Source organism: Plantibacter sp. RU18, from assembly GCF_050613355.1.
Lineage (GTDB): Bacteria > Actinomycetota > Actinomycetes > Actinomycetales > Microbacteriaceae > Plantibacter.
Map to the genome: position 1 here is coordinate 1,190,007 of NZ_CP159618.1, position 56,961 is coordinate 1,246,967.

Here is a 56,961-nt window from a genome sequence, read left to right on the forward strand (position 1 = left end):
CATGCATCGCTTGACGATCATCGCCGCCATCGCGACCAATATTCCATTCCTTGCATATCTCGTGATCGTCGGTTCGCCACTCTCCTGGTTGGTGCTCGCGATCAGCGTGTTCGCACTCATCGCCTACAGCGCGCCGGGGCTGCGGTTCAAGGAGCGCCCGTTCCTCGATTCGCTCACCTCGAGTACGCACTTCGTGAGTCCCGCCGTCTACGCTCTCGTGCTCGCCGGGGCGGTCTTCACGCCGGCGCTCTGGGCGGTGCTCGTCGGATACTTCCTGTGGGGGATCGCGAGTCATGCGTTCGGAGCGGTGCAGGACATCATCCCCGACCGCGAAGGCGGCATCGGTTCCGTCGCGACGGTCATCGGTGCGGCGCCGACGGTGCGCTTCGCGTTCTTCGCCTACCTGGCGGGCGGGGCGCTCATGCTTGTGACGCCGTGGCCGATCCCGCTGGCAGCCCTGCTCGTGTTGCCCTACGCGGCGAGCGTCCTGCCGTTCTGGAACCTCCGCGAGGACGACGCCGAACGGGCGAACGCCGGCTGGAGGCGATTCCTGCGTCTGAACTTCCTGACGGGTTTCCTCGTCACGATGCTCATCATCTGGTACTGGTTCCTCACCAGCTGACAAGATCGACCCAACTCAGGAGGTCGTCGGCGTGTCGTGCTGAGCCAGTGCGGCAGCGGCGCGACACGCCGAGGCGTTCCTGAGTGAGGTCGTTCTTGACGCCGGAGTGGGTGTTCGGATCAGAGCGCGAAGGGGAAGCCGAGGTCCTCGGGGTAGTCGCCGAGGCTGCTCAGCTCGGTGGCTGCGCGCTGGAGCGCTGCGAGCGTGAGACCGAGGGTGCCCGGACCGAAGCTGACGCGCGACACACCCAGTTCGGCCAGGCGCTTCAACGGCACGGCGCCGGGGTAGCCAATGACGGAGATGCGACCGTTCACCTGTTCGACGGCTTTCGCGACGAGCTCTTCGGTGCCGAGACCGAGGAAGAAGATCACGTCGGCCCCGGCCTCGAGGTAGGCGTTCGCTCGGACGACGGCCTCGTCCCAGGCCTCGGGATCACCGGCGAGCGTGTCGACTCGAGCGTTGATGACGAGGGGGATTCCAGCGTCCTCGGCACCGGCACGGGCGGCTGCGACGCGCGCTGCGGCCTCCTCGACCGGGAACTGCGGAGCCTTCGCGGCACCGACCGAGTCTTCGAGGTTGATGCCCACGGCACCGGACTCGACGATCAGGCGGCGGACGTTCTCGCGCACCCCGGCTGCGTCGGAGGCGTAGCCCTTCTCGAAGTCGACGGTGACGGGGAGGTCGACGGCACCGACGATGACCTTCGCGGCGGCGATCGCCTCATCGACGTCGAGGCCTTCGCCGTCCTCGAGCCCGCGGACGTTCGACACGGAGTGGCTCGCCGACGCGAGGGCGACGACACCCGGTGCGTCGGAGACGACCTTCGCTGTGATGGCATCCCACACGTTGGTGACGATGAGCGGTGCACCCGGCTCGTGGAGCGAGTTGAGGAGGACGGCTTTCTCATGCTGACTGGTCATCTCCGCAGTCTGGCAGTGGCCACCGACCCCACTTCCCGGAACGATCCAGAATTCAGGGAATGTTCGGTTTCGCGACGGCCTGCCGCGGCGAGTCGTCCGGATCCGCGCGCCTGACGGCTCGGTTTCCCTGAATTCTGAACGAGCTTCGGGGTTGGCTTTGCCGCGGCGGGCGCACTCGATCCGGAAGATGCCGTGCGTATCATTGGTGCCCGAAGGGGAGGCAGCGATGACGAAAGCGCCGACGGTCTACGACGTCGCGCACCACGCGGGCGTGTCCATCGCGACCGTCTCGCGCGTGCTCAGCCGCCCCGACGACGTCAAGCCGGCGACCCGGGAACGCGTGCTCGGATCGGTCGCCGCCCTCGGCTACGTCCCCAGCGGAGCGGCCCGCGGTCTCGCCGCGCGCCGTACCGGCGTCATCGGACTGTTCTTCCAGGGCCTCGATGCGATGGACGACCTCGGCGACATCGCGCTCGAGGGTGACGAAGCGTCGGCTGGCGGTGCGCGCATCATCCGCGACGTCCCCGAGCGCGCCGATACACGTGTGCTCAACCTGTACTTCGACGAGGTGCTGCGCGGGTGCGAACTCGAATCGTGGCGGAGCGGCTTCTCGCTGCTCGTCGGTGTCGGCCGGGGAGACACGGCGACCCAGACCGTGCGCGACATGGCGGGTCGCGTCGACGGCCTCATGGTCCTCGCAGGCAGTGCGAGCGAGGAGGAACTCGCGCAGCTGTCGAGGCACGTCCCGATCGTCGTGATGGCCGGACCCCGCCGCGGCGACGAACTCGACCACGTCTCGGTCAGCAACGCGGAGGGCATGCGAGCGCTCGCCGCGCATCTCATCGACGACCTCGGTGCGCGCGATCTCGAGTACGTCTCCGGCAGCGTGGACTCGCCCGACGACGCCGAACGCTGGGACGGGTTCGTCATGGCGCACGTCGAACGGGAGCTCTCGACACCCGCCACCCCCACGCTCCGTGGCGACTTCACCCGCGACGGAGGTCGGCGCGTCGGCCGTGAGCTCATGCAGCGCGAGCGGCTTCCACGCGCGGTGGTGTGCGCGAACGATCAGATGGCGCTCGGCGTCATCGATGCGGCGCGGATCGCAGGCGTGACCGTTCCGGACGAACTCATCGTCACGGGTTTCGACGGCATCGATGCCGGACGGCTCTCGACCCCGCGCCTCACGACGGTGCGCCAGCCGATGGAGACGCTCGGGCGTGTGTCAGTCCAGGCCCTGGCGCGGAGGCTCGCCGAACCGAAGCTCCCGGCGATGTCGGTGCGCCTTCCCGTCGAGGTTCTGCTCCGCGAGAGTTCCGAGCCTTCCTCCACCTCCTGATCGCCGCCCCAACTCAGGATGCGTCCGGCGTGTCGTGCAGGGCTCGGGAGTGCGGCGGGCGACACGCCGCAGGCCTCCTGAGTTAGGGATGATCGACACGGGTTGCGCGAAGCAATGTATGCGCTTACACTCGCAAGGTACAGACCTCAGCAAGGACGGTGGCGATGACGCACACGACGCACGAGCGGACCAAGGTCCGCAGGCGCAGACGACTCGGAGCGGCGGCGATGATCGCCGCAGCGGCTCTGCTCGTCTCCGGCTGCAGCATCCAGATCAAGAGCGAGCAGGATCCCACGATCCCCGCCGACACGATGCTGCTGGCAGCCGACAAGGGCACCCCGATGCTCGAACGGAACTTCAACCCCTATCTCGTCAACAAGCGGGCGGCCTCGAGCTACATCTACGAACCGCTCGTCGTGATCAACGTGCTCGACGGCAAGGAGACCCCGTGGCTCGCTGAAGACGTCGCCCTCCCGGACGCGAAAACGATCGACTACACGATCCGCGACGGTGCGACGTGGTCCGACGGCGAGGACTTCACCCCTGAGGACGTCAAGTTCACCTTCGACCTCATCAAGAAGTACCCCACGCTCGACCAGAAGGGCGCCTGGCAGCACATCGACACGATCGAAGTGAAGGGCCAGCACGTCATCATGCACCTGCTCGATGACGACGCCCCGGCGGCCGACATCGTCTCGCAGACGCTCATCGTCCCGGAGCACATCATCTGGAAGGACGTCAAGAGCCCCGACACCTGGCGGAACCCCGATCCCATCGGCACCGGCCCGTACGTCCTCGGCAACTTCTCCTCGCAGCAGTACACGATGGACAAGAACGAGAGCTACTGGCAGGCCGACAAGATCGAGGTCAACCACCTCGTACTCCCCGCCTCCACCAGTGAGCTCGACATCGTCACCAAGGGCTTCGACTGGGCATACGCGTTCATGTCGAACGTCGAGGGCACCTGGGTCGACGCCAACGCCAACAACAAGTACTGGTTCCCGCCGGGAGGCGTGATCAGCCTCGTCCCGAACATGGACGTGGCACCCTTCGACAACGTCGACGTCCGGCGCGGCCTCGCCCTGGCCCTCGACCGCGACAAGATCGCCGACGCCGCGACCGAGGGATACCTCGGCGCCGCCGGCCAGTCAGGCCTGATGCTGCCGAACCAGGACGCCGAGCTCGACCCGACGATCCCGAATGAAGGCATGATCGCCCAGGACACCGCCGGCGCACTCGAGGCGTTCGCGGCCGCCGGGTACACGCAGCAGGACGGCAAACTGGTCGACGCCTCCGGCACCCAGTTCACCTTCTCGATCACGACGGCCAACGGCTACGCCGACTGGCTGCGGGCGGTGCAGGAGGTCCGCAAGGAGCTCACGGCGCTCGGCATCGACGTCCAGATCAAGCAGCCGCAGCCCCCGGGCTACCAGCAGGCAATCCAGAGCGGTGACTTCCAGGTGGCGATGGGCGGCATGGGTGGCGGCATCATCTTCCAGGCCTACAACAACGGGTTCAACAGTGAGTTCGCGAAGCCCATCGGTGAGACGACCTCGAGCAACTTCGGTCGCTACCGCAACCCGCAGATGGACCAGCTCCTCGCCGAGTACAAGGTCACCACCGATGACGCATCGCGACTCGAGCTCAGCCACCAGATGCAGCAGCTCGTCTACAACGACCTGCCCGTGATCGGCATGTACTACGGCGGTCTCTGGGGCCTCTACAACGACGCGAAGTTCACCGGTTGGCCCGATGCGGACAACCCGTACGCGCCACCGCAGACCTACGACCAGACCCCGCTGCTCGTCTTCACGCACCTCAAGCTCCGGAAGGACGGTGAGTAATCCATGTACATCTTGCGCAAACTCGGTCTCTTCGTCCTGACGCTGTGGGCAGCGGTCACGCTGAACTTCCTCCTGCCGCGGCTCATGCCCGGTTCCCCCACCGACGCCGCTATCGCGAAACTCGCCCAGAACGGCCCGGTCTCCGCAGCGACGCGGGCGGCGATCGAGGCTCAGCTCGGCGTCCCCGGCGGCAACATCTGGGAGCAGTACGTCTCGTACCTCCATCAGGTCGTCACGCTCGACTTCGGGGTGTCGTACACCTTCTTCCCGCAGTCGGTTTCGGAGCTCATCTGGCAGGCGTTCCCGTACACGATCGTGCTCCTCGGCATCGTGACGATCGTCGCCTTCATCCTCGGCACGCTCATCGGTGTGCTCGCGGCATGGCGACGGAACACCTGGCTCGACGCACTGCCGACCCTGACGGGCACCTTCGCGAGCACCTTCCCGTACTTCTGGACGGCCCTGCTGCTCCTCTTCTTCGCCGGGTACGTCGCCCACTGGTTCCCGACCTCGGGTGCCTTCGGGCCGACGGCGACGCCGGCGTTCACCTGGGACTTCTTCGTCGACGTCGCGTACCACGCGGTGCTGCCGGCGCTGACGATCCTCGTGACGAGCCTCGGCGGCTGGATCATCGGCATGCGCAACGCGATGATCAACACGCTCGGTGACGACTACGTCACCTTCGCCGAGGCGAACGGCCTCCGCGGCCGCACCGTCGCGATCAAGTACGCGGCACGCAACGCGATCCTCCCGAACCTCACCGGCTTCGGGCTCGCGCTCGGTGGTGTGGTCGGCGGCTCGATCCTCGTGGAGCAGGTCTTCGGCTACCCGGGCATCGGCTTCCTCCTGTTCAACGCGGTGATCGGACAGGACTACCCGCTGATGCAGGCGCTCTTCCTGCTCATCACGGTGAGCGTGCTCGTCGCCAACTTCCTCGTCGACATTCTGTACGGCGTACTCGACCCAAGGACCCGCCGATGACCACCACACAGCACGTCAAGACACTGCAGTCCGACGACGCCATCCGGCCACCGAGGAAGTTCGCCTTCATCGGTCGATCGGCAGCCACGCTCTGGGCCAACTGGAAGTCGCGCCTCGGCCTGATCATCCTCGCGTTCTTCATCTTCGTGGCTATTTTCGCGCCCCTGCTCGCCCCGTACGGTGCGAGTCAGGACGGGTTCCCGCGGAACGCCGACTCGAGCCCCGAGCACTGGTTCGGGACGACGGCCGCCGGCGAGGACGTCCTCAGTCAGTTGATCTACGGCTCGCAGATCAGCGTCGCCGTCGGGTTCATCGCCGGCATCCTGTCCACGATCGTCGCGGTCCTCATCGGCCTCAGCTGGGGCTACATCAAGGGCTTCGGCGCCGAGGTCGTGAACTTCATCGTCAACCTGTTCCTCGTGGTCCCGGGTCTGCCGCTGATGATCGTCATCGCCGCCTACCTGCAGAACGGTGGCCTCGTGATGATCGTCGCCGTCATCGTGATCACGGGCTGGGCGTGGGGCGCTCGGGTGCTCCGCAGCCAGACGCAGTCGCTGCGTTCGCGCGACTTCGTGACGGCGGCTCGCTTCTCCGGCGACCGACCGTTCCGCATCGTGTTCAACGAGATCCTCCCCAACATGACCTCGCTCATCGCCGGTGGCTTCTTCGGTGCCGCAACGAGTGCGATCCTCGCTGAAGCGGGGCTCGAGTTCCTGGGGCTCGGCGACTCCTCGATCGTCAGCTGGGGCACCATCCTCTACTGGGCGCAGAACTCCAACGCGCTGCTCACCGGTCAGTGGATCCTGCTCTTCACTCCTGGTCTCTGCATCGCGCTCCTCGCGATGAGCCTCACCCTCATCAACTTCGGTGTCGACGCGATCAGCAATCCGCGCCTCCGTGAAGGGAAGTCACGATGAACGCCTCCACCGAGACCACCGCTGCGCACCCCGCCACGCCGGCGAGCGGCGCACTCCTCGAGGTCCGCGACCTCTCCGTCGTCTACGAGTCCACCGGAGCGGCGCCCGTCCAGGCCGTCGACCACGTGTCGTTCTCCGTCGGTGCCGGCGAGTTCATCGGACTCGTCGGGGAGTCGGGTTCCGGCAAGTCGACGCTCGGCTTCGCGGCCACCCGTCTGCAGAAGCCTCCGGCCCGCATCAACGGCGGCCAGATCTTCTTCGGCGGGAAGGACATCCGCGAACTCGGCGACGAGGAGCTCCGGTCGCAGCGTCAGGGCGGTTTCGCCATGGTGCTGCAGTCGGGCATGAACGCGCTCAACCCCGTCCGCACCATCCGCAACCACTTCGTCGACATCTTCAAGGCGCACGGCCACGTGTCGCGCGACCGGTGGGATGCCCGCATGACCGAGCTGGTCGAGAAGGTCGGGCTCACACCGCAGGTCCTCGCCCGGTTCCCCGGTGAGCTGTCCGGCGGTATGCGTCAGCGCGTCTCCATCGCGCTGGCCCTGTCGCTCGAACCGCGCCTCATGGTGTTCGACGAGCCGACGACCGCGCTCGACGTGCTCGTGCAGCACGCGATCATGGACACGATCACCGAGCTGCAGCAGGCCGAGGGCTTCACCGCGATCCTCATCAGCCACGACCTCGGTGTCGTGCTCGAAGCGACCCAGCGAGTGCTCGTCATGCACGAGGGCCGCATCGTCGAGGACGCACCGAGTCGCGACATCCTCGAGCGACCGCAGGATCCGTACACGAAGATGCTGCTGAGCCACTACGCCGACCCGCGTGCAGCGGTCGTCGAGCTGCCGGGCTTCCCGTCGCGCGCCAACCGCGGCACGGGGCCCGTCTCCGGCACGACGACGAGCGTCCCGACGGCGGTGAGCGCGAGCTCCGAGTCCGGGAAGGCGTCGTCCCGAGAAGGACGGTCTGCGGAGTCCGCGATCATCGTGGACGGCGTCTCGAAGATCTACCCGCCGCCGCGGCGGGGCGAATCAGCGGTGACGGCCGTGGACGACGTGACGTTCACGCTCGAACCCGGACAGTCACTCGCGCTCGTCGGTGCCTCCGGGTCCGGCAAGTCGACCATCGCCAAGCTCATCACGGGCATCGAGAAGCCGACGTCGGGAACCGTGCGCTTCGGTGACCTCGACGTCGCGAAGCTCAACCGGAAGGGCATTCGCGATCTGCACAAGAACGTGCAGATGATCTTCCAGGACCCGTACGCGGCGCTCAACCCGCTGCACACGGTCGAGTACACCCTGACGCGTCCGGTCGTGAACTTCACCGGGCTCCGCGGGGACGCGGCTCGGAAGCGCGTGCTCGAACTCCTCGAGACGGTGGGCCTCTCGCCGGTCGAGCAGTTCGCGGCGAAGCTCCCGCACCAGCTGTCCGGTGGGCAGCGGCAGCGCGTCGTGATCGCCAGGGCGCTCGCGAGCGACCCGCAGGTGCTCATCGCCGATGAGCCCGTGTCGATGCTCGACGTGTCGCTGCGTGCCGGCGTGCTCGCCCTGCTCGAGGACCTGCGCGAGCAGTGGGGTGTCTCGATGCTCTACATCACGCACGACCTGCTGTCGGCCCGACTCGTGACCGACAACATCATGGTCCTCAACCAGGGACGCGTCGTCGAGCGAGGCGAGACCGCGTACGTGCTCCAGCACCCGCAGGACCCGTACACGATCGAGTTGCTCGACGCGGTGCCCAACCCGGCGCGCGCCAAGCGCTGACCCTTCCGGCGCTCGCTCGCCCCTTCTTGGGCGAGCGAGCACCTGTTCGCCCAAAAACGGGCGAACGAACCGCACGACGAACAGGAGCAACACCGTGCTGACCTTCCCCGACGGCTTCCTCTGGGGCGCCGCGACAGCCGCCCATCAGATCGAGGGCAACAACATCAACAGCAACTGGTGGGTGCACGAGCACGAGGCCGGAACGAACATCGTCGAGCCCTCCGGCGACGCGATGGACAGCTACCACCGCTACCGCGAGGACATGCAGCTGCTCGCGGACGCCGGACTCAACACCTACCGCTTCAGCATCGAGTGGGCTCGGATCGAGCCGGAGCGCGGCATCGTCTCGCGCGCGGAGGTCGACCACTACCGCCGCATGGTGGACACGGCGCACGAACTCGGACTGAACCCTGTCGTCACGCTCATGCACTTCACGGTGCCGCGCTGGTTCGAACGTGATGGTTTCTGGCGGGCGAAGGACGCCGCAGACCTCTTCGCGCGCTACACCGAGCTGACGCTGCCCATCGTCGGCGAGGGAGTGGACTACGTTTGCACGATCAACGAGCCGAACATCGCCGCCATGCTCGCCGGTGGTGAGGACGCCGCGAACCTCGTCGCATACGGCCTGCCGAACCCCGACCTCGCTGTCGCCGACGCGCTCCTCGAGTCGCACAAGCGTTCACGCGAGGTGTTGTCGCAGGTGTCCGGTCTGAAGAGCGGCTGGACGATCGCGACGCAGGCGTTCCGGTCCAACGGCGAGCCGGGTTCCGACGAGATGCTGCGCGAGTACGGCTACCCGCGTGACGACTGGTACCTCGAGCAGTCTGCAGGCGACGACTTCCTGGGCGTCCAGGCGTACACGCGCACCTTCATCGGGCCGAAGGGTCCGCTGCCCGTCGAGGACGGTGTCGAGACGACGCTCACCGGCTGGGAGTTCTACCCGCCGGCTGCTGCCGAAGGTGTGCGTGCTGCGTGGGAGCTCTCCGGAGGGGTGCCGATCATGATCACCGAGAACGGTATCGCGACCTCCGACGACGCCCGCCGCATCGACTACACCGACGGTGCGCTGCGCGATCTGCACGCGTGCATCCAGGACGGCATCCAGCTGGAGGGCTACCTCCACTGGAGCGCGCTCGACAACTACGAGTGGGCGAGCGGCTTCCGGCCGACCTTCGGTCTCATCGCCGTCGACCGCGAGACCTTCGTCCGGACGCCGAAGCCGAGCCTCGCGTGGCTCGGGAACGTCGCGAAGGCCAACGGCCTGGCGGAGTAACAGTCGCTCCCTGGCGTCCGTGCACAACTCCTGCGGCGTTGTGCGCGGTGCCGGGTCGGCGCGGGCGCGGGGGCCCTCCGCCAACGGGCAACTGCGGATTGCAGGAGTTGTGAGCAAGGCAGGACTGGTCAGCTTGGTTCTGTCTCTGGTGGTGTCGCGCTGATGTGCACGACTCCTGCGGGTGAGCGATCAGAGCGACTTCGGCGGGCTCCGGAAGGGGATCTGGCGGGGCCGCAGGAGTTGTGAACGGAAAGAACCCCGGGCAGCGATTGCTGCTCGGGGCTCTTTGCATGGAAGTCGGTTGGCGTCCGCATGGGCGGAAGGCGCCAGCGACCGGTTAGCGGTTGCCGCGTAGGCCGCGACCGAAGCGACGACGAGGACCGCGCTCGTGCGTGTTGCCCTCGTCCCGGCCGAAGGCTCGGGCGATGCTCTCGAGGCTCATGAGCGTGGTCGCGAGGTCCTCGGGCGAGACGGCATCGGTGACTGTCTGTCGGACTGCCTCGACCTTGGTCCGGAGCGCTGAGTGCGCCTCACGACCAGCGTCGGTGAGGGCGATGCCGTCTGCGTCGATCGTGACCCAGCCACGAGCGGCGAAGTCCATCACGATCTCCTCGGTGGAGCGACGGTGACCACGCGGGCCGTGGTGACCGTGCTGATCGGGCGCGAACGGAGCGCGGCCGAACCCGGGGTGGAAGCCGGGAGCGACGTCGGGACCGAAGCCGCTACGGCGGCCGAAGCCCTGCGGGCCGCGCGGACCGCGTCGGCGTGGGGGGAGAGCCGCATCGATCTGCTCGACGCTCGTGGCGCCGGACTCGATCCCGCTGAGGGTGCGCCAGGCGCGTCGGCCGAGATCGCCCTCGGTGAGGGCGTCATGCATCGATCCCTTGATCGCATGGTCGACGGTGCGGAGCCAGTAGCCGAGCTGGCGCTCGGTGGACGGGCGGGTGGATTCTGGGGAAGTCTGTGGGGTGTTCATAGGGTTCCAATCATTTGCATGTGTTGTTACATGTAAATGTATAATGACATGTATGTCCGAGAATCGTCAAGACCAGCCCAGCGAACCCACAGGAACGGACGCCGTGCAGCGCATCGAGCAGGCACTCGTGCAGATCCGGCGCGACCAGTCGAGACGTCACTTCGGTGGTCGCGGGGGGCGAGGTGGGCCTGGAGGGCATCAGCGCGGCGAGCACGATGAGCATGGAGGGGCCCATGGACATGTCGACGGCGACAGTGAACGCGTCGGCGACGGGTCCGGCCGTGGCCGGGGTCGTGGCCCCGGCTTCGGCCCGGGGTTCGGAGGTCCGTGGGGTCCGGGAGGCGGAGCGGCTTGGGGTCCTGGCCCAGGCGCGCGCCATCCCCGCGAGCAGGCGATCGCACAGGCGGCGCGCTTCCGGATGCTCGACGCACTCGCACGACCGGGCGTGGCAGACGGCATGGGCATCAGTGCATTGGCCGAGGCGATCGGCGTCGACCAACCGCGGGCGAGCCGGCTCGTGGCAGAGGCGACGAAGCGGGGTGAGGTGGCGAGAGCCGTCGACCCGAACGACGGACGTCGCAGCGTGGTGCAGCTCACCGCCGCAGGCCGATCGGTCCTGCAGGAGGCCCACCGAGGCCGCCGTGATGCCGTGACGAACGCGCTCGCCGGCTTCACCGAGGAGGAGGCTGCGCAGTTCGCCGCTTACCTCACCCGGTTCGTCGCCGCGTGGCCGCGCGCTGACGCCGCCGACGGGCCGCGCTGACGCGCCTCCCCGGTGACCCATCTCAGGAAGTCGCCGGCGTGTCGCCCGGGCTGGTCGTGGGTGGGAGGCGCCGCGCCGAGGCCTTCCTGAGTGAGCGAGGAGAAGAATGGGAGAACGCTGGGGCTGGGGCTGGGGCTGGGGCTGCGGCGGGGGAGCAGGAGGCAGGGGGTCACTGGGGGCGGAGGCGGAGCTCCTGCATGCCACCGTCGACAGCGACCGAGGTGCCGGTGGTCGAGCCTGAACGCGGACTCGCGAGGTAGGCCACAGCACCGGCGACCTCATCGGCGGCGACAAGACGGCCGTGCGGCTGGCGCGCCTCGAGTGCTGCGCGTTCTGCGACCGGATCGGCTGCAGAATCGAGGAGTCGGCCGACCCAGGGGGTGTCGGCTGTCCCCGGGCTGACGCAGTTCACACGCACGCCCTCACGCAGATGGTCGGCAGCCATCGCCCGTGTCAGTGACAGTACCGCCCCCTTCGTCGCCGAGTAGAGCGCCCGCTGGGGGAGTCCGGCGGTTGCAGCGATCGACGCGGTGTTCACGATCGCTGCGGACGGCGACTCCCGCAGATGCGGCAGGGCGGCACGGGTGACGCGCGCCATCCCGACGACGTTGATGTCGAAGACGCGATGCCACTCGTCGTCGTCGTTGTCCTCGATGCTGCCCTGCGCACCGATGCCCGCGTTGTTCACGACGATGTCGAGACGGCCGAACCTCTCGACGACGGCGGCGATCGCGGCTCGGACCGAGACGTCGTCAGCGACGTTCGCGCGCACCGACAACCGGGTGGAGGAGTCCGCCTCGACGGACGGGTTGAGGTCGAGGATGGCGACCCTCGCGCCCTCGGCGGCGAGTCGCTCGACGATCGCCGCACCGATGCCCGAGGCGCCGCCCGTCACGACGGCGACAAGACCCACGAACTCGCCGCCCTGCTCGCCGCTCATGCGGTCGCCCCGAGCGCTTCGGACGGCTTCGCGGCGGGCGCGACGCCCGGCACCGGGTCGATGAACCGCTGGCGCTGGCGCCCGAGTCCTTCGATCTCGACCTCGCAGACGTCGCCTGCGGAGAGATAGGGGAACCGGCCGGACAGTGCGACGCCCTCGGGGGTGCCGGTGAGCACGAGGTCTCCGGGTTCCAGCTGCACGTACTGGCTGAGATGCCAGATCACGGTGTCGACGTCGAAGATGAGGTCCGCGGTGGTCGAGTCCTGTCGTGGTTCCCCGTTGACCCAGCTGCGGAGCCGGAGTGCGGACGGATCGACCTCGTCGGGCGTCACCAACCAGGGACCGGTCGGGTTGAAGCCCTGTGCGCACTTGCCCTTCGACCATTGCCCGCCGCTCGCGGCGATCTGGAAGTCGCGCTCGGAGACGTCGTTGGCGGTGACGAAACCGGCGATGCGGCTGCGGGCCTCCGCCGGACTGTCGAGGTAGGAGGTGCGCTCGCCGATGACGATGCCGAGCTCGACCTCCCAATCGGTCTTGGTGCTGCCGCGGGGGATGCGGACGTCGTCGTTCGGCCCGACGACCGTGTTGGGCGTCTTGAGGAACATGATGGGGATCTCGGGCGGAGCTGATCCCGACTCCGCAGCGTGGGCCGCGTAGTTCATGCCGATGCAGACGACGGCGCTGGGCCGGCTGATCGGTGCGCCGATGCGGAGGTCCTCCGCTCCGGCGAGTTCCGGCAGTGTCCCCGCATCGAGAGCGGCACGGGTGCGCTCCACGCCGCCGCCGGAGAGGAAGCCCCCGTCGATGTCGGTCGTGATCGAACGGAGGTCGTGCGCGGTGTCCCCCACGAAGACGACGGGGATCTCCGCGTCCACTGCGCCGAGTCTGGCGAATCGCATGCTGGTCCTTCCGGGTCCGCCGGTGTCCGCAGGCGTCTGGGACCCGGCCTCGTAGCCGATAACATCTGAACTCTAACGCGAACGTGGCGCTTGATGGAGACATATTCCGTCCGTAGGGAGAGATTGACACGAGAGACATCCGATGTTTATGCTCACTTCACCACCCGTAAGGAGCACGCCCCCGTGAGTATCATCATCGGATTCGAGACGCACGACGTCCGGTTCCCGACCTCGACCAGCCTCGACGGCTCGGACGCCATGAATCCCGATCCGGACTATTCGGCCGCGTACCTCCGCCTGGTGACGGACGCGGACGACGGCCTCGAGGGCCACGGCTTCGTGTTCACCATCGGCCGGGGCAACGACGTCGAGGTCGCGGCCATCCAGGCGCTGCGTGACCATCTGCTCGGCCGCGAGGTCGAACCCGTGCTCGACAGCCTCGGCGCCTTCTGGCGCGAACTCGTCTACGACTCCCAGCTCCGCTGGCTCGGCCCGGAGAAGGGCGTCATGCACATGGCGATCGGCGCCGTCGTCAACGCTCTGTGGGATCTCAAGGCCAAGCGGGCAGGCCGGCCCCTCTGGCAGCTGTTGTCGACGATGTCACCGGAGGAACTGGTCGAACTCGTCGACTTCCGCTACCTGAGCGACGTCCTCTCGCCCGACGACGCCCTCGACATCCTGCGCCGTGCGGAGCCGGGTCGTGCCGCACGCACGGAAGCACTCCTCGCTGCCGGCTACCCCGCCTACACGACGACGCCCGGCTGGCTCGGATACTCCGACGCCAAGCTCGACCGACTGTGCCGCGAGGCCGTTGCCGACGGATTCACGCAGGTGAAGCTGAAGGTCGGCGGTGACGTGGAGGACGACGTCCGTCGCTTGGGGATCGCGCGGAACGCCGTCGGACCCGACATCCGCATCGCGGTCGACGCCAACCAGCGCTGGGACGTCGCGGAGGCGATCGAATGGATGGCAAGACTCGCGCCCTTCGACCCGGCGTGGATCGAGGAGCCGACGAGCCCCGACGACATCCTCGGACACGCTGCCATCGCCCGCGGCATCGCACCGATTCCCGTGGCGACCGGGGAGCACATGGCCAACCGCATCATGTTCAAGCAGTTCCTCCAGGCGGATGCCCTGCAGATCCTGCAGATCGACTCGACCCGGGTGGCAGGCGTCAACGAGAACGTGACCATCCTGCTGCTCGCCGCGAAGTTCGGGGTGCCGGTCTGTCCGCACGCCGGCGGCGTCGGCCTGTGCGAGGCGGTGCAGCACCTGTCGATGTTCGACTTCGTCGCCGTCTCGGGCAGCGAGGATGGACGCATGATCGAATTCGTCGACCACCTGCATGAACACTTCACCGAACCGGTGGAGATCGTGGCCGGTCGCTATCGCGCACCGCTCGCGCCGGGCGGTGGTTCCGAGATGCTGTCGTCGTCGATCGCGGCGTTCGAGTTCCGGCCGTCGACCACGCCGACCACGCCGTCTGCGCCAGCACCCACGTCCGAGCGCGTCGCCGCCGCGCATGACTGAGCTCATGGTGCCACGCCTCGCCTACGGCGCCGCCAACCTCGGCAACCTGTACCGTGCCCTCACCGACGACGAGGCCTGGGCCATCCTCGACGCGGCGTGGGACCGCGGCGTCCGCTTCTTCGACACAGCACCGCACTACGGTCTCGGTCTGTCGGAGCGGCGATTGGGCGCGTTCCTGCAGACGAAGCCGCGGGACGAATACGTGCTGTCGACCAAGGTCGGTCGGCTCCTGGTCCCGAATCCTGAGGGCGAGGGCACGCTCGACACCGCCAACGACTTCGCGGTCCCGGCCACGCTGCGGCGTGAGTGGGATGCGAGTGAGGCCGGAGTCCGCCGCTCGCTCGACGAGTCCCTCGCGCGACTCGGACTCGATCGCGTCGACGTGCTCTACCTCCACGACCCCGAACGACACGATCCCGAGACGGGGATATCCTCGGGGATTCCGGCGCTCGCGGCCCTGCGCGATGAGGGTCTGGTCGGTGCGATCGGTATCGGATCGATGGATGTCGACGCGCTGCTGGCCGCCGTCCGGACGGGGCTCACCGACCTGATCATGATCGCCGGTCGCTACACGCTCGCCGAGCAGCCCGCGGCCGCCGACGTCCTGCCCGCCTGCATCGAGCACGGTGTCGGTGTCGTCGCCGCGTCGGTCTTCAATTCCGGGCTGCTCGCGCGGACTGTTCCCGACCCGGACGGACGGTACGAGTACGGCGCGGTGCCGCCGGAGGTGTTCGATCGAGCGGTGGCGATCGCCGAGGTATGCCGCAGGTTCGACGTCGAGCTGCCGGCGGCTGCGCTGCAGTTCCCGCTGCGCCACCCCGCCGTGCAGACCGTCGCGGTCGGCGCGTCACGACCTGCCCAGATGGTGCAGAACGTGGAACGCTTCGAGGCGGTCATCCCCGAGGCCTTCTGGACGGCACTCGACGATGCCGGGTTGCTCGGCCGATGACCTCGATCGATGCGCACCTGCATCTGTGGAACCGGGACGGCGGCTACCGCTGGCTCGATGCCGCACCGGAGGCGCTCCGCGAGGACTTCTCGGTGGAGCAGGCGCGCGCCGAGCTCGACGCAGCCGGCGTCGACCGTGCCGTGCTCGTCCAGGCCGACGACACCGAGGCCGACACGGCGTTCCTGCTCGACACCGGAGACGCGCACCCGTGGATCGCGGGTGTCGTCGGGTGGGTGCCGATCGACGACGCCACTCGCGCGGAAGCGATGCTCGACCGCCTGGCCGATCGTCGGTCGCTTCGCGGCGTCCGGCAACTCCTGCACGACGACCCACGCGACGGGCTGCTGCTCGCGCCGGACGGGCGTCGGCTCGCCGCACTCCTCGCCGAGCGTGGTCTCACGCTCGACATCCCGAACGCCTATCCGCGTCTGCTCGCGGACGCCACGACCCTCGCCAGAGCGGTGGAAGGGCTGACGGTCGTGATCGACCATCTGGCGAAGCCACCGAGCGACGCGGGGCCCTTCGAGGCGTGGTCGGCGGAGTTGGTCGCGGCTGCCGCGTTGCCCAACACCGTCGCGAAGGTCTCGGGGCTGTGCGAAGCGGGCCGCCCGTTCACAGCTTCCGACGCACGACGCGCCTGGGAGCTCGCGCTCGACCAATTCGGCCCTGACCGCTTGATGCTCGGTGGCGACTGGCCCGTCTCCGTCACGAGCGGCGGCTATGCGCAGGTCTGGCAGGAGCTCACGAGTCTGCTCGACGAGCTCTCGCCGGCTGAACGGGGATCGCTGCTCGGCGGAACCGCGACGCGGGTGTATGGGCTGGTGCCCGGCTGACATGATCGAGCAGTCGAGATGAACGCGACACTGACGAGGAGGTCACGATGCTGACAGGGATCGACCCGATGCTGAGCGGCGAGCTGCTGCTGCACCTGGACGCGATGGGGCACTCGGACGCGGTGGTCATTGCGGATGCGCACTTCCCGGCCGCGCGGCTGTCGTCGCGCCTGGTGGTCCTGCCGACGCTGAGCACGCCGGAGGTGCTCCGCGCGGTGCGGACCGTCATCCCGCTCGACGACGAACCCGTCCTCGACCTCATGACGAGCGCCGACGGCACCGTCCTCGACGTCCAGCACGAGCTCATCGCCGCGGCCGGGACACGTCTGGACGCCGTGCGCTTCGTCGATCGCTTCGCCTACTACGACGAGGCGGCGACCGCGTTCCTCGTCATCCGCACTGGCGAGACGCGGAAGTACGGCAACGTCACGCTGCGGAAAGGCCTCGTGACGCCGGGCGCGTGATCCGGCTCGTCCTGCGCGAGCGGCGGTGTGGACTCACCAGCACAGTGCGACGATCGCGATCCCGGCGGCAACGTAGACCCCTGCCATGATCCGGCGTCGTCGGTCCCGGGTCGCTCCGGCCGTCTCGACGATCGTGCCCTGTTCGTCGATGGTCCTCCTCGGCTTCGGTGCGTGCCAGGGGAGCGACGGCCAGCGCAGCGCGGCGCCGGCGAGGGCGAAGCCGACGACCGCGACCGCCAACACCCAGACCCACGACCAGACGCCGACGGGGGCCGCCAGGGCTCGGACCAGGGCGAGCACCACGATGCTGTCGACGGCGTCGACGACGAGTCGGAAGCGGTCAGGTGCCGCCCATCGACCGCTCGTCCAGGCGTGGAGCACCTGCAGGGTGACGAACCAGGCGATGACGAGGAGGACGACCGCCGGCACGATGAGATCGATCATCGCTCCGCTCCGATCCGCTCGAGGAGGGCGATTCCCGCCGCATCGACGGACTCCTGGGTGGCCGAGACGAGCACCACCGCGGTGCCGGTGGACGGGACGACACCGATGAAGGATGCGAAGCCACCGGTCCCGCCGTTGTGCCAGACGAGGTCCTCGCCGTCGATCGCCGCCCGATCGGTGATCCAGGCCCAACCGATCTCGGATTCACCGAGCTCCGCCCGCGGTCGGAGGGCATCGATGCCCGGCGTCGTCCCGGTCGCGAGGCTCTCGGCGAACCGGGTGAGGTCTGTCGCGGTCGAGCGGATGCCGCCCGCCGGGCCGAGCGCGGTTCCGGTCCATGCCGCGGCAGTCCTGCCGCCCGTCGTCTCGCCGAGGAGGTCCAGCGTGCCGAGTTCCGCATCTGCCGCGACTGGCGCCGTCGCATCGAGACCGAGTGGCTCGGTGACGCGTTCGCGCAGGAGCTCGGCGTAGTCGAGGCCTGCCGCGGCACCCAGAGCGGCGCCGAGGAGTTCGAAACCGAAGTTCGAGTAGGTGCCCGCCGGTGTGTCCAGTGCGGCGCTGCGAGCCTGCTCCAGGAGCTGTTCCACGTCCTCGCCGTACGGGTTCGTCGTCGTGATGGCGAACCACGCCGACGACAGTGCGGTTCCGATGGTGAGTGGCAGGCGGGGGAGGCCCGAGCTGTGGGTCGCGAGCGCTTCCAAGGCGACGTCCGCGACGGCGGTGTCCCCGAGGTCGAGGAGGTCGCCGACCCGGGTGGTCGCAGTCACCTCGCCGCGTTCGATGGCGTCCGCGAGGAGCAGCCCGGTGAACGCCTTGCTCATGGAACCGATCTCGAAGCGGGTGTCGTCCGCGGCGCCGATGGCGGTGGTCCGGGTGCCGTCGGGAGTGACGACTGCGGCGATGACGGCTTTGCGGTCCTCGCCGACGAGCTCGCGGACCGTGACGGCGAGTGCGGCGTCGCCGGTCGTCGTCGTGGGCAGCTTCGACGGGCCCGGGCGGAACGCGAGCCCGACCGCGAGGGCGACGGCCGTGCAGGCGGCGGCGACGATCCAGACGGTTCGGCGCCGGGTGTCGGTGCGTGTGGCGATGGTCATGCGATGTCCTTCCTGGTCATTCCATGGCGGCGAGCGCGGTGAGGAGTGGGACGATCCGCGTCGCTGGGATCGCGACGCGTCCGCGCCCGGAGGACTGCAGCCAGCCGGCCGCCGTCAGCACGCGCACGTGGTGGTAGACCTGACCGGTGGTGCCGATGCCGTCGAGCGCGCCGAGTTCGGCGAGGGTCGTGGTGCCGTTCGTGACGGCGAGGAGGAGCCGCAGGCGGACGGGCGAGCTGATCGCCGCGAGTCGGCTGGTCGCCCGGGCGAGCCGTTCCGTCGACGCCTGCTCGTCGGTCGCGTGCTGATCGGCGATCGCGAGGAGGTCGTCCGTGGTCCGCGCGTACTGCCACTGCACGGGACCCGCGGCGACCGTGACTGAGCCGGCGAAGAGGACGGAGCCGTGTTCGAGCTCGGCGGTGCGGTCTTCGAGGCCGTGGAGCGCCCAGAACGTGTCGTCGCCAGGACTGTGGTCGTCGGTGCGCCCGTTGACGGGCGTCGGGTGGTCGGCGTGATCCGGCGTCGCCGCGCGCGCGAACACCGCCGCTTCGAGGCGTTGGAGACGCGCTTCGAGGTCGTCGCCGTCCGTGATCGTCATGCGACCAGTGTACAAATTACGACATTACGTAATCAAGCTCTTTCGGGCGACTCTCCCGAGAGCGGTCAGCTGCGGCTCCCCAACCTGCCCTGCTTCGCGTGCACGGGCAGCAGCAGCCCGAGGCCGACAAGGAGCACGAGCACGATGCCGAGGATGCCCCAGAACTGCTCGCCACCGAGCGTGACGAACAGCGCGAACGCGGTGGGCGCGAGGAACGAGACCGCTCGACCCGTCGTGGCGTACAGCCCGAAGACCTCGCCTTCGCGGCCCTCGGGGATGATGCGCGCGAGGAATGATCGGCTGGCCGATTGCGCGGGCCCGACGAAGAGGCAGAGCATGAGCCCGAAGATCCAGAAGATCGTCGCGCCGCCCTCGTGGAAGAGGAACACCGTGCTCCCGGCGATGACGAGTCCGATGAGCGAGCCGACGATGACGGGCTTCGGACCGACCTTGTCGTCGAGGAGGCCGACGGTGATCGTCGCGACCCCGGCGACGACGTTCGCGACGATGGCGAAGATGATGACCTCACCAGGGGAGAAGCCGAAGGTGCCAGCGGCGAGGACGCCACCGAAGGTGAAAACACCGGCCAGGCCGTCGCGGAACACGGCGCTCGCAAGGAGGAAGTACAGCGTCTGGCGGCTGTCGCGCCAGAGCTCGGCGATGCTCTTCGCGAGCACCCCGTAGGAGGCGAAGAACCCGACGTGCGGCCGGGCGACGGCCCGGGGTGCGTGGTACTCGGGCACGGCGAGTAGGACCGGCAGTGCGAAGACCCCGAACCAGGCCGCCGAGACGAGCATCGCCGCGCGGACGTCCGTGCCGTTCTCGCCGGTCACCTCGAAGAGACCGACCTCGGGGGAGATGAAGCCGAAGTACACGATGAGCAGCAGGACGATGCCGCCGATGTAGCCCATGCCCCAGCCGAGGCCGGAGACCTTGCCGATGGAGGTGGGCGTCGACACTTGCGCGAGCATGGCGTTGTAGTTGACTCCCGCGAACTCGAACACGATGTTGCCGACGGCGAGCAGCACGAGGCCCAGCCAGAGGAAGTCCGGGTCGGGCGCGACGAAGAACAGCAGAGCGGTGATCGCGACGACCACGTAGGTGTTGAAGCCGAGCCAGAACTTCCGGCGACCGGCGGAGTCCGAGCGTTGTCCGACGACCGGGGCGAGGATGGCGATGAGCAGGCCGGCGGCGGCGAGCGCCCAACCGAGGGACGCCGAGACCGCTGCCTCCTCGCCGAACGAGCTGCTCGTCAGGTAGACGGTGAACACGAAGGTCGTGACCACGGCGTTGAACGAGGCGGAGCCCCAGTCCCACAGGCTCCACGCGAAGATGCGACCCTTGCGGCCCGACTGCGCCTTGACCGCAGCCACGACCGAGGTGTCGAGGTCGACGGTCGCCGCCGCCGCGTCCGGACCCACGAGTGGCGACGGCGGGAAGTTGCGTGGTCGCGATCCGAGGCGCGGGGCGTCCTCGGCGCCCGTGCCCTCGATGCTGTCGTCGCCAGTGGGAGTCGTGCTCATGGTCTGAGGCTAGTGCCGCGTGGTGAACGGGCGGTAGCGCGCCCTGCTCGTCCATAACTCCTGCAATCCGGGCGGCACAGGAGATCAGCTGACCTGATCTGTCGAGCCTGATGCCGGCAGCAGGAGTTGTGGACGCTGGGGATTGGCTGGGACGGGAAGGACGCGCGGGAATAGGACGAGGGCCGCCGCGTTGAACTTGAGCGCAAGACACTCAAGTTTGAATCCAGGAGGTTCACGTGCCCGAAGACTTCACTCCGGACAGCAACTCTGCCGACGGTGGATCGTCGTCCTTCGACGACTTCCTCGCCCGGTACCTCGAGGGCGAGCGGGCGCGTTCGGCTCGCACCATCGACCTCAGCCGCTTCCTCACCGCACGCACACAGGAGATCCTCCAGCGCGCCGGCCGATTCGCGCTCGAACGCGGCCAGAACGAACTCGACGCCCTCCACATCCTGCGCGTCATCGTGAGCGAGGAGCCCGCGAAGGATGCCGTCGCGCGCCTCGGCGTCGACCCCAGGGTCATCGCCCGTGCCGCGGAGCAGCGCCTCCCGCAGGCCTCCTCGCCCAGCGCCAAGGACCCGGCGATCACGCCGTCGGCCCAGCGCGCCCTGTTCCACGCCTACCAGGTGGCCCGCGCCGCGGGATCGACCTACGTCGACCCCGAGCACCTCTTCTTCGCGCTCGTCATCAACCAGGACTCCCCGTCCGGTGAAGTGCTCGCACGTGCCGGGGTCACGGCCGACGCCCTCACGCAGGGCATGCGTCAGACGCTCGGAGACCCCGGCGTCCAGGCCGAGGGCGGCGCGGATGACGGCACCGACGACCTCGACTCCGACACGCCCATGCTGGACCGCTTCGGCACCGACCTCACAGCGCTTGCTGCCGGCGGTTCGCTCGACCCCGTGATCGGTCGTGGCGACGAGATCGAGCAGGCGATCGAGATCCTCTCCAGGCGCACCAAGAACAACCCGGTGCTCGTGGGCGAGGCGGGCGTCGGCAAGACCGCCGTCGTCGAAGGGCTCGCCCAGGCGATCATCGACGGCAACGTCCCCGAGCAGCTGCGCGACAAGCGCGTCATCTCGCTCGACCTGCCCGCCATGCTCGCAGGCACCCGCTACCGCGGCGACTTCGAGGAACGCCTCACCGGCCTGCTCGACGAGGTCGCGGCGAACCGCTCGGAGCTCATCGTCTTCATCGACGAGGTGCACGCGGTCGTGGGCGCCGGTGGTTCCGGCGAGGGCGGCATGGACGCGGGCAACATCCTGAAACCACGCCTCGCACGCGGCGAGCTGCACCTCATCGGTGCGACGACGCTGCGCGAATACCGCGGCATCGAGAAGGACCCGGCGCTCGAACGTCGTTTCCAGCCGGTACGCATCGGCGAGCCCTCCATCGAGGACGCCGTGCTCATCCTGGACGGCCTTCGCCCGGCCTACGAGGAGCACCACGCGGTGCGCTTCACCGACGACGCCCTCCGCGCCGCGGTCGAGCTCTCGGCCCGCTACCTGCCCGACCGCGTGCTGCCGGACAAGGCGATCGACCTCATCGACCAGGCCGGAGCCCGCTTGCGCCTGCGTCTCGGTACCACGGTCGATGTGAGTGCACTCGTCGAGGAACTCGCCTCCCTCGAAGCGTCGAAGAACGCAAGCGTCTCGGCCGAGCGCTACGAGGAGGCGTCCCGGCACCGGGACGCGATGAACGCGGTGCAGGCGAAGCTCGACGAGGCGGCCGCAGGTCCTGGCGCTCGCCTCGACAGCGCGGCCGTCGTCGACGAGGCGCAGATCGCCGGGGTCATCTCCCGAGCGACGGGCATCCCCGTCAGCCGTCTCACCGAGGGCGAGCGCGAACGACTCGCCGGCCTCGAGGACGAACTGCACGCCCGCGTCATCGGGCAGCACGACGCCGTCACCGCCGTGGCCAAGGCCGTCCGGCGCAACCGCACCGGCATGGGAGACGCGAACCGACCCGTCGGCAGCTTCCTCTTCCTCGGTCCGACGGGTGTGGGGAAGACCGAACTCGCGAAGGCGCTCGCGGGATCCCTGTTCGCCTCGTCGACGGCGTCCGGTTCGGAGAACGTCCTGCGTTTCGACATGAGCGAGTTCGGTGAACGCCACACGGTCTCGCGCCTTGTCGGTTCCCCTCCAGGCTACGTCGGCTACGACGAGGCCGGTCAGCTCACCGAGCGCGTGCGCCGCAACCCGTACTCCGTGGTGCTCTTCGACGAGATCGAGAAGGCGCACCCCGACGTCTTCAACCTGCTGCTGCAGGTCCTCGACGACGGGCGCCTCACCGATGGTCAGGGTCGCACGGTCGATTTCCGCAACACCGTCATCGTCATGACCTCGAACCTCGGTTCCGAGTTCCTCGCCTCGCGTTCCGGGGCCATGGGCTTCGTCGCCGGTGGTGCGGACGACCCGACGGGCTTCGGCTCTGAGGAGGCGCTGCGTGCCCGCGTCATGGGCAAGCTGCGCGAGGCCATGCGACCCGAGTTCCTCAACCGCATCGACGAGATCGTCCTGTTCCGGAAGCTCGATCAGGTCCAGCTGCAGGAGATCGTCGGCTTGATGCTCGGCCGCACGACCGAGCGCCTCGCCTCCCGTGGTGCGACGCTCGAGACGACGCCGGCAGCGCTCGCGCTGCTGGCCGAGCTCGGCTTCGAGCCCGAGTACGGTGCGCGCCCGTTGCGTCGTCTGATCCAGCGCGAGGTCGACGACAGGATCGCCGAGCTCGTGGTGGCAGGCGGAGTCGGAGACGGCTCGGTCGTCCGGGTCGACGCGGTCGACGGCGCCATCGTCGTCAGCGAGCATGCTGCGGTCGTGTCCCTGGCAGCGTGACGACACCGAGCTGAACGGGGCCCGTGCATCGACGAGATGCACGGGCCCCGTTCGTGGCGTGCGGTGGGGTCGGCGGTCGAGCGAGGCGATGAGCTGCGCGGAGAAACTGGCCATCCGCTGAGAGTTGAGCCGGGCAGGCTCAACTTTCTTGACGATCGAAATCCGCTTCGGTAGCATTGAGTCATCGAGGCTCAAGTCTTGATGAAGCATCAGGAACACCCATTGAACCCGCTCGGTGCCGAGCTCGTCGAGTCGGCCGGAAACGGCACGACCCCGCACCTGGGACTGTCGCAAGCCGACCGGGTCGACGAGCTCTGAACCGGCAGTCAACACAAGGAGAACCCACACATGGCACGTGCAGTAGGCATCGACCTCGGAACCACCAACTCGGTGGTCGCAGTCCTCGAGGGTGGAGAACCCACCGTCATCGCCAACGCAGAAGGCTTCCGCACTACCCCCTCGGTGGTCGCATTCACCAAGGACGGCGAGGTGCTCGTCGGCGAGACCGCGAAGCGCCAGGCCGTCACCAACGTCGACCGCACCATCGCGAGCGTCAAGCGCCACATGGGCACCGACTGGAAGTTCACCGTCGACGACAAGAAGTACACCCCGCAGGAGCTGTCGGCCCGCATCCTCGCAAAGCTCAAGCGCGACGCCGAGCAGTACCTGGGCGACACCGTGACCGACGCGGTCATCACCGTCCCCGCGTACTTCAACGACGCCGAGCGTCAGGCCACGAAGGAGGCCGGCGAGGTCGCAGGCCTCAACGTGCTCCGCATCATCAACGAGCCCACCGCTGCAGCACTCGCGTACGGCCTCGACCGCGGCAAGGAGGACGAGCTCATCCTCGTCTTCGACCTCGGTGGCGGTACCTTCGACGTCTCGCTGCTCGAAGTGGGCAAGGACGACGACTTCTCCACCATCCAGGTGCGCTCCACATCCGGTGACAACCGCCTCGGTGGAGACGACTGGGACCAGCGCGTCGTCGACTACCTGATCAAGCGCTTCAAGGACTCGACCGGTGTCGACGTCTCCGGCGACAAGATCGCGAAGCAGCGCCTCAAGGAAGCTGCCGAGCAGGCCAAGAAGGAGCTCAGCTCCTCGATGTCGACGTCCATCCAGCTCCCGTACCTCTCCCTCACGGAGAACGGCCCGGCGAACCTGGACGAGACCCTCAGCCGCGCGAAGTTCGAAGAGCTCACCAACGACCTCCTCGAGCGCACTCGTAAGCCGTTCAACGACGTCATCGCCGAAGCAGGCGTGAAGGTCGGCGACATCGCCCACGTCGTGCTCGTCGGTGGATCGACGCGTATGCCGGCCGTCGCCGAGCTCGTCAAGAAGCTCACGGGCGGTCAGGAGCCCAACAAGGGCGTCAACCCTGACGAGGTCGTCGCCGTCGGCGCAGCCCTCCAGGCCGGTGTGCTGAAGGGCGAGCGCAAGGACGTCCTCCTCATCGACGTGACCCCGCTCTCGCTCGGCATCGAGACCAAGGGCGGCATCATGACGAAGCTCATCGAGCGCAACACCGCCATCCCGACCAAGCGCAGCGAGACCTTCACCACGGCAGACGACAACCAGCCGTCCGTCGCGATCCAGGTCTTCCAGGGCGAGCGCGAGTTCACCCGCGACAACAAGAACCTCGGCACCTTCGAGCTGACCGGCATCGCTCCGGCTCCGCGCGGCGTGCCGCAGGTCGAGGTCACCTTCGACATCGACGCCAACGGCATCGTGCACGTGTCCGCCAAGGACAAGGGCACCGGCAAGGAGCAGTCGATGACGATCACGGGTGGTTCCTCGCTCGGGAAGGAAGACATCGAGCGCATGGTCCGCGAGGCCGAGGAGCACGCTGCAGACGACAAGGCCCGCCGCGAGCAGGCCGAGGTCCGCAACAACGCGGAGCAGCTCGCCTACTCGATCGACAAGCTCATCAAGGAGAACGACGACAAGCTGCCCGAGGACGTCAAGACCGACGTCCAGGCTGATGTCGACGCCCTGAAGAGCGCGCTCGCCGGCGAGGACGAGGACGCAGTGAAGACCGCGTTCGACAAGCTCAACGAGAGCCAGGTCAAGCTGGGCGAGGCCATCTACGCTCAGGCGCAGGCTGCCGAGTCAGCTCCCGAGGCCCCGGCCGAGGAAGCGACCTCCGATGAGGACGTCGTGGATGCCGAGGTCGTCGAGGACGAAGACGACAAGGACAAGGACAAGAAGTAACCATGACTGACGAGAACCAGAACCAGAACCCGGAAGATCCCATCGATCCGGAGACCGGCGAGGTTCGTCAGCCTGGCACCGAGGGGGCGACCGCAGACGCGGCCGGCCCCTCGGGCGCAGCTGCTGACGCAACCTCCGCAGCCTCCGCCGACGACGAGCTCACCGTCGAGGACATCCTCAACGCAGCTCCCGACGAGCCCATCCAGGGCGACTTCTCGCCGGCCGAGCAGCTCGCTGCAGAACGCCTCGGCGACCTGCAGCGCGTCACCGCCGAGTACGCCAACTACCGCAAGCGCACCGAGGCAGGCCGCGAGGTGGAGCGCGAGCGCACCACCGGCGAGGTCGCCAAGGTCCTCCTGCCGGTACTCGACGACCTCGACCGCGCTCAGAAGCACGGAGACCTCGAGGGTGACGCGCCGTTCACGCAGATCGCCGCCAAGCTCCGCGGTGCCGCCGAGAAGCTCGGGTTGAAGCCCTTCGGCACGATCGGCGAGACCTTCGACCCGAACGTGCACGAGGCCGTCTTCCAGCAGCCGACCCCGGATGCCGAGGGCGAGACCGTCCTCGACGTCGTGGAGACCGGCTACACACTCGGCTCCACTCTGTTGCGCGCCGCGAAGGTGGTCGTCGCGGTCCCGGCGAGCTAGCCATGGCGAGTCAGGACTGGTTCGACAAGGACTTCTACAAGGTCCTCGGCGTCAAGAAGGACGTGACGCCGGCGGAACTCAAGAAGACGTACCGGAAGCTCGCGCGGCAGTATCACCCGGATTCCAACCCGGGCGATGCGAAAGCCGAGGCGAAGTTCAAGGAGATCAGCGAGGCCCACTCGGTCCTCGGTGACCCCGAGCAGCGCAAGGAGTACGACGCCGTGCGCGCCATGGGCGGTGGAGCGCGCTTCACCGCCCCGGGCGCGGGTGGCGGCCAGGGTGGCTTCGAGGACGTCTTCGGCACCATGTTCGGTGGAGGTGGCGGCGGAGGCCGCAACCAGAGCTACAGCTACCAGCAGGCGCCTCAGGGCTACGAGGACCTCCTCGGCGGCATGTTCGGCCAGGGCGGTTTCGGCCAGACCTCGGGCGGCTACCGGGGCTACGGCGGACCGACGCCGGGTCGCGACATCACCGCGCACACCACGATCGACTTCATCACGGCGACCAAGGGCGACACCATCTCCCTGCAAACCTCCGAGGGGCGCACCATCAAGGTGAAGATCCCGGCGGGTGTGTCCGACGGCCAGAAGATCCGACTGCGTGGCAAGGGGCAGGCGAGTCCTGACGGTGGTGAGCCCGGCGATATCGTGGTCACCGTGAGTGTCCGCAAGCATCCCGTGTTCGAACGCGACGGCCTGAACCTGCGCGTCACCGTGCCGGTCACCTTCGTGGAGGCCGCGCTTGGCGCGACGATCGAGGTTCCGACGCTCGGCGGCGACCCCGTCAAGCTCCGGGTGGCCCCGGGTACGCCGAGCGGTCGTGTCCTGCGCGTCAAGGGCCGTGGTGTCGCGACGACGAAGGGCACCGGCGATCTCCTCGCCGTCGTCCAGATCGTCGTCCCGGCACACCTCGGTGGTGAGGCCAAGGAGGCGCTCGAACGGTTCCACGAGTTGGAGCCGAAGGACAACCCCCGCGACGAGCTCCTCGCTCGCGCGAAGGGCTAACAGGCAGTCGGAAGGGTAGGGAGCATGGACGAGCGGTCTCCGGTCTTCGCCATCGCCATGGCGGCCGAACTCGCCGGCCTGCACCCGCAGACCCTCCGTCAGTACGATCGCCTCGGACTCGTGTCCCCGACTCGCACTGCAGGGAAGTCGCGCAGGTACTCGATGCGCGACATCGCCCAGCTCCGCGAGGTCGCGAGACTCAGTGCCGAAGGCGTCAGCCTCGAGGGCATCTCACGCATCCTCTCCCTGGAGAACGAGGTCACCTCGCTCCAGGGTCGGGTGCGCGAGCTCGAGCATGCGCTCGCCGACGCCCTGCTGCGGTCTCCCGGCAACCGGGTGTTCGCGGCCGGCATGGAGGGCAGTGTCGTGCCGATGCGGAGCGGTACCCGCTCCCGCCGTCGGACCGAGATCGTCGTCTGGCGCCCGTCCGGCAGTTGAGCTGCTGACCCCGAACTCCGTATCACCTCAACGGCTGTCGTCCTCCGGGACGGCGGCCGTTGTCGTTCTCGACACCGACGTCATCTCGGAGGCCAGGGTGCGCTGTCGTCCGTCAGCGATCGGAGGGAGCGAACTGGCTCGCGGTGAAGACCGCCCCCTGGGGGTCGCTGAGCGTGACGTCCTTCGTCCAGCGGTTGTCGCTCGTGCCGAGGACCTCGGCACCCAAGGAGCGCGCAAGGTCGCTGGTCTGATCGCGGTCGGCGATCGCGAACACGACCTCCCAACGCGGGGTGTCGTCGCCGGCCTCGCCGATGTCGCCGATGACGTCGACGAACCCCTCTGGCGCGACGTCTGCCTGTCGCTGGAAGATGTCGGGGTCGCTCGTCGCCGCGAGATGTTCGCCATACCCTGGCACCTGGATGACCGTCGCGAAACCCATGTCGGTGAACCGCCACGGGAACACCCGCCCGTAGAACTCCTGTGAGCCAGCCTGATCGGCCGTATGGAGGTTGCTGAAGTTCCAGCCACCAGGCACGTTGACGGCTTGCGCACCGAGCCGACGCTTCGCCTGCCAGAGCCGGAATCCGACGCCCTCGGGATCCTGGCAGACGGCTCCGAGACCGCCCTCGCCCGCCGGTGTCGGGGGGTCGACGACCGTGCCGCCCGCCAGCTCGACCGCGGCACACGCGGCTTCGATGTCGTCAACGGCGACGTAGGTGTTCCAGGCGGATGGCGCTCCGCCGGGAGCCGTCTCGCCGAAGCCCGCGACGTCTGAGCCGTCGAGCTTCGCGATGACGTAGCGCAGCGGCGCCGTCGGTGGAGTCGCCTGCTCGAACGTCCAGCCGAACAGCGCGCCGTAGAAGGACATGGCGGCGTCGAGCTCGGACGACTCGAGGTCGATCCAGGAGGTCACTCCCGAGGGGTACGTTCGTGGTTCGCTCATGCCGGAACGCTACCCTTGGCCGCCGACATCCGACAGTCACATTCTGCTCGCTGGCCGATGCCGCATCAGAATCGGACACACACGCCGCGTAGGGTTGGGGCATGAGCGCCGGGACCGAGTCGACACGGGCAGTCACGATGCCCCCTGGGCCGCCGCCGACCGAGACGGCCCCCGCGACGGCGCGACGCCGACGCGGGGCGCGGCGAGCAGGGGCCTTCGCGTACCCGCTCATCTACTTCGGCATCGTCGCGGGCGTGCTGCCGCTCGTCGCGCTCATCGTCATCGGGGCTCCGATCCTGTTCGGTGTGCTCTTCGGAGCCGGCGAAGCGGAATGGGTCGACGGCTTCGGGCGCGCCTTCGGGTTCATCCTGCTGTTCACGACTCCGCCCTTCGGCGTCTGGGTGTGGGGGTATGTCGCCGTCGGTGTGGCGGCCTTCATCGGTGGGATCTCCCTCAGCCGCCGGATCCTGCGCGGGCACGGCGTGCTGCGGGTCGGTGCCGTGACGCACTGGGGGATCTGGGCGACCCTGCCGCTCCAACTGATCTTCGCCGTCGTCACCCTCATCATGGTGCTGAGTACGTTCGCCTCCGACAACATCGGTGACGACGGAACCCTCGAGACGATCCAGGCCTTCGGGCGGAACATGGCGATCGCGACGGTCGTCAACCTGTTCATCTCCGCAGGGCTCGGTGCGCTCATCTTCCCCGCCGTCCTCCGAGCGGTGAAGCCGGTCCGTCCGCCGAAGACGGTGCGCGGCCGTGGAAGACGCGTGTCCACCGCCACACGCTAACCCTTCACGACGGTTCGCGATCCCGAGGCTCAGGCGTCGAGCGTGGGGACCGGGCGGCGGAACCCCCGGGTGACGACCGCCAGCGCGCCGACGCCGATGACGGCCCAGGCGACGCCGACGACGAGGGCTTCGGCGGACAGACTCGTCCACAGCCAGACGGTGGCCAGGAAACCGACCGCCGGCAGGATGAGCGTGCTGCAGGTGTGGCGCAGGCCGCGGGCGCCGCTGCGGAACCAGTAGCGCTTGATGACGGTGAGGTTCACGATCGAGAAGGCGACGAGTGCGCCGAAGCTGATCAGCGACGACACCGTCGCGAGGCTCAGGACGAGTGCGAGCAGCGCGACCACCGAGGTGACGAGCACACCGCCCACCGGCACGTTCCGCCGCACCGACAACCGTCCGAACACGGAGCGCGGCAGGACACCGTCGCGCCCCATCGAGTACAGGATCCGTGAGACCGAGGCCTGCGACGTGAGTGCGGAACCGAGCGAACCCGCGACGGAGGCCGCAACGAAGAACACGCTGAGGAACTGCCCGCCGGTGCGCAGCACGATGTCGAACGCGGCGGCATCCGGGTCGGCGAACGAGGCGACCGGCATCACGAGCTGACCGATCATCGAGACGCCGACGAACATGACGCCGGCGATGATCGTCGTCAGCATGATCGCCCGTGGCACCGTCCGGGATGCGTCCTTCGCCTCTTCAGCGAAGGTCGAGACGGCGTCGAAGCCGAGGAACGACAGGCACAGGATCGCCGCACCCGACATGAGCGGCGCGAGACCGAGCGTGTCGGCGGACGCGTCTGTCGCGCCGGTGAACGGTGCCGCCAGGTCGACCGGGCCCTGGCGGTTCACCACCGAGGCGGCGAGCACGGCGAAGACCACGATGAAGACGCCCTGCAGCACGACGATGATCCAGTTGGTGCGCGCGATCGTTGTGATGCCGGCGAGGTTCAGACCGGAGACGAGCACGATCGACGCGAGCACAAACACCCATGCGGGGATCATCGGCAGCGCCGCATTGAGGTAGATGCCCACGATGAGGTAGTTGATCATCGGGAGCAGCAGGTAGTCGAGCATGAGGGACCAGCCGGTCAGGAAGCCGGCGACCGGGCCGAACGACGCCGTGCTGTAGGCGTAGGCCGATCCCGCCGACGGGTAGGCGCGCGCCATCTTGCCGTAGGAGCGCGCCGTGAAGAGCATGACGGCGAGCGTCAGCAGGTACGCGGCCGACTGCCGTCCTCCCGTGATCTCGGTGACGATCCCATAGGTCGTGAAGACCGTCAGCGGCACCATGTAGACGAGGCCGAGGAGCACGAGCGACGGGACGCCGAGGACGCGCTTGAAGGAGCCTGAGGCCGCCGGGACCGCCGGGACCGCCGGTTCGGTCGGCGCTGCGAGTGGCGTCCGGACGGTGCGCGCCTGCTGGGCGCGCGATGGTGCCTGGGTCATGAGCTGGGTCCTGTTCCGGTGGTTGTTCAGACGTGGAGGTGGTGGACGGTGGTGCCGCCGCGGACCGTACGGACGACGCGGGCGCCGAGCAGCGACTCCTCGCCCTCGGTGAACGGGTCCGTGTCGAGGACGACGAGGTCGGCGTCGAACCCCTCCGCGAGTCGTCCGGCGCGTTCGCCGAGACCGCAGGAGGTCGCGGCGTCACGGCTCGCGTGGCCGATCGCCCCGGCGAGGCGCACGGCGTCCTCGGGCCGGATCGCGGGCAGCGACGGGTCGAGGGCCGAACGCCGGGTCACGGCGATGAAGAGGTTCGCGAGCGCTGCGTGCGGTGCCGTCGGGGCATCCGTCCCGAAGGCGAGCAGCGCGCCGGCATCGACGAACTCCTGCCAGGGGAAGCCGCGGTCCGCACGGTCGTCGCCGAGCATCGCACGCCAGTTCTCCTGGATCGCAGGGTCGGCGTGCACCGGCTGCATCGACGCGGTGACGCCGAGTCGCGCGAGCCGGTCCACGTTCTCGGCCGCGACCGTCTCGAGGTGCTCGATCCGGTGTCGCCGCGGGATGTCGCCGCCCGTCGCGATCGCTCGTTCGATCGCATCGAGGGCGATGTCGGACGCTGCATCCCCGATGGCGTGGATGGCGACCTGGAGCCCCGCCGCATCGGCTGCGACGACGACCGGGGTGAGGGCGTCGAGCGACCAGATCGGATCACCGTTCGTGCCGTTCGCGTACGGTGCCCGCATCGCCGCGGTACAGGCGTCGATGACGCCGTCCGCGACGATCTTGATGCCGATGACCGCGAGGTCGTCGCTTGCCTCGTCACGGGCGATCCGGGCGGCTTCGGCCACCTGGGCGACGTCGTCGGCCTCCGTGCCGCTCCGCCCGACGAACCAGTGCGCTCGGACGCGGATCGGCAGAGCACCGCCGTTCGCCGCCCGGAAGCGTTGGAGAGCCGCCCAGCCGAGCTCGTCCATCATCATGTCGACGACGCTGGTCACGCCGGCTTCGAGGTAGGCGGCGAACGCGGCCGTGAGCGCGTCATCGCGGTCGGTGTCTGTCTTCGCGTTCGCGAGGAAGGTCCAGGCGTACGCTGTCGCGGCCGTCTCGTAGAGCATGCCCGTCGCCGCACCTGAGGCGTCTCGCTGGATGCGGCCGCCGTGCGGGTCCGGGGTGTCGTCGGTGATGCCGAGCTCTGCGAGCGCCGCCGTGTTCAGCCAGACGGAGTGCACGTCGTTCGCCGTGAGGTACACGGGCACGTCGGGGAAGCGCTCGTCGAGCTGCTGCCGCGTGGGTGTCCGGTCCGGGACGGCATCGAACAGCCAACTCCGACCGAGCAGTCGTGGGGCGCGCGGATCGGCGTCGCGGCCCGCCTGCAGGCGCTGGAGGATGCCGTCGAGCGAACCGGCGGCGACGAGGTCGACCTGCTGCAGCGACCCGCCGAACATGAGGAGGTGCGTGTGCGCGTCGACGAAACCAGGGAGCACGAGGGCACCGTCGAGGTCGATGGACTCGATGTCGGCGCCGTCGCCCTGGACCGAGCCACGGACCTCGGCATCGGTCCCGACCGCGAGGATGCGTCCGTCGCGCAGGGCGATCGCCTCGGCCCACGCCGTCGCGCCGTCTGTCCCGGGTGCCGCGGTGAAGATGCGTCCGCCGCTGAACACGGTGGTGGTGCCCGTCGTGCTGGAGCTGGTCTCGGTGAGGAGCTGCTCGGTCATGGTGTGTCCTTCCGTCCGGCCAGGCGTCAGAGCGCCGGCTGCTGCTGGGTGATGCAGTGGATGCCGCCGCCCCGGGCGAACAGTGGGCGGGCGTCGACCTGGACGACGGTGCGCCCCGGGTAGGCGTCGGCAAGGATCTGTGCCGCCGACTCGTCGCGTCCGTCCCCGAAGGAGCAGGCGATGACACCGCCGTTCACGACGAGGTGGTTGATGTAGCTGTAGTCGACCCAGCCCTCCTCGTCCCGGAGCACGGTGGGGGCCGGCACACGGACGATCTCGAACGGGGTGCCGTCGGCATGCCCCTGCTGCTCGAGGGCGGCGACGACCTCGCGGCCGACCTCGGCGTCCGGGTGGCTCTCGTCCGGCTGCTCATGGACGAGGAGTGCGCCGCTCTCGGTGAAGGCCGCGACGATGTCGACGTGTCCGCGCGTACCGAATCGCTGGGAGTCCCGGGTCAGGCCACGAGGCAGCCAGACCGTTCGTGTCGTCCCGAGCGTGCGGGCGAACTCGGCCTCGACGTCGGCAGGGGAGAGGCCAGGGTTGCGGCCGGGATCGAGCTGTACCGTCGTCGTCGCGAGGACGGTACCGGTCCCGTCGACATGGATGCCGCCGCCCTCGTTGACGAGCTCCGAGGGGATGCGTTCCGCTCCGGAGGCCTCGGCGACGATCCGTCCGATGTGGCGGTCGAGGTCCCAGCTGGCCCAATCCTGCGCACCCCAACCGTTAAACACCCAGTCGACCGCGCCGAGCCGCGGACCGTCCGGGCCGTCGCCGACGACGAAGGTCGGGCCGATGTCGCGCATCCATGCGTCGTTCAGAGGCGCGACGAGTGTCTCGACCTCCGCTGCGAGATAGCGCGGCGCGACGTCGATGTCGCGGGGGTCGACGACCATCGTCACCGGCTCGAAGGCGACGATCGCGTTCGCGACGGCCGCCCAGGTCTGACGGGCCTCCTCGGCCTCCGCCTCGGTGTCGCCGACGGTGTAGCCGCTCGTGGGCCACGCCATCCAGGTGCGTTCGTGCGGAGCCCACTCCGCGGGCATCGTCCAGCTCACGCGGAAACCGCCGCTCCGGTCATGGCGGGCGACACCGCGGGCGAAGCGACCGGGTCGTCGCCCGTGGGGGCGACGAGTGCGGCGTAGGTGTCGGGGCGCCGGGTGCGGAGGAACGGGAACAGCGTGAGCCAGTCCTGTCGCTGCTCGAGCTCGAGGTCGGCCACGAGCACAGCCTGTTCGTCGCGGCCGGCCTGCGCGAGGATGCGTCCGTAAGGGTCGCTGATGAAGGAGGAGCCGTAGAAGGTGTTGCCCGGCGTGCCGTCAGGGCGCGTCTCGGAGCCGATGCGGTTCGGGGCGACCATGAAGAGCCCGTTGGCGATGCCGTTGCCGACGATCACGTGCTGCCACAACGGCCTGGTGTCGAAACCCGGGTGGTCGGGTTCGGAGCCGATCGCGGTGGGGTAGACGACGAGGTCCGCTCCGCCGAGGGCGTAGGCGCGGGCGACCTCGGGGAACCACTCGTCCCAGCAGGTCGGCAGGCCGAGACGGGCGCCGCCGAGCGCCTGCGGTGCGTACACCGGGTACGGATCGGTCGCGACGTCTCCGGCGATCGCCTCGCGGCCGGCAGCGGGCGCCGCACGGAAGTAGCGGTCCTCGTAGTATCCGGCGGTGACCGGGATGTGGAGTTTGCTCGTCCGTGCGACGACCGACCCGTCCGGGTCGACGATCACCGCGGTGTTGAGACCGCGCCCGTCGGCGTCACCGGTCGACTCGTACAGCGAGGCGTGGACGAGGACGCCGTACCGTGCAGCGGCCGCCCGTGCGAATTGCACGGTCGGTCCGTCCAGCAGGGGCTCGGCGATGACGTCCGCGCGACCGGTCGGGAGTCCGTCGGCGGGGTATCGACTGAGGGTGAGTTCCGGGAGGAAGACGATGCGCGCTCCGGCCTCCGCCGCCAGGCCGATCGCCTCGTCCAGCTGCGCGACGAGCGTCTCGTGGTGTGGGTGCCAGGCATGCTGCACGACACCGATTCGGAGCGGCGTGCGCTCGCCGGCCTCGACGCGGGCGGGCGAGGCGGGGACGCCGTCTGAGGTGTGCAGGGTGAAGGTGCTCATGATGGATTCTTCCGGATCGTGATGGACGGTGCTGGGTGGTGCTGCGGTGCCTTGGTCGGACGGGTTCGGCGTCGCGGTCAGATCGCGCCTGCCTCGATGGTGTTGAGGTCACCGCGCGGCTTCGCGAGTTGCGCGGCGGTCTCGTCGCGCTCGACTCGGCTGGAGAGTCTGGCGACGAGGACGAGCGGGACGATGAGGCCCCAACTGATCACGGCGAGCACGATGCCGAGACCGCCGACACCGAGGAGCTGGGCGAGCCAGGCGCCGACGAGCGGCGCGAAGCTCGAACCGATGAGATAGACACCGAGCACGGGTCCGGACCAGCGTCCACCCGCGTCGAGGGCTGTCGCCGTCGCGATGAAGTACAGGAATGCCACCGTGTAGACGGTGTTCCAGGCGATGAACGACCAGAGGAAGACGGTCGGGTCCGTGGCCAGGCAGGCGGAGAGCTTGAGGGCGCCTCCGAGGGCGAGGAGGAATGCCAGCGGGAGTGCGCGTCCGCCGCGGGCGCCGACGACCGCGAGGATGGTCGCGGCGACGAGTCCCACCGCCGTGGAGGCGCTCAGTGCGAGGCCGGCCTGCTCTGGGGTGAGCTGCGCCTGCTGGGTGCCGATCTTGATCCCCATGGCCCACAGCGAGTCCTCGCTGACAGCCCAGACGGCGAACATCGTGAGGAGGGCGAAGCCGGCGATCGTGATCCGGCGTTGCTTGGCGGCGTCGACGGGCTTCGTGGCGACGGTGGTCTGGACCGCCTGCGTCTCGATTTCGACGAGGGGCGCCGAGGGCAGCCACCCGGCGATGAGGAAGACGAGGACCGCGAGCGCTGCGAGGAGGCCGAATGTGCTCTGCATCCCGATGCCGATGAGGGGGATGGCGGCAAGGACGATGCTGACGAACGCGCGGTTGGTGAGGCCGTTGATCCCTGCGACCCGGTTCGGGTTGCGGAATGCCGCGAGCGCGGCGCCACCTGCGGCGACCGCTCCGCCCGCTCCGATGCCGCCGAGGACGACGGCGCCGATCGTGAGCCAGAGGATCGCGGGTGCGAATGCCGCCGTGCCGAAGCCGAGTGCTGCGATGAGCAGGCCGACACGGGCGACGGTGGTGCGACGCTCACCCTCCGCGAGGCGGGTGACGAGCAGGCAGGAGATGGCGGTGGCCAGCAGGCATGCCGTCAGGACGGTGCCAGAGGCGCCGGTGTCGATGCCGAGCGACTGCTCGAGCGCCGCCATCATGTAGGGCACGAGGTTGGCGCTCATGAATCCGACGACACCGATGGAGAAGGTGGCGAGTGTGCGCTTGGGGGTGAGTGGGAGGCGGTTCGACTGCGCGGGGAGCGCGGGTGCAGACATGCGGGTACGACCTTTCGAGGTGGTCGCGGGGCGGGCGGCTCGACGATGAGCCGCGGGCTGTGCGCGGCGGAGGTGCAGGACGGCGGAGCGGTGAAGCGATGGCGCCGGTGCCTCGGAGGGATCGCCTCGTGAGGTGGTGGACGGTGCCCGTTTACGGGGCCGTCGGTGCATGCTCAAGTGTAGGAACGGGGTGTTTCGGGAAGATCAACGCTGACTTTCCAGCAGGTTACATTAATCGATTAAGCAACACAAGAAGGAATCTCGCCGCGTTCGTTCGCCCATCTTCGGGCGAATGACGCTTCAGTCGCCCGAAAATGGGCGAACGAACGCGGCGGGGACGGAGGAGCGGCGGATCACCAGTTCGATGTCGGCGACCTCGGTCGCCTCGGGGGATCCTGCGGTGGGTCCTGTGCCGTCGAGGATCGACGCGAGGAGTTCCGCGCACGCCTCGCCGAACGCGCGTGGGCGCAGGTCGAACGCCGTGACGGGCGGGTCGAGCAGGCGGTTCCCGGCACTGTCGACGTAGGCCGCGACGAGGAGATCCTCGCCGACGATCCGTCCGATCGCCTTCGCGGCAGGGAGGACGCAGGAGGCGGAACCGTCCGGCACGGCGATGATCGCGTCGATGCCCGGGTGGCCGAGGAGGAGATCGGTGCACGCGGCGGCGACGGCCTCGACCTCCGTCGCGAACGGCACCTCGGCCAGCAGCGCTTCGGTGCCGTCCGCTACGGACCACCGCTCGAACGCCTGCCGGATCTCGCGACCCCAGGCGGTGTCGAGTGGTGGTGCGAGGATCGCGACGTGTCGTGCGCCCGAGGATCGCAGGTGGTCGAGCAGTGCGGTCATCGCGCTGTCGTGGTCGGAGACGACGCTGCCGGCGGGGCGCGCCATGGTCGCCGCCACGTGCTCACCGCTCACGACCGGCCGTCGTCCCGCGAGGATGGCGATCGCCCCGGGGTCGTCGTCGGCGACGTCGACCACGATGAAGCCGTCGACGTGCGCCGCTGCCGCGCGTGCGTCCGGGGTGTTGGGGAGCAGGACGACGGCGAGGTCGCGTTCGTGGGCAGCAGCCGCCACACCGAAGGCGACGTCCATGTAATAGGCGGAGCTGGTCACGTGGCCCGGTAAGTAGAGCCCGATCGCGGCGGTCGCCTGGGTGCGGAGGTTCCGAGCCGCGATGTTGGTCGAGTAGTGCAGTTCTGCGGCAGCCGCGGCCACCCGCTCGCGCGTCGCTTCCGAGACACCCGGTCGTCCGCGCAGTGCGAACGATGCAGCGGCCGTGGACACTCCCGCCAATGCGGCGACGTCCTTCAGTGTCGCCGCCACCCGCTCGCTCATCTGCACAGGTTACCCGCCCCGGTCATCCCGCGAGCTGTCACCGATGCACGGTCGCACCTGCCACTAGCCGCAGCGACCGTTCGCGAGCATCATTGGGGGATGGATGACGTGATCAGTGTCGATCCGGTAGGGATGTACCGGAGTCCGGCGTTCGCACAGGGGATGATCCTGCCGGCAGGGCGAACGCTCTACATCGGCGGGCAGAACGGCGTGGATGCCGAGGGGAAGCTGCTCGACGGACTCGGCCCGCAGACCGAACAGGCGCTCCGCAACGTGCTGACCGTGCTCGCGGAGGCCGGGTCAGGGCCCGAGCACGTCGCGAAGCTCACCATCTACCTCGCCCCGGGCATCGATCCGACCGACGGCTACGCAGCCACCGCGACCGTTTGGGGCGGCCGCAGGACAGCGGTGACGGTGATCGCCGTCGCTCCAGCGCGCCCGGGTGCGCTCGTCGAGATCGACGCGGTCGCCGCCGTCCCCGAGTAGCTTTCAGCGGGCGGTTACGCTGGGGAGATGCCCGAGTTCTCGTTCGACGCGCTGCGTCGCCACCCAGACCACGAGGCCCCGAACCTCTTCGCCGCCGACGCGACCGATCGGCTGCTGCTCGATGAAGCGGCCGAGTCGCTCGGCGGCGAGACGCCGGTACCCGGAAGCATCGTGATCGTCGGCGACACCCACGGGGCGCTCACCCTCGGTGCCGTCTCGCTGCTCGGGGCGACGGATGTGCGCGTTCACCAGGACGCGTTGGTCGGTGAACACGCGCTGGCCGCCAACGCGGAGGCGCTCGGCCTCGTCCGCACTTACCGCAACCTGCCCCTCGGTGAAGACCTGTTCGCGGGCGCGACGCTCGTCCTCGTGCAGCTGCCGAAGCACCTCGACGCGCTCGCGGGGATCGCGGCTGCCGCGGCCCGCTGGGGTGCGCCCGAGGTGCTCGTCCTCGCCGGCGGTCGCGTGAAGCACCTGACCCCCTCCATGACGGAGGTGTTGCAGCGGAGCTTCGGCACCGTCACCGCGAGCCTCGCCCGACAGAAGTCCCGCGTCCTCCGGGCGAGCGAACCGATCGCAGTCCCGACCGACGCGGCCGATACCGAGGCCGAGGGGGAGGGCGCCGACTCGAGCGCGCCGGTCTCGGCCGGTGCGCTGCAGCTCCGCAGCGAGCACCACGATGACATCGGTCTCACCATCGCTGCGGCGGGCTCAGTCTTCGCCGGCACGAAGCTCGACGTCGGCACCCGTTTCCTCCTCGAACTCCTTCCCGGCATCGCGCCGCAAGCTGAGACGGCGATCGACCTCGGCTGCGGCACCGGCGTCCTCGCCGTCTCGCTGGCGATCGAGCGGCCGGAGCTGCGCGTCATCGCCACCGACCAGTCGGCCGCCGCCGTCACCTCGACCATCGCGACCATCGCCGCGAACGACGACGAGGACCGACGCCTCACCGAGCGCATCACGGTCGTCCGCGACGACGGTCTGACGACGCAGCCCGACGCCTCGGCAGACCTCATCGTCCTCAACCCGCCGTTCCACATCGGTACGACGGTGCACACGGGTGTCGCCCTCGACCTCTTCGCCGATGCCCAGCGTGTGCTGCGGCCGGGTGGGACCCTCGCCGTCGTGTGGAACTCCCACCTCGGCTACCGCCAGGCGCTCGAACGCATCGTCGGCACGACCGAGCAACTCGGCCGCAACCAGAAGTTCACGGTCACCCTTTCGCGTCGGTAGCCGGAGCGCGCCTCCGTCCGCGCACAACTCCTGCCCTTCTCAGCGCAGTGCCACCAGACCCGGCTTGGGCGGGTGCAGAGCCGCCGGGATGCTACGGAGAGCAGGAGTTGTGCGCGGACGGAGGCGGAGCGGCGTCTTCTGTGCCTGCGGTGACCGCTTCGGAGCTGTCCGCGCACAACTCCTGCTCAGCCCGGTTCGGCCGGTTGCCTGCTCGCGGTTCCTCCGGCCAGAACGCCGTGTGAGCGGCAGGCAGCAGGAGTTGTGCGCGGGGAGCTCACCGGAGGGGCTCGCGTATGCTGACTCGATGCCGTCCCTGACACCCGAGCTGCCAGACCGAGGCGCTCGCGACGGGCGGCTGCACGGTCTGACACCGGTCGAACGCTGGATCGACACGCGTGCCAACCGGCTCCTGCGAGACGCCCCGGCCGGTGGGGTGCGGGCGAAGCTCGTCGAGTTCCTCGTCTTCGGCGCGAAGCAGGCGTGGGCGTGCATCTTCGGTGCGGCGATGCTCATCGTCATCGTGGCCGCGCGACTCTGGTACCCGGACGACCTCTGGCTCGCTCGCAACGACGCCCTCGTCGTCGCCGCGATCGTCATCCAGGTCGTGATGATCGCGACGAAGCTCGAGACGGGCCGCGAGCTGTGGGTCATCGTGCTCTTCCACATCGTCGGCACGGGCATGGAGCTGTTCAAGACCGGCGTCGGCTCCTGGGAGTACGACGGCGGTGGAGTGCTGCACGTCGGCGCGGTGCCGCTCTACACGGGGTTCATGTACGCGGCGGTCGGGTCGTACATGGTGCGGGTGTACCGCCTGTTCGACCTCCGTTTCGACCGCTATCCGCGCGTCTGGCTGACGACGCTCATCGCGGCGGGGATCTACGTCAACTTCTTCAGCCAGCACTTCATCGTCGACCTCCGGTGGATCCTCCTCGCTGCTGTCCTCGTGGTGTTCGCGCGCACGATGATGCACTTCCGCGTCTTCCGCGGGACGCACCGGATGCCCGTGCTGCTCTCCTTCCTGCTCGTCGCGTTCTTCATCTGGATCGCGGAGAACATCGGCACGGTCACCGGTGCGTGGCTCTACCCGAACCAGGAGGACGGCTGGCAGCTGGTGCCGCTCACGAAGCTCGTGTCGTGGTTCCTGCTGATGATGATCTCCGTGGTCATGGTCACCTGGGTGTATCCGCCGCGTCGACCGGACCCGATCCCGACCGTGTCGACAGTCACCGTCTGATCGGTGTTGCCCCGCACAGCGGGTACAGTTCGGGAGTGAACGTCGCTATCGAGCAGTGCGTTCGTCCCGAGCAGGAGCACGCATGTCAGACCGACAGACCCAGGACCCGGGTGCCGGCCGAGCCGCTTCGACGGTGCCCTCCGGTGTCGGGGCGGGCCAGCTGCCGGTCTCTCCGCAGCAGCAGGAGCGTCGCCGGACGGCCATGCCCGGGCCGACACCGACCCAGGAGACGGTCGGCATCACCGTGCCGGCGGAGGCCACGGCGGTCGCCCGTTCGGTGCACATCTTCTCCGGTGCGCAGTTCGCGTTCATCGCGACAATCGTGCTCCTCGGCGTCTACATCGGTCTGACCGACACGTGGACACTCGCGAGCCCCGCCTTCCTCATCGGCCTCGCGCTCACCGCCGCCGCCACCTCGCTCATGTACGCGCTGCCGGGTTCCGGGGCACTCCGCGGGCTCCTCGTGCTCGTCCCGACCATCGACATCCTCGCGGTCTCCTTCTTCCGTGACACCATTCCCAACCTGCCGACCTCCGGCCTCCTCATCGTGGTCCCCGTCCTGTGGCTCGCCGGTGGTTTCGGTGCTTCCGCGGTGCCGGTCGCGGTGTTCGGCACGGTCTTCATCTCCCTCATCCCGGTCGCCCGGGCCGGCGCCTGGCCGACGACGCCCGGTGGCTGGGGCGGGATCCTCCTGATCCCGGCGCTCGTCCTCGTCATCTCCGTCACCGTGCATCTCGCGGCTCGACAGTTGCGGGCGCACGAGGTCCGTGCCGGGATCGCGCTGGCTGCGGCGACGGAGGCCGCCGCGGTCGCGACGACCGTCGCGGAATCGGTCGACGCCGCCGTCGCCTTCTTCCGCCCGGACGGCACGGTCGCGCTCCGGAACCGTGCGACGTTCGAGCAGGCGGAGCTCGCCGGGTACGACCGTGCGACCAAGTCGGGCATCCACGTCTACGGCCCCGATCGTCGGACCCGGCTCTCCGCGTCGGAGCAGGTCATCAACCGGGCGCTCCGCGGCGAGAGCTTCCGGGGTCAGCTGTACTGGATCGGCGAACCGGGGAATCAGCGCGCACTCATCGGCAACGCCCGCCAAGTGCACACCGAGGATGGGACGTTCATCGGCACGATGACCGTCGGGCACGACGTCACCGACCTGGCGAACGCCGTCGCCGTGCGGGAGGAGTTCCTCGTCGCCGTCTCGCACGAGCTCCGCACACCGCTCACGTCGATCATCGGCTACCTCGACCTCTTGAGCGAGGGCCACGATCTCCCGGCGCTCGGACTCGATCGTGAGGTCGCGACCATCCAACGCAACGCGGAGCAGCTGTACGCGATCATCGGCGACCTGCTCGCCGCGGGCGATGCGGAGATGCGGGTGCGGATCGGCCGGACCGACGTCGCCACGGTCGCACGGGAGAGCGCCGCTGCGATCCTCCCTCGCGCGGCGACGGCGGGCGTCGCGATCCGGACGGATCTGCCCGGGCATGCGGAGATGGACGGAGATGCGGGCCGCCTGCGTCAGGTCGTCGACAACCTCCTGTCGAACGCCGTGAAGTACACGCCGAGCGGCGGGCGGGTCGTCCTGTCGATGGCGGTCGACGACACCTCGTGCACGCTGAGCGTGGCCGACACCGGCATCGGCATCTCGGCGGACGACCAACGCCAGCTCTTCGACCGTTTCTTCCGGGCACGTGAGGTCCGCGACGAAGCCGTGCAGGGTGTCGGGCTCGGCCTGTCGATCGTGAAGTCGATCGTCGAGGCGCACCGGGGCCGCATCGCCGTCGCGAGCAGACCGGGCCGCGGCTCCACCTTCACCGTCACGCTGCCGCTCCGCCAGCCTCGTTCCACCCCCTGACGCAGGGCGCTGCACCTCGTCCGGAACGGAGAAGCCGGACATCCCGGAACGGCGGGCACACTCGCAGGCGAGGCGTGGGAGGCTTGGAGGATGGCGCAGATCCTCGACCAGCCGATCGTCGACGAGGTGACCCTCACCGCGCAACCGTGGGTCACCATCGTGTGGAACGATCCGGTGAACCTCATGTCGTACGTCTCGCTCGTGTTCCGCAGCTACTTCGGCTACACGCACGAGGAGGCCGAGCGGCTGATGCTCGCCGTGCATCACGAAGGTCGTGCCGTCGTCGCGACGGGCAACCGCGAGGCGATGGAGCGGCACGTGCAGGCCATGCACGGCTACGGCCTGTGGGCCAGCCTCGCCAGGGAGGACGCATGAGCGCGTTCGTCCGTCCGGCCGACGGTCCCGTCGTGCTGCGGCTCGACGAGCAGGAGACCTCGGTCCTCGGTCAGCTCGCGAGCCAGCTCGTGGAGATGCTGGAGGACGCGACGCGTGCCGGCATCGCGACGGCCGTCCACCTCGACCCCGCGATGGCGCGTCTCGTGCCGGAGGGGTACCGCGACGACCCGGAGGCCGCTGAGGAGTTCCGCAGATTCACCGCGGACGACCTCGTCGACGGCAAGGTGAGCGCCGCACAGACGGTGCTCGACGCCGTCACCGCCACGGGCCCCGAGGCCGAGGTGCCCGGCGTGGTCCCCGCCGGTCACGAGGGTGGCGCGGCCGTGAGCCTGGTCGGTGACACGGCGTGGACCTGGTTGCGGTTCCTCAACGACACACGCCTCACGATCGCCGCCCGACTCGGCATCGAGGACGACACGGAACCGTTCGAGCCGGATCCCACCGACGATGACGATGAGCAGGACCCGCAACTCATGATGGCGATCTACGCCTGGCTCGGATACCTCCAGGAGTCGATCGTGGCCGTTCTCGACGAGGCCTGAACGGTCCGCCGGTCGGGGAACGATCCGTCGCCATGGGGCCACCCGGGGGAGCCACGTCTGGACGGGTAGCCTTGGTGACCATGCACATCCTCGTCTTCAGCGACCAGCATCCCGAGTCGTCCGGCGGGGCCCAGGTGTCCATCCGGTTGCAGCGTCGCTTCCTCGAGGCCGCAGGCCACACCGTCACCGTGTGTTCGCCACGCATGCACCAGGCGCACGACGACGACCCGCGCTATCTCGACACCCCGTCGATGCCGATCACCCTCGACCGCGAGTACTCGATGACGGTTCCGGGTCGCCTCACCGACCGCTGGCTCGACGCCCGGATGGCCGCACTGCCGCCGGTCGACGTCGTGCACGTGCAGGCGGACTTCTGGCAGGCGATCACCGCCTACCGGTTCGCCGAGCGTCACGGCATCCCCGCGATCCACACGATGCACAACCGCATGGATGTCGGCATCGAGGAGACGATGCCGGCGCCGCAGCTCGTCGTCGGCGCGCTCACCTGGTGGCAGCATCGGGTCCTCAAACCACGTCTGTCCACACTGCCGACCGGCGTCTGGGCGTACCTGCAGGAGTTCGCGAAGCGGGCCACGACCGTCATCGCACCGTCCCACCACTTCGCGCGCGTGCTCCGGGAGCAGGGCGTCACCGCCGACGCGGAGGTGCTCTCGACCGGTGTGGACGACGCCGTACTCGATGAGATCCTCGACGAGCGGGCGACGACGCTCGCCGTGCCGCACCGCCTGCCGTCGTTCGTCTGGATCGGCCGGTTCAGCCACGAGAAGCGGCTCATGGAGTTCCTCGAGGCCGTGCGACTCGCGAGGGTCGACGCCGTGTTCCGCCTCTACGGTGCCGGACTGCTCCTCGGGAAGGCGCAGGCGTTCGTCGCAGAGCACGACCTCGCCGACCACGTCGTCTTCGCGGGCCGGGTCTCCTACCCGGACTCCCTGCGGGCGATCGCCGACGCAGACGCCCTCGTGCAGACCTCGATCGGCTTCGAGACCCAGGGCATGACGGTGTTCGAGGCCGCATCGCTCGGAACGCCGTCGATCATCAGCGATCCGAACATCGCTGCGGAGCTGCCCGCCGAGTCGATCTGGCAGCCCGTCGACGGCACGGTCGAGGCGCTCGCCGCAGCGCTGCGGACCGCCGTCGACGAGATCAACGCCGGCACAGCGCCGACGGTCGAACCCGAGCTCGCCAGCACCCTCCGTCAGTCGACCCAGACCACCCGCCTGATCGCCCTCTACGAGGCTGCGACGAGGGAGCAGGGCTAGCCGCCGCCGGTCACACGTCGGAATCCACGTGAGACCGGCCGCTACCATCGCTGCATGGGGACCACCGCACCTGCACCAGTGAGCATCGAAGGCGCCGAGCGCGTCCTGATCCTGTCTGCCGGGGTCGGATCAGGGCACAACAGCGCGGCGGCCGCCGTCGAGCAGGCGTGCGCCGGCCGGTCCGACATCGCCGAGGTGCTCGTGCTCGACGTCCTCCAGGCGAGCACCTCGCTCTACCGCGACGTGCTGGGCAAGGGGTACTTCGTCCTCGTCGAGGAGACGCCGTGGCTCGTGGAGTGGGGCTACGACCTGAGCGACGCACCGTTCCGCCGACGCGGCCCGCTCGACCCGTGGACGCAGGCGAACGCGATGCCGGTCGTCAGCGCCATCAGACGGTTCCGCCCGACCGCCGTCGTCTGCACGCACTTCCTCCCGGCCGGGCTGATGGCGACGCTCCTCCTGCGCGGCGTCGTGGACGCCCGGACGGCCGTCGTGACGACGGACTACGACTTCCAGGGGCTGTGGCTCACGAGCGCGTTCCACGGGCTGTTCCTCGCGCGTGAAGAGGGCCGGGTGCAGCTGACCGCGCTCGGTCTGCCGTCCGATCGTGTCGCAGCCACCGGGATCCCCATCAAGGCGCAACCCGGGTCCGTCCCCGAGCGCGACCCGAGTGCTCCCCCGATGCTCCTGATCTCCGCCGGAGCGTCCGGCGGGGACTACGCGCTGGCCGTCGTGCGCCAGACGTTGCATCTGCGTTCGCCGTTCAGGGCGACCATCGTGTGCGGGCGCAATGAGGAGTTGCGCCGCAGCGTCGAGGCGCTCATCGCCCCGGACGACGAGCGTTACACCGTGCTCGGTTTCACGACGGAGATGCCGCAGCTGCTCGGCGACGCCGACCTCTTCATCGGGAAGCCTGGCGGGTTGTCGGCATCGGAGTGTATGGCCGCAGGGCTCCCGATGGTGCTCGTGAACCCGATCCCCGGGCAGGAGGTGCGCAACGGCGACTACCTCATGGAGCAGGGCGCAGCCGTCCGCTGCAACACCGCGACCACGATCGGGTGGAAGATCGACGGGATCCTCCGCGAACCAGGACGCCTCCAGCGGATGCAGGCGTCGGCGAGGCGCGTCGGCCGACCCGACGCCGCGTCCGAGGTGCTCAGCGGTCTGCTCGACGGCCCCTCACGTCCGCTCGTCGTCACACGCGCTGCACAGAAGACGATCTTCGACGCGAGCGCGCAGCGCATCGTGGCGAGCGAGCTGACGGGACCGGGTGCCCTGGTCCGCCTCGTCGATCCCGTGGAGGACAGCACCGTGGCGCTCCTGCGTGCCGAGGAGCTCGAAGACCTGCAGCATCGGTACGCGAATCCGGATGGCGGCCTCCTGCTTCGACGGGACCAGTCGCTCCTGTCGCTGCGGAGGGCGGTCGCAGCGGCTCATCCGGACCGTCCTCCGAGGCGACCACACGCTGCCCGTGAGCGTCGAGCCGCTCGCAGAGGGCACGTCGTCGGTCGACTGAGGGCTTCAGTCGTTCCGGAGTCGAACCGCCCCAGACCAGTCGGTCGGGCTGTGTCGGGTGGCGAGCAGCGCCCAGTCGCCGTCGCGGGCGGACCAGCGCTTCGTCTCCGGGTCGCGACGCAGCGTCGGACCGGCGTCGAGGGCGACCCGCACCGTCGTCTCCTCGCCCGGCCGCAGGGTGACCTTCTGGAAGCCGACGAGCTGGGCGATGGGGCGCTCCCGGGACACGTCCGCCGCGTAGAGCTGCACGACCGTCGAGCCCGCACGATCGCCTGTGTTCGTGACGAGCACGCGCGCGGTTCCGCCGTCGTCATCGAATCGGTGGTCGAGCATGCGGTGCTCGATCGTCGTGTACCCGAGGCCGAAACCGAACGGGAACGCCGGGGCATGACCGTCCTCGTCCAGGCGGCGTTGGCCCCAGCGGTCGTCGTAGACGACGGCCTTCGCCGTCGGATCCCACGGCGGCAGGTGCGCGGAGTCGGTCGGCAGCACGAACGGCAGCCGACCGCCGGGTTCGGACGCGCCGGTCAGGACGTCCGCCAGCGCGTGCCCGCCTTCCATCCCGCCGTACCAGGCGATCAGGAGCGCGGGAACCCGGTCGCGCCAGGCCTCCGTCAGGATCGCGCTCCCGCCGATCAGGACGACGACCGTCCTCGGGTTGGCGGCGGACACCGCCCGGATCAGTCGTGCATCGGAGGGACGCAGCTCGAGCGAGGTCCGGTCGCCACCCCGGACGAATCGTGATGCCAGGTGCGCGACGCGGGTGATCGCGCTCCGCAGTCGACCGGAGTCGAGCGCTTTGCCGAGCACCCCGACGTCGACGCCCCCGGTGACGACCGACTCGCCCTCGTCGTGCTGGTCGAAGCCGACGACGACGATCGCCGTGTCGGCAGCGGCTGCTGCAGCGACCGCCGCGCGCTCGCTGTGGTCCGTCGGCGTGGTGATCCGCACACCGGGCAGCGCCGTCCGCAGACCCTGCAGTGGCGAGACGGTCGAGGGTGGGCGCACGCGCGAGGACCCGTGATCGCCGAGGTTCGGCTCGTCTGCGAGACGCCCGACGACCGCGATGTGCGTGGTGGTGGCCGCCAAGGGGAGGAGCGGTGCGCCGCCGATCGGCTCGTTCTTGAGCAGCACCATCGACTCCGTCGCGGCCTGGAGCGCGAGCGCCCGGTGCTCCGGAGAGGCGATGTCGCCAGCGCTCGGCGAGGTCTCCTCGCGGGTCGCGGCTTGCAGGATCGTGGTCCGGAGGATGCGTCGAGCCGACTGGAGCACCGTCTCGCGGGCCAACTCCCCGCGCCTGGCGGCACCCGGGAACTCACGTGCGCGCCGGAGTCGCAGCGGCATCTCGACGTCCAAGCCTGCCTCGAGACTCCGCACGGCGTCGTGGGTGCCGAACACCCAGTCGCTCGTCACAAAACCGGTGAAGCCCCACTCGTCGCGCAGCACCTCGGTGAGGAGCGGTCGGTTGACATCCATGTACTCGCCACGGACGCGGTTGTACGCGCTCATCACCGAGTCCGCACCGGCGTCGAGGACCGCCTTGAAATGCGGCAGGTAGACCTCGTGCAGGGCGTGGTCGTCGACCGAGACGTCGACCTCGAAGCGTTCGTCCTCCATCGAATTGAGCGCGAAGTGCTTCACGCACGCCATCGCATGCACGCGGACGCCCCGTGTCAGGGCCGAGCCCATCACGCCGGTGAGTACCGGATCCTCGCCGTAGCACTCCTGCGCACGACCCCAGGCGGGGTGCCTGAGCAGGTTGACGCAGACCGACGCGGAGTAGTTGGCGCCCCGTGCTCGCGTCTCAGCGCCGATCGCGACGCCGACCTGCTCCTCCAGAGCGGGGTCCCAGCTCGCCGCCCGCGCCATCGTCACGGGGAAGGCGGTGGACGCGCCGATCACGACACCGCGGGCGCCGTCGCTGAACCTGATACCGGGGATGCCGAGCCGCGGAACCGCCCCGGCCACGAACGGACGCCGACCGAGCAGGACGGGGATGAACGGCAGGAGGCGTCTCGGCGAATCGCCGTCGAGGAGCCCGAGGAGCTCCCGGTCGGTCAGCTGCCTGATGAGCCGTTCAGCGGCATCGTCGGCATCGAGTGCGCCGTCGCGGACGTTGCGGACGACACTGGCGTATTCGCTGTCGGCCGGTCCGTCGGGGTCTCCCGCGGAACGTGTGCGCTCGGTGCGGTCCCCGGTGGCGATTCCCATTCCTGCATTCTGCACCCTGTTCCTGGCGTGGCGGCTCCCACGGCGGCGTGCAGATCGCCCGCTCGGCGGAGGACGCGGACGTCGGCTCCTGCCAGGATGGGACGATGGTGGAACACGACACGGACCCGGGTGCAGCCGTGCAGCCACTCATCGAGGCGACCGACATCGGGGCCGTGATCGACGGTGAGGTCCTCCTGTCGCCGACAGACATCCGCGTGGATCCCGGCATGGCCCTCGCCGTCCGTGGCCGCAACGGCTCGGGCAAGACGACGCTGCTGCGGATCCTGAGCGGTCGGCTGCGGCCGTCGAGCGGTAGCGCGACGATCGACGGTCGCACGATCGACGACCGCGACCGCACCGTGCGGCGAGCCGTCTCAGCGCTCATCGGAACACCCGCCTACGCCGCCGACCTCACCCTCCGGGAGCACCTGCGGTACATCTCGACCACGTGGGGCGTCACCGGCCAGGCCGCCGACGACGCAGCGGACGAGCTGCTGCACGCGTTCCGGATCGATGCCCTCGCCCGCCGGTTCGTGACGGAACTGTCGTCCGGTCAGTCCCAGCTGTTCGCGCTCGCGACCGCGCTCGTCCGGCCGTTCGACGTCCTCATCCTCGATGAGCCAGAGCAGCGGCTGGACGCCGAGCGGCGCAACGTCGTCGCCGAGCGGGTGCTGCTGGCGAAGGAGCGCGGTGCGGCGATCGTCTTCGCCAGTCACAACACCGAACTCATCGAGCGGATCGCCGACGAAGCGATCACGGTCGAGGCACCATGACGGACGCCCCCGCCGGTCGGCCCTCGTCGGACCGTCGCGCCGACCGGGTCGTCTTCCGTGCGAGTCGAGCCGTCCTCGCCGGCCGCGACGGACGACCGAGGGTCGCCGACATCGCCTTCATCGTCTACGCGAGCATCCTCGTCGCACTCATCGTCGGGGCGCCGCTCGTCCGGTTCGCGGTGCTCGGCCTGATCGAGCCGGATGCGGCGTCGGTCGTCGCCTCGATCACCCCTGGCGTCGCGTCGCTTCTCGCGGCCGGAGCGGTGCTGTTGGTGCTGCTCGGTGGGCGGGTGCGTGGTCCGGTGGTGCCGAGGCCCGCCGCAGTGGCATTCCTCGCCGACTCCCCGCTGCCGAGGCGGCTGACGCTCCGGCGGCCGTTCGTCACCTCCGCCATCGCGCTGGTGGTCGGAGGGCTGCTGGCTGGCGGAGTGGTCGCGTTGTCGCGGTTGTTGGTGCCGGCGGACTCCGTCGTCTCAGCGGGCTCTCGCCTCGAGACGGCGTTCGTCGTGGGCGGTGCCGGTCCGACCGAGCCCGGCGCGGTCGTCGCATTCCTGGTCGGCGGCCTCGGGTTCTGCGTGTTGCTCAGTGTGGTGTGGTTGCTCGGGCAGCGCGGTTCGGGTCGGGTGGCTGCGGCTATCGCAAGCGCCGTCGCTACCACGGGCCTCATCGGGCTGTGGCTACCCGCGCTGCACACCCTGACCCCGTGGGGCTGGACGGGGCTGCTGTGGGCTCGACTGCGAGGGGACTCCGGGATCGTCATGCTGTCCGGTCCGCAATACGAGATGCTGCGCGACGGTGCATCCTCGTCGTTCCTCATCAGCGTCCAGCCCCCTGCTCCGCTCGTGTGGCCAGCCGTCGCGCTCGTCATCGTCGGCGTCGCGGCCCTCATGTTCGTTCCCCGATCCCTCGACGCGCTGCGCAGTGCACCGCTGCTCGAACAGGCGCAGCGTTGGCAGCGGGTCGGGGTGATGGTGCAGAGCGGTGACACGGCGGGTGCCGTCGGCGGTCTGCGGTCGACGCCGCGGTCCGGTCGCCGCGTCCCGTTGCGGATGACGGGTCCGTTGTGGCTCGTCGTGCTCCGGCGCTCCCTCGTCGGCGCCCTGCGCACGCCCGGTCGAGTGCTGTTCGGTTCGGCAGTGCTGCTCGCGTGCGGCATCGGGGTCGGTTTCACCCTCGCCCTGCCCGACGGTGTGCGGTGGATGCTCGCGGTTCCGGTTGCGTTCGTCGCCTACCTGGCGGTCGGGGTCTGGTGCGACGCCGTGCGGCACGGCGTCGAGAGTGCCGGGACGCCGACGCTCTACGGCCGCAGCACGTTCACGCTCGTGGTCGCCGGTGCGATCGCCCCGCTCGTCGTCGCAGTGCTGCTCGGCGGCCTGGGCGCGCTCCTCGGGGCGCTCGCGTCGCCCGCTGCCGGCGGCATCGCCCTGCTGGAACCACTCTGGTGGTGGCTGCTGCTCGCGCTCTGGATCGTGGTGCTCCGGGTGTTCGACGCCGCCAAGGGACCGCTCCCGATCACCCTGCTCATGCCGGTGCCGACACCGTTCGGTGACGCGTCATCGGCGAACGTGCTGCTCTGGCAGTCGGACGCCGTGCTGCTCGCACTCCTGGTGGGTGGCGGGTTGACGGCGCTGCTGCCGGTGGCGACGGGGGCCGCGGTCGTGCTGCTGCTCGTGATGCTGCTCATCGTCGCGGCGATCGGCTCGGCTCGGCTGCGGAAGCTGTCCCGGCCCGCCTGAGGTCGTCCGTCGAGGGAGCAGGAGCAACGCGCGAGGGCAGGACGGAATCGCTCTTGGGTTCTAGGGATCAGTGCAACATCCTGATGTTTTGGAGTGTTGATGACGGTTCTGATGGCCCGTGTGGTGCAGCGAGTGTTCTGGTCGAGGATTCGTGACGGAGCGACGTCTGTGGATGCGGCGAAGGCTGCTGGGATTTCGTCTCAGCAGGGTGACGTGTGGTTCCGGAATGCTGGCGGGATGGTGCCATTGTCGTTGTTTCCGCCGTCAGGTCGTTTCTTGAGTATCAGCGAGCGTGAGCAGATCCATGCCGGGATCAGTCAAGGGCGATCGATCCGCGCGATCGCGGCGTCGATCGGGCGCAGCCCGTCGACCGTGTTGCGAGAGCTCCGTCGCAATCTTGATCGTCAGCAGTACCGGTCCCGGTCCAAGCTCGGACGCCCGGTGACCGTCCCGTGGCGGTATTCGCCATCGCTTGCCCAGCGTCGAGCTGATCAGCGGTTGGCTCGTCCGAAGCCCTCGAAACTCGCTCTGAACGATCGGCTGCGTGATGCGGTCCAGGCGGGACTGTTGCGCAAGCTCAGCCCGGAACAGATCATGCGACGATTGCCGTTGGACTTCCCTGACGAGGCGGAGATGCGCGTGTCCCACGAGACGATCTACCAATCGTTGTATGTCCAGGGCCGCGGAGCGCTCAGACGCGAGCTCACGGACTGCTTGCGAACCGGTCGGGCGCTGCGCAAACCAGCCCGACGCGCGACGAGCCGTGGCAAACGCATCCCGGACATGGTCATGATCAGCGAGCGCCCCGCGGAGGTCGAGGACCGGGCAGTCCCGGGTCATTGGGAGGGTGATCTGATCGTCGGTAAGGACAACGGTTCCGCGATCGGGACCCTTGTCGAGCGGAGCACACGGTTCGTGATGCTGCTGCATCTGCCAGATCGACACGGCGCGATCGAGGTTCAGGGAGCGATGATCGAGCAGATGCGCAAACTCCCGCATTTCCTCCGCAAAACCCTCACCTGGGACCAAGGATCCGAGCTCGCCGGCCACCGGAACATCACCGCAGCGCTAGAGATGGGCGTCTATTTCTGCGACCCACACTCGCCTTGGCAGCGAGGGAGCAACGAGAACACGAACGGGCTCCTGCGGCAGTACTTCCCGAAAGGCACCGACCTCTCCGGCTACCACCGCGACTACCTCGACTTCGTCGCCAACGAACTCAACGAACGGCCGCGGAAAACCCTGCACTGGGCAACTCCAAAAGAAGCCCTCGACCAACTACTCTCGAACCCACCAGCCAATGGTGTTGCACTGACCGCCTGAATCCGCCGCTGATCCCATCCTGCTCCCGCGCGTATGTCCTGCTGTGAGGGTGAGCCTACTTGGCGACCTTCGCGGCGGCTTCGGCGAGCTTGGGCACGAGCTGCTCGAGGACGACCGGGATGCTCAGCACGGAGGCTGCACTGTAGGCCTGGGTGAGTTCGTCGGCAGGGTCGAGGACGATCGCACGGCCGTCCTGCACCACTGGGAGGCTGGCGAGCAGCGGGTCGGCGGTGGTCTCCGCGGCGGTGAAGCCGATCGGGAGCAGCACGGCCACGTCCGCGTCGAACGCCGCGACCTGCTCGGCTGACACGGCAGCGTAGAAGCCGGCCGGTTCGAGGCCCCGCACGGCCGGGTTCTGCTGGAAGCCGAGGTCGGCGAGGATGTCGAAGCGTCCGTCGCCCGCGAGGTACGCACCGTACGCGTCGCCGAACTTCGTCGCGGCGACCGTGGTCAGGCCGGCGAACTCCTGGTGCAGCTCGGCCGCCTCGTTGATCGACTGCTTCGTCGCGGAGACGAGTGCTGCGCCCTCTTCGGTCTTGCCGAGCGCGGCGGCGACCTGTTCGAGCTGGACGTCCCACGGGGTCGCGAACGCCGCGGTGCCCTCGGGTGCGTAGACCGTGGGGGCGATCTCGGAGAGGCGTTCGAACTGCTTCTCGTCGCCTGCGGAGCGGGTGTTGAGGATCAGGTCGGGCTCGAGCGCCTGGATCTGCTCGTAGTTCACGGTGTCGCCGCTGTCCTCGATGATCTCGGGGGTCACGTCGCCGAAGAGGTCGGTCGCCCACGGACCGACGGCCTTGTTGTCGGCGCCGAAGCTCTGCCAGTCGTACACGCCCACGGGGACGATGCCGAGGGCGAGGGCCATCTCGGCGTCGGACCAACCGAGCGCGACGACGGTCAGGTCGCCGGCGGGCTCCGGAACGGTGACCTCGCCGAACATCGTGTCGACGGTGCCGAGGGTGGCGGCCGAGGAGTCGTCGCTCGACGAGCCGGAGGTGCAGCCGGCGAGGGCGAGACCGGCGACCGCGAGGGTTGCGACAGCGGTCAGGGTGCGGGGCAAACGACGCATGTTCTGCTTTCGATCGGGGTTCACAGTATGAGGTAAGCCTAAGCTTCCCAAGTCACGACCAGGTAACGACCGGGGTGCTGCCAGCGCGGTGCGCTGGTCCGAGCGCACCCCATTGGCGCGAGGGCGGGTCTCCGGAGACCCGCCCTCGCGCCAATGGGGTGCGGTGCGGGCGGGTGGACGTCGCCCGGTCGGGCGCACCGCGCTGGCCCCGGATTACCCGCGCTCGGTTCAGCGCGATGCGCTGGGCGGCCGAGGGCCGGGAACGGGGAGCCGGGAGCCGGGAACGAGGGCCGGGAACGAGGGCCGGGAACGAGGGCCGGGAACGGAGGGAGCGTGTCCGTCAGTGGGCGCCCATCAGCGGGATGACGAGCGGGGTGTGCGACTCGGGGTCGTCGATGATCCGACAGCGGAGCCCGAAGACCTCCTCCACCAGTTCCGCGGTCACGATGTCGGCCGGGGCGCCCTGCGCGACGACATGGCCGTCACGCATCGCGATCAGGTGCGTCGCGTACCGTGCCGCCTGGTTCAGGTCGTGGAGCACGGCGACAAGGGTGCGGCCGCTCTCTCGGTTGAGCCGCGTGAAGAGATCGAGCAGCTCCACCTGGTGCGTGATGTCGAGGAACGTCGTCGGCTCGTCCAGCAGCAGCAGCGGCGTCTCCTGCGCGAGCGCCATCGCGACCCACACCCGCTGGCGCTGACCCCCCGACAACTCGTCGACGAGGCGGCCGGACAGCTCCGTCACGTTCGTCGCCTCCATCGCTGCGAGCACCGCTGCCTCGTCCGCCTCCGACCAACGCTTCAGGATCGACTGGTGCGGGTACCGGCCGCGCGAGACGAGGTCGATGACGGAGATGCCGTCCGGTGCGATCGACGTCTGCGGCAGCAGGCCGATGCGCTTCGCGACCTCCTTCGACGGGTAGCTCGTGATCTGGTTGCCGTCGAGGACGACGTGCCCCTTCGTCGGCTTCAGCAGCCGTGCCAGGGTGCGTAGCAGTGTCGACTTCCCGCATGCGTTCGGGCCGACGATCACCGTGAACGAGTCGTCCGGGATGGCGATGTCGAGCTCGTGGATGATGGTCCGCTGGTCGTACCCGACGCGGAGGTCGGATCCGGAGAGCCTGGAGGTCGGTGCTTCGGTCTGCATGTCAGCGCTTTCCCGCCTGCACGATGAGCAGGGCGATCAGATAGACGCCGCCGAGCGTCACGGTCACGGCGCCGACGGGCAGTGCTGCCGGCGCGATGATCCGCTGGGCGATGACGTCACTCACGAGGAGCAGCGCCGCGCCCATGGCGGCTGAGGGGAGGAGGGTGATACCCGCCGACTTCGTGAGTCTGCGGGCGAGCTGCGGCGCCGCGAGGGCGACGAAGACGATGGGGCCTGCGACGGCCGTCACGGTCGCAGTGAGGGCGACGCCGATGACGAGCAGCAGGAGGCGGGTGCGTTCCACCGGGATGCCGAGCGACTTCGCGATGTCGTCGCCGAGCTCCAGCAGCCCGAGGCGGCGCGCGAGGAGGGCGAGCAGTGGCACGAGGACGGCGACGGCGATGGTGACGGGGACGACGTCGCTCCAACCGAGGTCGGCGAGCGAGCCCATGCCCCAGCTGGCTGCGACGATCGCGGCGTTGAGGTCCGCTCGCAACTGCAGGTAGTCGTTGAATGCGTTCAGGACCGCGCTGATCGCGATCCCGATGACGATGAGGCGGAAACCCTGCACCCCGCGCGACCAGGCGAGCAGATAGACGACGAGCGCGGTCGCGAGCCCACCGACGAGTGCACCGGCGACGGTCGCGGCGTAGTTCCCGCCGATCACGAGCGTGACGACGAGTGCGCCCGTGAACGCGCCTGAGTTGAACCCGATGATGTCGGGGCTGCCGAGTGGGTTGCGCGTGATCGACTGGAAGATCGCACCGGAGAGCCCGAGGGCGATGCCGCCGACGATCGCGACGACGACTCGCGGCAGTCGCCAGTCGAGCACGATCCGCAGCACGCTCTCCGACCCGTCACCGGTGAAGGCTGCGAGCAGTTTGTCGAGCGGGATGCGGTATTCGCCCTGCGTGAGGGAGAAGGCGCCGACGCCGATGACCACCACGACGAGGATGCCGACGACGACGAACTCGCGTCGGTGCAGGACCCAGCTGATCGGACCGAGGCGAACGGTGCGGCGGCCGGGTTCGGCATGGGCGGTGGGCCTCGACGGGTCGAGAATCATGCTCCTGCGTTGGTCGCTCACAGCCCCTGCGCCTTCGAACGACGGATGAGGACGATGAGCAGCGGTGCGCCGACGAAGGCCGTGACGATGCCGACCGGCATCTCGCCGGGCACTGCGACACGGCCGACGAGGTCTGAGAGCAGGAAGATGATCGGCGCGAACACCATCGTGAACGGCAGGACCCAGCGCTGGTCGGGGCCGACGATCGCGCGAGCGAGGTAGGGCGACATGAGCCCGAGGAAGGCGATCGGACCGGCTGCAGCGGTCGCCGAGCCGCAGAGCAGTGTGATGGCGAGGACCGACAGGATGCGGGTCCGCAGCACTCTCGTGCCGAGGGACGTGGCGAGGTCGTCGCCGAGCGCCACCGCGTTGAGCGAGCGGGAGACGATCAGCGCGAGGGCGACACCGATCACGAGGAACGGCAGGATGCCGAGGAAGACGTCCAGCTGTCGGTTCTGCAGTGATCCGGCTTGCCAGAATCGGATCTTGTCGAAGATGTCCGGGTTCCGGATCGTGATCGCGAACGTGACGCCCTGCAGTGCGGCGGACAGCGCGACGCCCGCCAGGACCAGACGGACCGGCGTCGCGCCTGCTCGCCCACGTGACCCGACGACATAGACGACGACGGACGCGACACCGGCGCCGAGGAACGACCACCACACGTATGAGGAGAGGTCGGCGGTGCCGGCCACCGCCACCGCGACGACCACGGCGAAGTACGCGCCGGCGTTGACACCGAGGATGCCGGGGTCGGCGAGGGGGTTCCGGGTGACGGCCTGCATCATCGCACCGGCCAGTCCGAGCGCTGCACCGACCCCGATCCCGAGCAGCATGCGGGGGATGCGGTATCCGGTCACGAGCAGGGCGTTCGTGTCGGTCCCGCCGTGAGCGAGTGCACGCCACACCTCGGCCGGGCTGATCGTGCCCGAGCCGATGAAGAGGCTCGCTGTCGCGATGGCGCCGAGGGCGACGAGGGCGGCGACCAACAGCAACGAACGGGACGTGGCCGACCTGGCGATGCCGGTCGACGCGTCTCGTGCGCGGGCGGCTGCGGTCGGGAGCCGCAGGCTGTCGAGGTCGGCGCTCACCGGCTCAGCTGTTGTCCTCAGCCTTGCCGTGCCGCCAGTAGCCCATGAACGCGACCGACTTGCGGTCGACGCCGCAGCCGGAGACGAGGTGACGGCGGAGGGTCTTGATGGCGGATGCCTCGCCGGCGAGCCACGCATAGAGCGGGGCGCTTGCGAGGACGGGGCCGCCGTGTTCGTCGACGGGAACCTCCCAGAGCAGCTCGCTGTCGACGTCGACGTCTTCGAGTGCAGGCAGGGTCGCGATGGTGGCGGTGTCGACGGTGGGCGCCAGGCGGCTGGCGATGCGCTCGACCTCGGGGATGAGGAGGGACCCCACCGGCTGGTCACCTCGCGGGAGGACGATCAGCTCGACTCCGTCCGGCTTCGTCGACAGTGCGGCGATGTCCTCGGGATGCGGCAGCTCGACGACGGCGATGCCGCGCGCGGTGCTGGGGAGGCGCTCGAGGATGCCGGCGATCCCTGGCAGCGCCGTCTCGTCGCCGGCGAGGAGCACCTGGTCGACGCTCTCCG

The 56,961-nt window shown here is 69.1% G+C and carries 50 protein-coding genes and 1 pseudogene (2 of these 51 running past the window's edge); 29 read left to right on the forward strand and 22 right to left on the reverse strand.

From position 1 onward, the window contains the following. Window positions 1-622: the 3' portion of a prenyltransferase gene (locus tag ABMA10_RS05865; protein WP_347867515.1), read on the forward strand. The gene continues 245 nt to the left of window position 1, outside the view; 622 of the gene's 867 nt are visible here — the last part of the coding sequence; the start codon falls outside the window, past its left edge; the stop codon is at window positions 620-622. A gap of 119 nt (window positions 623-741) precedes the next feature. Here the strand turns inward: ABMA10_RS05865 and ABMA10_RS05870 are convergent, their stop codons facing one another. Beyond that, complete coding sequence (locus tag ABMA10_RS05870; protein WP_347867516.1) at window positions 742-1,542, reverse strand: isocitrate lyase/PEP mutase family protein; 801 nt, start codon at window positions 1,540-1,542, stop codon at window positions 742-744. Between the two features lie 226 nt (window positions 1,543-1,768). Between ABMA10_RS05870 and ABMA10_RS05875 the strand changes: the two genes are divergently transcribed. The 6 genes from ABMA10_RS05875 (at window position 1,769) to ABMA10_RS05900 (ending at window position 9,659) form a co-directional block, all read left to right on the forward strand. Further along, window positions 1,769-2,881 (forward strand): LacI family DNA-binding transcriptional regulator, encoded by a 1,113-nt coding sequence (locus ABMA10_RS05875; RefSeq protein ID WP_431031292.1) that lies wholly within the window; start codon window positions 1,769-1,771, stop codon window positions 2,879-2,881. A 164-nt stretch (window positions 2,882-3,045) separates the two neighbouring features. After that, window positions 3,046-4,725, forward strand: coding sequence for an ABC transporter substrate-binding protein (locus ABMA10_RS05880; RefSeq protein WP_431031293.1), 1,680 nt, complete (start codon window positions 3,046-3,048; stop codon window positions 4,723-4,725). A 3-nt stretch (window positions 4,726-4,728) separates the two neighbouring features. After that, window positions 4,729-5,706 (forward strand): ABC transporter permease, encoded by a 978-nt coding sequence (locus ABMA10_RS05885; RefSeq protein WP_347867519.1) that lies wholly within the window; start codon window positions 4,729-4,731, stop codon window positions 5,704-5,706. Next, the gene (locus tag ABMA10_RS05890) at window positions 5,703-6,623 is read left to right on the forward strand and encodes an ABC transporter permease (protein ID WP_347867520.1); all 921 of its coding nucleotides are present in this window, start codon (window positions 5,703-5,705) and stop codon (window positions 6,621-6,623) included. The genes ABMA10_RS05885 and ABMA10_RS05890 overlap by 4 nt, the downstream gene beginning before the upstream one ends. Beyond that, complete coding sequence (locus ABMA10_RS05895; RefSeq protein WP_347867521.1) at window positions 6,620-8,386, forward strand: ABC transporter ATP-binding protein; 1,767 nt, start codon at window positions 6,620-6,622, stop codon at window positions 8,384-8,386. The genes ABMA10_RS05890 and ABMA10_RS05895 overlap by 4 nt, the downstream gene beginning before the upstream one ends. Before the next feature lie 94 nt (window positions 8,387-8,480). Further along, window positions 8,481-9,659 carry a glycoside hydrolase family 1 protein gene (locus tag ABMA10_RS05900; protein ID WP_347867522.1) on the forward strand — a complete coding sequence of 393 codons (1,179 nt, stop codon included), beginning with the start codon at window positions 8,481-8,483 and terminating at the stop codon, window positions 9,657-9,659. A gap of 337 nt (window positions 9,660-9,996) precedes the next feature. Here the strand turns inward: ABMA10_RS05900 and ABMA10_RS05905 are convergent, their stop codons facing one another. Next, the gene (locus tag ABMA10_RS05905) at window positions 9,997-10,635 is read right to left on the reverse strand and encodes a hypothetical protein (protein ID WP_347867523.1); all 639 of its coding nucleotides are present in this window, start codon (window positions 10,633-10,635) and stop codon (window positions 9,997-9,999) included. Between the two features lie 52 nt (window positions 10,636-10,687). Here ABMA10_RS05905 and ABMA10_RS05910 point away from each other — a divergent pair, with 52 nt between their 5' ends. Next, a complete protein-coding gene (locus ABMA10_RS05910; RefSeq protein ID WP_347867524.1) occupies window positions 10,688-11,398 on the forward strand; it encodes a MarR family winged helix-turn-helix transcriptional regulator in 711 nt (236 codons plus the stop codon). Between the two features lie 169 nt (window positions 11,399-11,567). Here the strand turns inward: ABMA10_RS05910 and ABMA10_RS05915 are convergent, their stop codons facing one another. Both ABMA10_RS05915 and ABMA10_RS05920 read right to left on the reverse strand, forming a co-directional pair. Then, window positions 11,568-12,338: an SDR family NAD(P)-dependent oxidoreductase gene (locus ABMA10_RS05915; protein ID WP_431031294.1), complete on the reverse strand. Its 771-nt coding sequence runs from the start codon at window positions 12,336-12,338 to the stop codon at window positions 11,568-11,570. Further along, the gene (locus tag ABMA10_RS05920) at window positions 12,335-13,237 is read right to left on the reverse strand and encodes a fumarylacetoacetate hydrolase family protein (RefSeq protein WP_347867526.1); all 903 of its coding nucleotides are present in this window, start codon (window positions 13,235-13,237) and stop codon (window positions 12,335-12,337) included. The genes ABMA10_RS05915 and ABMA10_RS05920 overlap by 4 nt, the downstream gene beginning before the upstream one ends. Window positions 13,238-13,420: 183 nt before the next feature. Between ABMA10_RS05920 and ABMA10_RS05925 the strand changes: the two genes are divergently transcribed. Genes ABMA10_RS05925 through ABMA10_RS05940 form a run of 4 tightly spaced genes read left to right on the forward strand, consistent with a single transcriptional unit; the run spans window position 13,421 to window position 17,013 of the window. Further along, the gene (locus tag ABMA10_RS05925) at window positions 13,421-14,767 is read left to right on the forward strand and encodes an L-fuconate dehydratase (RefSeq protein ID WP_431031295.1); all 1,347 of its coding nucleotides are present in this window, start codon (window positions 13,421-13,423) and stop codon (window positions 14,765-14,767) included. Next, window positions 14,760-15,716, forward strand: coding sequence for an aldo/keto reductase (locus ABMA10_RS05930; protein WP_347867528.1), 957 nt, complete (start codon window positions 14,760-14,762; stop codon window positions 15,714-15,716). Before ABMA10_RS05925 ends, ABMA10_RS05930 begins: the two co-directional genes overlap by 8 nt. Beyond that, a complete protein-coding gene (locus tag ABMA10_RS05935) occupies window positions 15,713-16,549 on the forward strand; it encodes an amidohydrolase family protein (RefSeq protein ID WP_347867529.1) in 837 nt (278 codons plus the stop codon). The genes ABMA10_RS05930 and ABMA10_RS05935 overlap by 4 nt, the downstream gene beginning before the upstream one ends. 47 nt (window positions 16,550-16,596) lie before the next feature. Further along, a complete protein-coding gene (locus ABMA10_RS05940; RefSeq protein WP_431031296.1) occupies window positions 16,597-17,013 on the forward strand; it encodes an RbsD/FucU family protein in 417 nt (138 codons plus the stop codon). A 33-nt stretch (window positions 17,014-17,046) separates the two neighbouring features. On the opposite strand, the gene ABMA10_RS05945 is transcribed toward ABMA10_RS05940, so the two are convergent. From ABMA10_RS05945 to ABMA10_RS05960, 4 genes are all read right to left on the reverse strand, one after another. Then, entirely contained in the window at window positions 17,047-17,457 is a 411-nt protein-coding gene (locus tag ABMA10_RS05945; protein ID WP_347867531.1) for a hypothetical protein, read from the reverse strand. Further along, window positions 17,454-18,551, reverse strand: a complete 1,098-nt coding sequence (locus ABMA10_RS05950; RefSeq protein WP_347867532.1) for a serine hydrolase domain-containing protein — start codon at window positions 18,549-18,551, stop codon at window positions 17,454-17,456. The genes ABMA10_RS05945 and ABMA10_RS05950 overlap by 4 nt, the downstream gene beginning before the upstream one ends. Before the next feature lie 16 nt (window positions 18,552-18,567). Beyond that, window positions 18,568-19,149, reverse strand: coding sequence for a winged helix-turn-helix domain-containing protein (locus ABMA10_RS05955; protein ID WP_347867533.1), 582 nt, complete (start codon window positions 19,147-19,149; stop codon window positions 18,568-18,570). A gap of 65 nt (window positions 19,150-19,214) precedes the next feature. After that, window positions 19,215-20,672: an MFS transporter gene (locus ABMA10_RS05960; protein WP_347867534.1), complete on the reverse strand. Its 1,458-nt coding sequence runs from the start codon at window positions 20,670-20,672 to the stop codon at window positions 19,215-19,217. A 236-nt stretch (window positions 20,673-20,908) separates the two neighbouring features. Here ABMA10_RS05960 and ABMA10_RS05965 point away from each other — a divergent pair, with 236 nt between their 5' ends. From ABMA10_RS05965 to ABMA10_RS05985, 5 genes are all read left to right on the forward strand, one after another. Then, entirely contained in the window at window positions 20,909-23,506 is a 2,598-nt protein-coding gene (locus ABMA10_RS05965) for an ATP-dependent Clp protease ATP-binding subunit (RefSeq protein WP_431031297.1), read from the forward strand. 348 nt (window positions 23,507-23,854) lie between these two features. After that, a complete protein-coding gene (gene dnaK / locus ABMA10_RS05970; RefSeq protein ID WP_347867536.1) occupies window positions 23,855-25,717 on the forward strand; it encodes a molecular chaperone DnaK in 1,863 nt (620 codons plus the stop codon). Window positions 25,718-25,719: 2 nt separating this feature from the next. Further along, window positions 25,720-26,364, forward strand: coding sequence for a nucleotide exchange factor GrpE (locus ABMA10_RS05975; protein WP_347867537.1), 645 nt, complete (start codon window positions 25,720-25,722; stop codon window positions 26,362-26,364). Between the two features lie 2 nt (window positions 26,365-26,366). Beyond that, entirely contained in the window at window positions 26,367-27,368 is a 1,002-nt protein-coding gene (locus ABMA10_RS05980) for a DnaJ C-terminal domain-containing protein (protein WP_347867538.1), read from the forward strand. 24 nt (window positions 27,369-27,392) lie between these two features. Then, a complete protein-coding gene (locus ABMA10_RS05985; RefSeq protein ID WP_347867539.1) occupies window positions 27,393-27,806 on the forward strand; it encodes a heat shock protein transcriptional repressor HspR in 414 nt (137 codons plus the stop codon). A 112-nt stretch (window positions 27,807-27,918) separates the two neighbouring features. Here ABMA10_RS05985 and ABMA10_RS05990 read toward each other — a convergent pair whose 3' ends face one another. Next, window positions 27,919-28,749, reverse strand: a complete 831-nt coding sequence (locus tag ABMA10_RS05990) for a VOC family protein (RefSeq protein ID WP_347867540.1) — start codon at window positions 28,747-28,749, stop codon at window positions 27,919-27,921. Between the two features lie 101 nt (window positions 28,750-28,850). On the opposite strand from ABMA10_RS05990, the gene ABMA10_RS05995 reads away from it, so the two are divergent. After that, window positions 28,851-29,540 carry a hypothetical protein gene (locus ABMA10_RS05995; RefSeq protein WP_347867541.1) on the forward strand — a complete coding sequence of 230 codons (690 nt, stop codon included), beginning with the start codon at window positions 28,851-28,853 and terminating at the stop codon, window positions 29,538-29,540. 29 nt (window positions 29,541-29,569) lie between these two features. Here the strand turns inward: ABMA10_RS05995 and ABMA10_RS06000 are convergent, their stop codons facing one another. The 6 genes from ABMA10_RS06000 to ABMA10_RS06025 all read right to left on the reverse strand — a co-directional run bounded on the left by ABMA10_RS06000 (window position 29,570) and on the right by ABMA10_RS06025 (window position 37,503). Further along, entirely contained in the window at window positions 29,570-30,991 is a 1,422-nt protein-coding gene (locus ABMA10_RS06000) for an APC family permease (protein ID WP_347867542.1), read from the reverse strand. Window positions 30,992-31,017: 26 nt separating this feature from the next. Next, window positions 31,018-32,706 (reverse strand): amidohydrolase, encoded by a 1,689-nt coding sequence (locus ABMA10_RS06005; RefSeq protein WP_347867543.1) that lies wholly within the window; start codon window positions 32,704-32,706, stop codon window positions 31,018-31,020. Window positions 32,707-32,732: 26 nt separating this feature from the next. After that, the gene (locus tag ABMA10_RS06010; protein WP_347867560.1) at window positions 32,733-33,749 is read right to left on the reverse strand and encodes an agmatine deiminase family protein; all 1,017 of its coding nucleotides are present in this window, start codon (window positions 33,747-33,749) and stop codon (window positions 32,733-32,735) included. 8 nt (window positions 33,750-33,757) lie between these two features. Next, a complete protein-coding gene (locus ABMA10_RS06015; RefSeq protein WP_347867544.1) occupies window positions 33,758-34,816 on the reverse strand; it encodes a nitrilase-related carbon-nitrogen hydrolase in 1,059 nt (352 codons plus the stop codon). A gap of 77 nt (window positions 34,817-34,893) precedes the next feature. Next, window positions 34,894-36,165: an MFS transporter gene (locus tag ABMA10_RS06020; RefSeq protein ID WP_431031298.1), complete on the reverse strand. Its 1,272-nt coding sequence runs from the start codon at window positions 36,163-36,165 to the stop codon at window positions 34,894-34,896. A 300-nt stretch (window positions 36,166-36,465) separates the two neighbouring features. Next, window positions 36,466-37,503 (reverse strand): LacI family DNA-binding transcriptional regulator, encoded by a 1,038-nt coding sequence (locus ABMA10_RS06025; RefSeq protein WP_347867546.1) that lies wholly within the window; start codon window positions 37,501-37,503, stop codon window positions 36,466-36,468. Window positions 37,504-37,602: 99 nt separating this feature from the next. On the opposite strand from ABMA10_RS06025, the gene ABMA10_RS06030 reads away from it, so the two are divergent. The 8 genes and pseudogenes from ABMA10_RS06030 to ABMA10_RS06065 form a co-directional block, all read left to right on the forward strand. Next, window positions 37,603-37,989: a RidA family protein gene (locus ABMA10_RS06030; protein WP_347867547.1), complete on the forward strand. Its 387-nt coding sequence runs from the start codon at window positions 37,603-37,605 to the stop codon at window positions 37,987-37,989. 27 nt (window positions 37,990-38,016) lie between these two features. Further along, on the forward strand, window positions 38,017-39,222 hold the full coding sequence (locus ABMA10_RS06035) for a class I SAM-dependent methyltransferase (protein WP_347867548.1): 1,206 nt from the start codon (window positions 38,017-38,019) through the stop codon (window positions 39,220-39,222). Between the two features lie 304 nt (window positions 39,223-39,526). Beyond that, window positions 39,527-40,456, forward strand: a complete 930-nt coding sequence (locus tag ABMA10_RS06040) for a DUF817 domain-containing protein (RefSeq protein WP_414693637.1) — start codon at window positions 39,527-39,529, stop codon at window positions 40,454-40,456. Window positions 40,457-40,538: 82 nt separating this feature from the next. Next, a complete protein-coding gene (locus ABMA10_RS06045) occupies window positions 40,539-42,311 on the forward strand; it encodes an ATP-binding protein (RefSeq protein WP_347867549.1) in 1,773 nt (590 codons plus the stop codon). A 90-nt stretch (window positions 42,312-42,401) separates the two neighbouring features. Next, window positions 42,402-42,686: an ATP-dependent Clp protease adapter ClpS gene (gene clpS, locus ABMA10_RS06050; RefSeq protein WP_347867550.1), complete on the forward strand. Its 285-nt coding sequence runs from the start codon at window positions 42,402-42,404 to the stop codon at window positions 42,684-42,686. Next, complete coding sequence (locus ABMA10_RS06055; RefSeq protein WP_431031299.1) at window positions 42,683-43,249, forward strand: DUF2017 family protein; 567 nt, start codon at window positions 42,683-42,685, stop codon at window positions 43,247-43,249. Before clpS ends, ABMA10_RS06055 begins: the two co-directional genes overlap by 4 nt. Window positions 43,250-43,329: 80 nt before the next feature. Further along, window positions 43,330-44,529, forward strand: a complete 1,200-nt coding sequence (locus tag ABMA10_RS06060) for a glycosyltransferase (RefSeq protein WP_347867552.1) — start codon at window positions 43,330-43,332, stop codon at window positions 44,527-44,529. Window positions 44,530-44,583: 54 nt separating this feature from the next. Next, window positions 44,584-45,615, forward strand: a pseudogene (locus tag ABMA10_RS06065) (MGDG synthase family glycosyltransferase); the annotation flags it as partial. 93 nt (window positions 45,616-45,708) lie between these two features. Here the strand turns inward: ABMA10_RS06065 and ABMA10_RS06070 are convergent. Together ABMA10_RS06070 and ABMA10_RS06075 are read right to left on the reverse strand one after the other, a co-directional pair. Further along, window positions 45,709-45,966, reverse strand: coding sequence for a hypothetical protein (locus ABMA10_RS06070; RefSeq protein WP_347867562.1), 258 nt, complete (start codon window positions 45,964-45,966; stop codon window positions 45,709-45,711). An 84-nt stretch (window positions 45,967-46,050) separates the two neighbouring features. Next, window positions 46,051-48,255, reverse strand: coding sequence for a beta-glucosidase family protein (locus ABMA10_RS06075; RefSeq protein WP_347867553.1), 2,205 nt, complete (start codon window positions 48,253-48,255; stop codon window positions 46,051-46,053). Window positions 48,256-48,359: 104 nt separating this feature from the next. Between ABMA10_RS06075 and ABMA10_RS06080 the strand changes: the two genes are divergently transcribed. The 3 genes from ABMA10_RS06080 to ABMA10_RS06090 all read left to right on the forward strand — a co-directional run bounded on the left by ABMA10_RS06080 (window position 48,360) and on the right by ABMA10_RS06090 (window position 52,087). After that, on the forward strand, window positions 48,360-49,028 hold the full coding sequence (locus ABMA10_RS06080) for an ABC transporter ATP-binding protein (RefSeq protein WP_347867554.1): 669 nt from the start codon (window positions 48,360-48,362) through the stop codon (window positions 49,026-49,028). After that, window positions 49,025-50,764 carry a hypothetical protein gene (locus ABMA10_RS06085; RefSeq protein WP_347867555.1) on the forward strand — a complete coding sequence of 580 codons (1,740 nt, stop codon included), beginning with the start codon at window positions 49,025-49,027 and terminating at the stop codon, window positions 50,762-50,764. Before ABMA10_RS06080 ends, ABMA10_RS06085 begins: the two co-directional genes overlap by 4 nt. Before the next feature lie 99 nt (window positions 50,765-50,863). Next, window positions 50,864-52,087 carry an IS30 family transposase gene (locus ABMA10_RS06090; RefSeq protein WP_431030660.1) on the forward strand — a complete coding sequence of 408 codons (1,224 nt, stop codon included), beginning with the start codon at window positions 50,864-50,866 and terminating at the stop codon, window positions 52,085-52,087. Between the two features lie 55 nt (window positions 52,088-52,142). Here ABMA10_RS06090 and ABMA10_RS06095 read toward each other — a convergent pair whose 3' ends face one another. The 5 genes from ABMA10_RS06095 to ABMA10_RS06115 form a co-directional block, all read right to left on the reverse strand. Next, window positions 52,143-53,153 (reverse strand): iron-siderophore ABC transporter substrate-binding protein, encoded by a 1,011-nt coding sequence (locus tag ABMA10_RS06095; RefSeq protein ID WP_347867045.1) that lies wholly within the window; start codon window positions 53,151-53,153, stop codon window positions 52,143-52,145. Between the two features lie 340 nt (window positions 53,154-53,493). Further along, the gene (locus ABMA10_RS06100) at window positions 53,494-54,297 is read right to left on the reverse strand and encodes an ABC transporter ATP-binding protein (protein WP_347867044.1); all 804 of its coding nucleotides are present in this window, start codon (window positions 54,295-54,297) and stop codon (window positions 53,494-53,496) included. A 1-nt stretch (window position 54,298) separates the two neighbouring features. Further along, complete coding sequence (locus tag ABMA10_RS06105) at window positions 54,299-55,363, reverse strand: FecCD family ABC transporter permease (protein ID WP_431031300.1); 1,065 nt, start codon at window positions 55,361-55,363, stop codon at window positions 54,299-54,301. Between the two features lie 17 nt (window positions 55,364-55,380). Further along, complete coding sequence (locus ABMA10_RS06110; protein WP_347867042.1) at window positions 55,381-56,451, reverse strand: iron chelate uptake ABC transporter family permease subunit; 1,071 nt, start codon at window positions 56,449-56,451, stop codon at window positions 55,381-55,383. A 4-nt stretch (window positions 56,452-56,455) separates the two neighbouring features. Beyond that, window positions 56,456-56,961, reverse strand: the 3' portion of a protein-coding gene (locus ABMA10_RS06115; protein WP_347867041.1) for a siderophore-interacting protein. 445 nt of this gene lie beyond the right edge of the window; the window shows 506 of its 951 coding nt (coding positions 446-951); its start codon lies beyond the right edge, outside the window; it ends in the stop codon at window positions 56,456-56,458.

Coding starts and splice junctions, on each gene's coding strand:
- ABMA10_RS05870 (WP_347867516.1), bottom strand. CDS start 1,542: ATGACCAGTCAGCATGAGAAAGCCGTCCTCCTCAACTCGCTCCACGAG.
- ABMA10_RS05875 (WP_431031292.1), top strand. CDS start 1,769: ATGACGAAAGCGCCGACGGTCTACGACGTCGCGCACCACGCGGGCGTG.
- ABMA10_RS05880 (WP_431031293.1), top strand. CDS start 3,046: ATGACGCACACGACGCACGAGCGGACCAAGGTCCGCAGGCGCAGACGA.
- ABMA10_RS05885 (WP_347867519.1), top strand. CDS start 4,729: ATGTACATCTTGCGCAAACTCGGTCTCTTCGTCCTGACGCTGTGGGCA.
- ABMA10_RS05890 (WP_347867520.1), top strand. CDS start 5,703: ATGACCACCACACAGCACGTCAAGACACTGCAGTCCGACGACGCCATC.
- ABMA10_RS05895 (WP_347867521.1), top strand. CDS start 6,620: ATGAACGCCTCCACCGAGACCACCGCTGCGCACCCCGCCACGCCGGCG.
- ABMA10_RS05905 (WP_347867523.1), bottom strand. CDS start 10,635: ATGAACACCCCACAGACTTCCCCAGAATCCACCCGCCCGTCCACCGAG.
- ABMA10_RS05910 (WP_347867524.1), top strand. CDS start 10,688: ATGTCCGAGAATCGTCAAGACCAGCCCAGCGAACCCACAGGAACGGAC.
- ABMA10_RS05915 (WP_431031294.1), bottom strand. CDS start 12,338: ATGAGCGGCGAGCAGGGCGGCGAGTTCGTGGGTCTTGTCGCCGTCGTG.
- ABMA10_RS05920 (WP_347867526.1), bottom strand. CDS start 13,237: ATGCGATTCGCCAGACTCGGCGCAGTGGACGCGGAGATCCCCGTCGTC.
- ABMA10_RS05930 (WP_347867528.1), top strand. CDS start 14,760: ATGACTGAGCTCATGGTGCCACGCCTCGCCTACGGCGCCGCCAACCTC.
- ABMA10_RS05935 (WP_347867529.1), top strand. CDS start 15,713: ATGACCTCGATCGATGCGCACCTGCATCTGTGGAACCGGGACGGCGGC.
- ABMA10_RS05940 (WP_431031296.1), top strand. CDS start 16,597: ATGCTGACAGGGATCGACCCGATGCTGAGCGGCGAGCTGCTGCTGCAC.
- ABMA10_RS05945 (WP_347867531.1), bottom strand. CDS start 17,457: ATGATCGATCTCATCGTGCCGGCGGTCGTCCTCCTCGTCATCGCCTGG.
- ABMA10_RS05950 (WP_347867532.1), bottom strand. CDS start 18,551: ATGACCATCGCCACACGCACCGACACCCGGCGCCGAACCGTCTGGATC.
- ABMA10_RS05955 (WP_347867533.1), bottom strand. CDS start 19,149: ATGACGATCACGGACGGCGACGACCTCGAAGCGCGTCTCCAACGCCTC.
- ABMA10_RS05960 (WP_347867534.1), bottom strand. CDS start 20,672: ATGAGCACGACTCCCACTGGCGACGACAGCATCGAGGGCACGGGCGCC.
- dnaK (WP_347867536.1), top strand. CDS start 23,855: ATGGCACGTGCAGTAGGCATCGACCTCGGAACCACCAACTCGGTGGTC.
- ABMA10_RS05975 (WP_347867537.1), top strand. CDS start 25,720: ATGACTGACGAGAACCAGAACCAGAACCCGGAAGATCCCATCGATCCG.
- ABMA10_RS05980 (WP_347867538.1), top strand. CDS start 26,367: ATGGCGAGTCAGGACTGGTTCGACAAGGACTTCTACAAGGTCCTCGGC.
- ABMA10_RS05985 (WP_347867539.1), top strand. CDS start 27,393: ATGGACGAGCGGTCTCCGGTCTTCGCCATCGCCATGGCGGCCGAACTC.
- ABMA10_RS05990 (WP_347867540.1), bottom strand. CDS start 28,749: ATGAGCGAACCACGAACGTACCCCTCGGGAGTGACCTCCTGGATCGAC.
- ABMA10_RS05995 (WP_347867541.1), top strand. CDS start 28,851: ATGAGCGCCGGGACCGAGTCGACACGGGCAGTCACGATGCCCCCTGGG.
- ABMA10_RS06000 (WP_347867542.1), bottom strand. CDS start 30,991: ATGACCCAGGCACCATCGCGCGCCCAGCAGGCGCGCACCGTCCGGACG.
- ABMA10_RS06005 (WP_347867543.1), bottom strand. CDS start 32,706: ATGACCGAGCAGCTCCTCACCGAGACCAGCTCCAGCACGACGGGCACC.
- ABMA10_RS06010 (WP_347867560.1), bottom strand. CDS start 33,749: ATGCCCGCGGAGTGGGCTCCGCACGAACGCACCTGGATGGCGTGGCCC.
- ABMA10_RS06015 (WP_347867544.1), bottom strand. CDS start 34,816: ATGAGCACCTTCACCCTGCACACCTCAGACGGCGTCCCCGCCTCGCCC.
- ABMA10_RS06020 (WP_431031298.1), bottom strand. CDS start 36,165: ATGTCTGCACCCGCGCTCCCCGCGCAGTCGAACCGCCTCCCACTCACC.
- ABMA10_RS06025 (WP_347867546.1), bottom strand. CDS start 37,503: ATGAGCGAGCGGGTGGCGGCGACACTGAAGGACGTCGCCGCATTGGCG.
- ABMA10_RS06030 (WP_347867547.1), top strand. CDS start 37,603: ATGGATGACGTGATCAGTGTCGATCCGGTAGGGATGTACCGGAGTCCG.
- ABMA10_RS06035 (WP_347867548.1), top strand. CDS start 38,017: ATGCCCGAGTTCTCGTTCGACGCGCTGCGTCGCCACCCAGACCACGAG.
- ABMA10_RS06040 (WP_414693637.1), top strand. CDS start 39,527: ATGCCGTCCCTGACACCCGAGCTGCCAGACCGAGGCGCTCGCGACGGG.
- ABMA10_RS06045 (WP_347867549.1), top strand. CDS start 40,539: ATGTCAGACCGACAGACCCAGGACCCGGGTGCCGGCCGAGCCGCTTCG.
- clpS (WP_347867550.1), top strand. CDS start 42,402: ATGGCGCAGATCCTCGACCAGCCGATCGTCGACGAGGTGACCCTCACC.
- ABMA10_RS06055 (WP_431031299.1), top strand. CDS start 42,683: ATGAGCGCGTTCGTCCGTCCGGCCGACGGTCCCGTCGTGCTGCGGCTC.
- ABMA10_RS06060 (WP_347867552.1), top strand. CDS start 43,330: ATGCACATCCTCGTCTTCAGCGACCAGCATCCCGAGTCGTCCGGCGGG.
- ABMA10_RS06070 (WP_347867562.1), bottom strand. CDS start 45,966: ATGAGCCGCTGCGACCGCCCTCCGCAGCGACAGGAGCGACTGGTCCCG.
- ABMA10_RS06075 (WP_347867553.1), bottom strand. CDS start 48,255: ATGGGAATCGCCACCGGGGACCGCACCGAGCGCACACGTTCCGCGGGA.
- ABMA10_RS06080 (WP_347867554.1), top strand. CDS start 48,360: ATGGTGGAACACGACACGGACCCGGGTGCAGCCGTGCAGCCACTCATC.
- ABMA10_RS06085 (WP_347867555.1), top strand. CDS start 49,025: ATGACGGACGCCCCCGCCGGTCGGCCCTCGTCGGACCGTCGCGCCGAC.
- ABMA10_RS06090 (WP_431030660.1), top strand. CDS start 50,864: ATGACGGTTCTGATGGCCCGTGTGGTGCAGCGAGTGTTCTGGTCGAGG.
- ABMA10_RS06095 (WP_347867045.1), bottom strand. CDS start 53,153: ATGCGTCGTTTGCCCCGCACCCTGACCGCTGTCGCAACCCTCGCGGTC.
- ABMA10_RS06100 (WP_347867044.1), bottom strand. CDS start 54,297: ATGCAGACCGAAGCACCGACCTCCAGGCTCTCCGGATCCGACCTCCGC.
- ABMA10_RS06105 (WP_431031300.1), bottom strand. CDS start 55,363: ATGATTCTCGACCCGTCGAGGCCCACCGCCCATGCCGAACCCGGCCGC.